The following is a 56,708-nucleotide window of genomic DNA, read 5'->3' as shown; positions in this document are numbered from 1 at the left end:
GCAGGGCGTGGCGCCGCACTCATCGGATGAGCCGGCCTGAGACGGGCAGGGCGTTGGCCATCTGCGTCGACGGCTGCTGAATGCCCGGGCCGTTGACCAGGAGGTCGGCAGCCACGATCAGCAGCAGAACGGCCGCAACCATGATCGCGAGAAAGAACCTCTCCATGCCGGGGCAAGCCGGAGGGGCCTGAATCCGTTCCGGCGACTGGCACCGAGCCGCCATGCGCCTGTGGATGTGTCCGACCACCACAGGGGAGGCGCCGCGGAATTGTCGCAATTCGGCAACATTGTGGTAGGAATGCATCAGTATCCGCGATCCGCGGATCCCCGTTTTCAGCACCTCTCATTGCCAGAATGACCAGCGCAGATACCTCGGCCGCATCTTTTGACACGGCCCCAGCGGAAGAGCCGCGACGCTGGTCGTCGCGGCGCTGGCTGGCACCCTTTGCCGTGGCAATGGCGCTGCTGTCGGCGCTCCTGACCTTCCTGGTCCTGACCGGACTGACGCGGATCGACCCCACGCCGGAGGTGGTCCGGTCCTTCTACCTGATCAATGCGGCCACGATCCTGCTGCTGGTCGGAATCATCATCCGCGAGCTCTGGCAGCTGATCCTGGCGCGACGGCGGGGCCGGGCGGCGGCACGCCTGCACGTCCAGATCGTCAGCCTGTTCTCGATCGTGGCGGTGCTGCCGGCAGTGCTCGTTGCCGTCGTCGCCAACGTCACCATCGAGCGCGGCCTTGACCGGCTGTTCTCCGGGCCCACCAAGGAGGTGATCCAGAATTCGCTGACCATCGCCCGGGCCTACATGCAGGACCACGCGCAGCTGATCCGCGGCGACATTCTCGGGATGGCCAACGACATCGCCCACGCCCGGCCGCTCTACGACCAGGATCGCCGGTCGTTTCGCGAGCTGCTGACCGGCAGCGCCGGCTCCCGCAACCTGCCGGGGGCGATGATCATCGACAAGAACACCAACATCCTGGAATCCGCCGACACCGGCATGCGGCTGGCCTATTCGCCGCCAGCGCCGGACTTTCTCAGCAACGTCAACGAGTCCGAGCCGGAAATCGCGATCCTGCCGGACGCGAGCTACGTCGCCGCGGTGATCCGCTTGCGCGCCTTCAACGACACCTTCCTCTATGTCGCGCGGCCGCTTGATCCGAACGTTGTCAATCAGCTCAAGCAGACCGAGGTCAGCGTCGCCGAATACGCCCAGATCGAGTCGCGCCGGCTCGGCATCCAGGTCGCCTTCGCGCTAATGTTCGCGGTGATCGCGCTGACCATCCTGATGGCCTCGGTGCTGATCGGCCTGAACTTCGCCAACTCGCTGGTGGCGCCGATCCGGCGGCTGATGAACGCGGCCCACACGGTCTCGACCGGCGACCTCCATGTCCAGGTGCCCGTGAACCAGTCGGAAGGCGACCTCGCCCAGTTGGGCGAGACCTTCAACAAGATGACGCAGGAATTGCGCAGCCAGCGCGACGAGCTCGTCAGCGCCAGCGACCTCATCGACAGCCGCCGCCGCTTCATCGAGGCCGTGCTGTCCTCGGCGAGCGCCGGCATCATCGGCGTCGATACCTCGGGCAGCGTCGGCATCCTCAACCGCTCCGCCGAGAAGCTGATCGGCCATGCCGAAGCCGAGACGCTCGGCCATCCGCTCTCCGACGTGCTGCCCGAACTCGACGAGATGATGAAGACGGCGCGGGAAGGGACCCAGCGCCTGGTGCAGGGCCAGATCTCGATCACGCGCGACGGTCAGGAACGCAATCTCTCGGTCCGGGTCAGCGCCGAGAAGACCAGCCAGCCGCGCGACAGCTACATCATCACGCTCGACGACATCACAGATCTCGTCTCGGCGCAGCGCACCTCGGCCTGGGGCGACGTGGCGCGCCGCATCGCGCACGAGATCAAGAACCCGCTGACGCCGATCCAGCTCTCCGCCGAGCGCATCCGCCGCAAATTCGGCAAGACCATCACCGCGGACAAGGACAAGCAGATCTTCGAGCAGTGCACCGACACCATCGTGCGCCAGGTCGACGATATCAGACGCATGGTCGACGAATTCTCGCGCTTCGCACGCATGCCGAAGCCGGTGATGGAGGGCGAGGACGTCGCCGACACCGTGCGGCAGGCGGTGTTCCTGATGAAGGTCGCCCATCCCGAGATCGACATCGAGGCCGAATTCAAGGAGGACCCGCTGCGCGCCCAGTTCGACCGGCGGTTGATCTCGCAGGCGGTCACCAACATCGTCAAGAACGCCACCGAGGCGATCGAGCAGGTCCCGCCCGAGGAACTCGGCAAGGATTACGGCAAGGGCCGCATCGACGTCGTGGTGTCGCGCGAGGGCGAGGACGTGCTGATCGACGTCATCGACAACGGCATCGGCCTGCCCAAGGTTGCGCGCTCGCGCCTGCTCGAGCCGTATGTCACGACGCGCGCCAAGGGCACCGGCCTTGGGCTTGCGATCGTCGGCCGCGTGCTGGAAGACCATGGCGGGCGCATCGAGCTGAAGGACGCCTCCGACTTCCGCGAAGGCCAGCGCGGCGCCTGGATGCGGATGCGCTTTGCAATTTCCGGCCATCCTGCCAAGACGGAGGTGGCCGAGCACGCGCCGGCCGCCGTGGAATCGGCCGTCAAGGGCCTGGAAACAGAAACAAAAGAGCCGGTTGCCGGAACCAAAGAGCCGGCCGAAAAGACCAATGATTCAACGAAGATCGAAGCCTCAACAGGCATCTGACAAGACAGGCGCGACCGATGGCAAGTGAAATTCTGATTGTCGATGATGAGGCCGATATTCGGGATCTCGTTGCGGGCATTCTCGAAGACGAGGGGTTCGTCACCCGGACCGCACGCGACAGCGATACGGCGCTGGCCGAGATCGCCAACCGCAGGCCGCATCTGGTGTTCCTCGACATCTGGCTCCAGGGCTCCAAGCTCGACGGCTTGCAGCTCCTGGAGCAGGTCAAGAAGGACAATGCCGATTTGCCGGTCGTGATGATCTCGGGCCACGGCAACATCGAGACCGCGGTCGCCGCGATCAAGCGCGGCGCCTATGACTTCATCGAGAAGCCGTTCAAGGCCGACCGGCTCATCCTGGTCGCGACCCGCGCGCTGGAGAACTCGCGGCTCAAGCGCGAGGTCAAGGAGCTGAAGCAACTCGCGCCGAGCGCAAGCTCGCTCGTCGGCCGCTCGCCCAGCATGAACCAGTTGCGCCAGACCATCGAGCGCGCGGCGAAGGCCAACAGCCGCATCCTGATCGTCGGCCCCGCCGGCGCCGGCAAGGAATTGACCGCGCGCACGCTGCATACAGCCTCGGGCCGTGCCGACGGTCCGTTCGTCGTGATCAACGCCGCCGCGATCACGCCCGAGCGCATGGAGCATGAGCTGTTCGGCGTCGAGCAGTCCAATGGCGAGCAGCCGCGCAAGCCGGGCGCGCTCGAGGAAGCCCATGGCGGCACGCTGTTCATCGACGAGATCGCGGACATGCCGCGCGAGACCCAGAACAAGATCTTGCGCGTGCTGGTCGAACAGTCGTTCCAGCGCGTCGGCGGCGCCGGCAAGGTGCAGGTCGACGTGCGCATCATCTCGTCCACTGCGCGCAACCTCGAGGAGGAGATCGCGGCCGGCCATTTCCGCGAGGATCTCTATCATCGGCTCTCGGTGGTGCCGATCCGCGTGCCCGCGCTGTCGGAGCGGCGCGAGGACATTCCGGAGCTGATCGACTACTTCATGGAGCAGATCTCGGCGGGAAGCGGCCTGCCCAGGCGTCAGATCGGGCAGGATGCGATGGCGGTGCTGCAATCGCATGTCTGGCCGGGCAATGTGCGCCAGCTCCGCAATAACGTTGAGAGAGTCATGATTCTCGCCGCCGGCGGACCGGAGGTGATCATCACCGCTGACATGTTGCCGCAGGACGTCGGCTCGATGGTGCCGGCGATGCCGACCAGCAACAATGGCGAGCACATCATGGGCTTGCCGCTGCGCGAAGCGCGGGAGGTGTTCGAGCGCGACTATCTGATTGCTCAGATCAGTCGTTTTTCAGGAAATATTTCTCGCACGGCGGAGTTTGTTGGCATGGAACGCTCGGCCCTGCATCGCAAGTTGAAGGCGCTCGGCGTCGGTTGACGACGCCTCACGGTCGAGGATAAGCGAGGAAAATCATCGATTTCCGTAGTTTTTCGGGGCAATAGGGCGTGGGCTGGCGCGCGAAGCGGCTTGCCTAATAACCCGACCTGTCCTCTAATCGAAACGCTGTCCCTCCGAGGGGGATCTCATGATGGACGGCAACCGGAAGAGGCCCCACAATTTTCAAAAGAGGGCCGCAACCGGCGCAATAAAAAGAAACTCAAAGCGAGAAAAAAACAATGGCGGCAGACCGCGCACAAAACCTACAGGACACCTTCCTTAATCACGTTCGCAAAACCAAGACGCCACTGACGATCTTTCTGGTCAACGGAGTGAAGCTCCAGGGCATCGTGACCTGGTTCGACAATTTCTGTTTGCTGCTTCGGCGCGACGGTCATTCGCAGCTCGTCTACAAGCATGCGATCTCGACCATCATGCCTGGCGCTCCGATCCAGTTGTTCGAAGGCGGTGAGGATCAGCCGGCTTGAGAGTGATCTGATTGGAACCCCGGAATTTCGACGGGGATGCCGACCGTCCGCGGCCGGCAGGGGCTGCGCAGACGGGGCGGGTGCTTGTCATCGGTCCCTATTTGCGGCTGCGCGCGGGCGGCTCCGACGCGCAATCGGAGAGCCATGCCTCATCTCATCATGTCCAGCGTGACGCCGAGGCCCGGCTCGACGAAGCCGCCGGCCTCGCGCGCGCGATCGATCTCGTGATTGCGGATGCCATCATCACGCCGATCAGCCAGATCCGCCCCGCCACCTACATCGGCAAGGGCAAGGTCGAGGAGATCGCCGGGCTGATCAAGAGCCTTGATGTCGAGCTCGTGGTGATGGATTGCGCGCTGGCGCCGATCCAGCAGCGCAATCTCGAGAAGGAGTTGCACGCCAAGGTGCTCGACCGCACCGGCCTGATCCTGGAAATCTTCGGCCGCCGCGCCAAGACCAGGGAAGGCTCGCTCCAGGTCGAACTCGCGCATCTCAACTACCAGCGTTCGCGCCTCGTCCGCTCCTGGACCCATCTCGAGCGCCAGCGCGGCGGCTTTGGATTCATGGGCGGTCCCGGCGAGACGCAGATCGAAGCCGACCGCCGCCTGATCCAGGAGCGCATCTCCAAACTCGAGGGCGAACTGAAGAAGGTGCAGGCGACACGGCGTCTGCATCGCGCCGGACGCCAGCGCGTGCCTTATCGCGTCGTGGCGCTGGTCGGCTACACCAATGCCGGCAAGTCGACGCTGTTCAACCGCCTGACGCGTGCCGACGTGCAGGCCGCCGACATGCTGTTCGCGACCCTCGATCCGACCTTGCGCGCGCTCAGCCTGCCGCATGGCGGCAAGGCGATGCTGTCCGACACCGTGGGCTTCATCTCCAACCTGCCGACGCAGCTCGTCGCCGCCTTCCGCGCCACGCTGGAAGAGGTGCTCGAGGCCGACGTCATCCTGCATGTCCGCGACATCTCGCACGAAGACGCCGAGGCGCAGCAGAGCGACGTCGACGCGGTGCTGCGCCAGCTCGGCATCAACCCCGACGATTCCGGCCGTATCATCGAGGTCTGGAACAAGATCGATCGTTTTGACGCGGATCAGCGCGAAGAGCTGCTGAACATCGCGGCGCGCCGGCCGGAGGATCATCCGGCGATGCTGGTCTCCGCCGTGTCAGGCGAGGGGATCGACGCGCTGCTCGCCGCGATCGAGGAACGGCTCGCCGCCAAGCGCACCACGCTCGATCTCTCGATCGACGCTGCCGACGGCGCCGGGATCAGCTGGCTGCATCGCAATGCCGAGATCTTGGTCAAGGAGCTGCACGACGGCCGCTTCGACATGACCGTGCGGGTGGATGAGACCAAGCGGGATATCGTGGTCAACCGCTTCGACGCCGTGCCGCATCACGCCGCATAGGCCCGAACAAGTCTGACGCCACATTGTAGGCCGGATGGAGCGAAGCGAAATCCGGGAAAGCCCGACACGACGCGCCCCGGATTGCGCTTCGCTCCATCCGGGCTACGCACTCAAGGGCGTCCCACGACGCGCGAATTCATTGGAACACTAGAACGGAATGGTCAGGCCCGGATGTTTCGCTTGCGCCTTGGTATAGGCGACGCCGTGGACCTTGATTCCACGCTCGTCCAGCAACGAAATGATGCCGCCCTTGTTCGATAATTCCATCGGCTTCTGCACGACGACGGCGAGCGTGCCGCCGGCCGCGATCTTCCCTGACAAGGCCATTTTCTTCTTCTGCTTGTCGGCCAGCATCCAGCCGGTGAGATCGATGTCACGATCGGCCGTATTGAGCAGCGTGACGACTTCCCGCTCGGGCGTCTTCACGGCGTTGACGAGTGCCGCAATGATGCACACGAGGCCATCCGGCATTTCCGCGGTCGGAGGAGCCGTCGGATCCCGCGGCGCTGTCGGCGTGCCTCCGCCGAGATCGATCGGATGACCAGTCTTGTCGTCGGTGTGCCAGGCCTGCGTCTGGAATTTGAGGAAGACCGCCGTCCATAATTTCTGATCCGGGAATTCGAACACGAGCCCGCCGTCTTGCCACGGCCCGTTGTCGCCCGAGAATTTTCCGATGGGATTTCCCTGGTTCATATGGATGTCGTGAATGCCGCGTCCCGGCCGGAAGCCGAAATAATTGTCCGCCTTCGTCTCCGGGCCCCATGTCTCGCCGAATGCGTATATCATCGCGCTTTCGTCCGAGAGTGCGCGCTGGACGAACTGGTCGAGCTTCTCGTTGAGGTCGTTGTCCGGTCCGGGCACCGACAGCGGCAGCGGGATCATCTCCTGCGGCTGCATCAGATTGCCGCGAATGAAGTCCAGCGCGGTGCCGCCCGGTTGCGGCGGCTGTGGGTGCAAGCCCTCCGGCAATGCCGCGAGTTGTTCGGTGATCGGATGGACGAAGTGCGATCGCACCAGGAACTCGACTTCGCTTCCGTCGGCTGACTGCACATTGATGGCGATGCGGAAATCCTCGTCGCCGGCCACGATATGGACTTGATAGTGCGGCGACTTGCCGGTGCCGAAACGCATCGCGATCGGGCGTCCCTTGAGGACCGAATAGTGCTTTAGTGGCATCGCGCTCACCTGCTGTGGGGTGTGGCTGCGTCGGAATTATTATACAACTTTAAACTGTCTGTGGTGACAATTTCATGGCGGCGCCTTGCCGCATCTCTCCGCCTGAGCCGCCGACGTCTTGCAAATCGGGAAAAGGCGAGCTTCACGTACGTCAAGACGCACATGAGCGTTCCGGGCCCTCTCAACTTTCACCAAGAGGTTGATGGCAATGGATATCCCGGTCACTGCGTTCAGCTAGGTCGCGGTCTTCGCCGCATTCCAAAGCGCATCCATCTCCGCCAGCGAGGCCTGCTCCAGCGTCCGGCCCTGCGCTTCCAGCGCCCGCTCGATATAGGCAAAGCGCCGCTCGAATTTCGTGTTGGTGGCGCGCAACGCGGCTTCCGGATCGGCATCGACATGGCGGGCGAGGTTGACCAGCGCGAACATGAGGTCGCCGGTTTCTTCCGCCAGTTCCTCCTTGTCGTTGCGGTCCAGCGCGGCCTCGATCTCGTCGGCTTCCTCGCGGATCTTTGCCAGCACCGCGCGCGGGTCGTTCCAGTCGAAGCCGACGGTCGAGGCCTTGCGCTGCAGCTCCATCGCGCGCGTCAAGGCGGGTTGGCCGGCTTTCACGCCCGACAGCAGGGATTTGTGGGTCGGCGTCGTTTCTGGCGGCCGGCGCGCGGCGCGCTCGGCCTTCTCCTCGGCCTTGATGCGGTCCCAGACTTCCTTGACGTGGGAGGAGGCGAGATTGCCGTCCTTGTCGGCGAAGACGTGGGGATGGCGCCGGATCATTTTTCGCGTGATGGCCTCGACGACATCTCCAAAAGCGAAAGCGTTCTGCTCTGACGCCATCTGGGCGTGGAACACGACCTGGAGCAGGAGGTCGCCGAGCTCCTCGCGCAGATCGTCGAGATCGCCGCGGGTGATGGCGTCCACCACCTCATGGGCTTCCTCGATCGTGTAGGGCGCGATCGTCGCGAAATTCTGCTCGAGATCCCAAGGGCAGCCGGTCACCGGCGTGCGCAGCGCCGCCATGATCTCGATCAGGCGGGAAATGTCGCGGGAAGGGGTCATTACGGGGCAGTCTCCTGGCTCCAAAACCTTATGCCAAAAGTGGGCCGCCGTTCCCAGCGGCACGCGCTGGAACGGGCCGATTTCCACCGATTGGCGGGCCGCTCCCGCAGTGCTAAAGCGCGGGCCATGAGTGACGCATTTTCATCACAAACCGCGCTGGTGCTGTTTTCCGGCGGCCAGGATTCCACCACCTGCCTGGCCTGGGCGCTGAGCCGCTTCGCGCGCGTGGAGACGCTGGGGTTCGAGTACCGCCAGCGCCACGCCGTCGAGCTTGCCTGCCGCGACAGCCTGTTCGCCGGCGTCAGGGCGCTGCGCGCGGATTGGGCGGACAAGCTCGGCGAGAGCCACACGCTGTCGATCCCGACCTTGGCTGCGATCTCGGACACGGCGCTGACGCGCGATGTCGCGATCGCGATGGGCGCCGACGGGCTGCCCAATACATTCGTGCCCGGTCGCAACCTCGTATTCCTGACCTTCGCCGCGGCGCTGGCCTACCGGCGCGGCATCACCCACATCGTCGGCGGCATGTGCGAGACCGATTATTCCGGCTATCCCGATTGCCGCGACGAGACCATCCGCGCCATGCAGGCCGCGCTCTCGCTCGGCATGGCGAGGCCCTTCGAGCTGCACACGCCACTGATGTGGATCGACAAGGCCGCGACCTGGAAGCTTGCGCACGACCTCGGCGGCGATGGCCTCGTCGACCTGATCCGCGAGCAGTCGCACACCTGCTATCTCGGCGAACGCGGCGCGCAGCACGAGTGGGGCTATGGCTGCGGCGAATGCCCGGCGTGCAGCCTGCGGGCGAAGGGGTGGGCGGAGTATGTGGCGGGGAGCAAATAGCGCTCCAATCTCCGCTGTCATTCCCCGCGAAGGCGGGGAATCCAGTACGCCACGGCTTCTCCGTCTCCCGCGAACGTCTCTGGAATACTGGATCACCCGCCTTCGCGGGTGATGACAGCTGTGTTCGGGGAAACGGTGCCTGCACCACGCACGAAAAACTACCCCGCGAAATCCTCCGCACGCAGCTCGATCGGCTTGCCGTGCGGCGTCCGATCCGCGGCGTGATCCCAGGCATCCCGATAGCGATGCAGCGTCTCCGCGGATGCGACGCCCTTGCGCGCGACCAGTCCCTCCAGCGTGGCGAGCCAGTGCAGATAGTAGGTCTCGCCCGTATCAGGATCGCCGGCGGCCTGCGCACGCTTGATCTCGGAGGCCAGGGCTGCGGCCCATTCGGGCCAGGTGAACACGCCGCGCTCATGCAGTGTCAGCGCCATCGCGAAGGCATGGGCCTCCCAGGGCGCACGGAACACCGGGCCGTCATCATCGCGCGGAATGCTCGGAATTGCCGCGGTCGCGGCGGCAGCAGCCGTGCTGCTCATCACGCCGCGTCCAGATAGGGCTCGAACGCGTCGATCGACACTTTTGAGGTCGGATCGCCGTCCGCGCCCCAGAGATCGCGGCCCTCGAACACGACCGTGTAGAGCCATTGCGGATTTTCGCCGAGCTCGATCGCCGCCGAATCCGGAAACACGTGACAGCCATGGTTCAGCTCGACCACGCCGACATGGCCGCGCACATAGCGCGGCAGCCGCGTATGGGTGGCGGGATGAATGTTCTTGGCGCGCACCTTGTCGCCGATCTTGAACTTGGCGGGCGCCGGGGCAGGGCGGGCGAACTTGCCGCGCACCATGATCCGCTCGACCTGGCCGAGATCGAACTTGCCATGCTTGAGCGCCTTTGCGGGCTGCATGGCGTGGCCGGCCGCGACTTCCTCGCGGGTGAGGTAGCCCTTCTCGATCAGCATCTCCTCGAGGCCGAGGAACCATTTCTTGTAGTAGGAGCTGGAGAGATAGACGTGCGGCGGAATCGTCTCGCGATAGAACCGCGAGGTATCGATGTTGAAGGCGCCGGCCGCGCCCATCGCGCGCACCATCGCGAGAACGCGGGATTCCCATTCCTCGTGAAACATCGGCTCGTTCGGCTCGGGCTCGACCTTGCCGAACCCATCCATGCCGCCCATATCGTGCACGCCGTTCATGACGGCGCTCCAGGCTTTTTGGCAAAGCCGGTGCCGATCATGGAATCGCGGGTGACGAGCTCGGCGAGCTGTTCCTCGCTCCAGCCTTCGGTGCCTTCGGGCCGCATCGGCAGCACCAGGAAGCGCGTCTCGGCGGTGGAATCCCATACCCGGATCTCGATGTCCTTCGGCACCGTGACGCCGAAATCGGCCAGCACGCCGCGCGGGTCCTTCACCGCGCGCGAGCGGTAGGGCGCGGCCTTGTACCAGACCGGCGGCAGTCCGAGCATTTCCCAGGGGTAGCAGGAGCACAGCGTGCACACGACCATGTTGTGACGCTGCGGCGTGTTCTCGATCACGACGAGATGGTCGCCGACGCGGCTGACATGGCCGAGCGTGCCGACCGCCTTGGAGCCGTCCTCGAGCAGCGCTGCCTTGAAAGCCGGATCGGTCCAGGCCTTGGCGACGACACGGGCGCCGTTATGCGGACCGATCTTGGTCTCGTAGGCCTGGATGATGGCGTCGAGCGCGGCCGGCTCGACATAGCCTTTTTCGGTCAGGATCGTCTCGAGCGCGCGCACGCGCAGCTCGGTCTCGGAGAGTTCCGAATGATCGTGGTCGTGGTGATGATGGTGGTCGTGGTCGTGGTCCTGGCTCATGGTGCGAAAGATAGGCGAGTTTTTCCCCACCTGTCGAGCGTCCGTTGCAGCGCAATCCGGCCACGTATTCGTGACGCCGTTTGTGCGCTAGCATCGCCCCAAAGCGGATGGGGAACGCGGGTGATGGGCTCCGTCAAGATCGGGAAGGGCAGCCGGGCATTGATCGCGCCTCGGACAATCCGTATACGCCGCGTTGGGACAAAAGCGGCCCGGTCAACGAGCCGGTAAAATGCCGTTGAAATCGAGGGGGAGGGCCCATGACCGCTAGCTCGCAGGCGCCTGAGGCGACGGGGTTTCACTGGAAGCTGATCGCGCCGCTCGTGGTGTGGCTGGCGATCTATCTGTGGCCGGTGCCGGCCGGGCTCAACGTCAATCAGTGGCACTATTTTGCCGTCTTTGCCGCCGTCATCACCGGGCTCATTCTGGAATCGATGCCGGTCGGCGCCGTCGGACTGATCGGGCTCACCGTCGCCGGCGTCAGTGGCTACATCGATCCCGATCCGACCAAGTCGCTGCGCTGGATGCTGGCGGGCTTTGCCGAAAGCACGGTCTGGCTGATCGTCGGCGCTTTCGTGTTCTCGATCGGCTATCGCAAGAGCCAGCTTGGCCGGCGTATTGCGCTGGTGCTGGTGCAAAAGCTCGGCAGCAACACGCTCGGCCTCGGCTATGCGGTGGCGATGGCGGACTTCCTGCTGGCGCCGGCAACGCCCTCGAACACCGCGCGCAGCGGCGGCATCGTCTATCCCATCATCAGCAACATCCCGCGCATCTACGGCTCCGAGCCCGGACCGACCGCCGGCAGGATCGGCACCTACGTGATGTGGACCGCGTTCGCGGCCACCGCGGTGACGAGCTCGCTGTTCTTCACCGCGCTCGCGCCCAACGCGGCGGCGCTGGCGATCGCCAAGAAGACGGTCGGTGTCGAGGTGAGCTGGGGCCAGTGGTTCATCGGCTTCGCGCCGTTCGGCATCCTGCTGATGATCCTCGTTCCGCTGCTGAGCTACGCGGTGTGCCGGCCGGAGGTGAAGCGCAGCCCGGAGATTTCCGAATGGGCGGGGAAGGAGCTCGCGGAGATGGGCCCGATGTCGCGCAACGAGTGGATCATGCTGGGCCTGATCGTGCTCGCGATGTTCCTGTGGATCGCGGGCTCGAGCCCGGACATCCACGTGCCCGTGCTCGGCTCGAACTTCGTCAATGCCACCACCGTCGTGTTCATCGTGATCTCGCTGATGCTGGTCACCGGCGTGATCGAGTTTGCCGACATCGTCAGCGAGAAGGGCGCCTGGGAGGTGTTTTTCTACTTCACCTCGCTGCTCACGCTGGCCTCGGGACTGAACGAGATCGGCTTCATCAAATGGTTTGCGACCGAATATGCGAAACCGCTCGCCGGGCTCACGCCATCGACCGCGATGATCCTGCTGGTCGCGCTGTTCTTCTGGATCCATTATTTCTTCTCGAGCATCACCTCGCATGCCGCAGCCGTGCTGCCGGTGGTGCTCGCGGTCGGATCGGGCATCCCTGACCTGCCGGTCACGACGCTCGCCTTGCTCTGCATGTATTCGCTCGGCCTGATGGGCGTGATTTCGCCGTACGCGACCGGTCCGGCGCCGATTTATTTCGGCAGCGGCTATATCGGGAAGCGGCAGTTCTGGGGCTTCGGCCTGATCTTCGGGCTGCTCTATTTCGGCGGACTGCTGCTGATCGTGCTGCCGTGGTTGCAGATGGTCCGGTAGGGCGAGCCCGGGGAACACCCCGCAAGATGAATTTTCTTCGCCGGGGAGGGTTTTGGAAAACTTTGTCCAATCCCTTGCAAATATCTGAAATTGCAAGAAAGACCTGAAAGGGCGATGCTGCGTGTTGCAGTGCAGCGTTCGCTTGGAACCGCATGCCCTCTGGCTTCCCCCGTCGCTGATGCGACTTTCTCTCGCGCCCCACGGCATGCGAGCAGACGATCCGTTGTGAAAGAGATGAACGCGCACCAATCAGTGGCGACCGGCCTGCCGATCGAGCCCCGCGAGGCGATTTCACCCGCTGCCGGGCCGGACGCGATGGTCCGGTTCGCTGGCATTTCGAAAACCTATCCGGCCTATCGCGGCAAGCCCGGCGTCCGTGCGCTTGAAGGCATCGACTTTGCGATTCCGCGCGGGGCGATCACCGGCGTGATCGGCCGCTCCGGCGCCGGCAAGTCGAGCCTTGTCCGGCTCATCAACGGGCTGGAGAAGCCGACCACGGGCCGCGTTGTCGTCGACGGCCGCGACATCTCGGCGCTGGCCGGCCGTGAGCTGCGGCTGGCACAGCGCTCGATCGGCATGATCTTCCAGCATTTCAACCTGCTGTCGTCGCGCACGGCGGCCGACAACATCGCGCTGCCGCTGGAGATCGCCGGCTGGGCCAAGGCCGACATCAAGGCGCGGGTGGCCGAGCTGCTCGACCTCGTCGGTATAGCCGACAAGCACGATCGCTACCCTTCCGAACTCTCCGGCGGCCAGAAGCAACGCGTCGGCATTGCGCGCGCGCTCGCGACCCGGCCGAACGTGCTGCTGTCGGACGAGGCGACCTCAGCGCTCGATCCGCAAACCACCCGCGCGATCCTGGATCTGCTCGCCAACATCAACCGCGAGCTCGGCGTGACCATCGTGCTGATCACCCACGAAATGTCCGTGGTGCGTCAGCTGGCCAAGGAAGTCGTCGTGCTCGACGCCGGTCATGTCGTCGAGAGCGGCCACGTCGCCGACATCTTCACCCATCCGAAGCATCCGATCACGCAGTCCTTCCTCGCCGAGGCGACCGGCGACAGCCTTCCGGTGTCGCTGGCGAGCCGGATCGTGCCGGAGCCGGTTGCAGGCGGGCAGGCGGTGATCCGCGTCCAGGTGCGCGGCGCTGGCGCCGGGGATACGCTGGTCGCGCGGCTCGCGCGCGAGCTCGGCATCGACGTGGCGCTGCTGGCGGCCCGCATCGACGAGATCGGCGGCCAGCATGTCGGCTCGCTGGTGCTTGGCATTCCTCTTGGCATTCCCGGCGGCGAGGGCGCCGCGAGCCGGGCACTCGCCTGGCTGTCTCAACATCAATTCCTGGCGGAGCGTCTCGGCCATGTCGCCTGAGCTCATCAACCTGATCATCCAGGCCACCGGCGAAAGCCTGTTCATGGTCGGGGTCGCGGCGCTGCTCGGCACCGTCTTCGGCCTGCCGCTCGGCGTTTTCCTCGCCACCAGCCGCAAGGGAGAGCTGTTCGCGGCCCCCGCAATCAACGCCGTGCTCGGCATCGTCGTCAATGCCACGCGCTCGACGCCCTTCATCATCCTGGTGGTCGCCATCATCCCGTTCACGCGCCTCATCGCCGGCACCTCGATCGGCTCGACGGCGGCGATCGTGCCACTGACGATCGCCTCGACGCCGTTCATCGCGCGCCTGGTGGAAGCGGCGATCCGTGAGGTCGATGGCGGCCTGATCGAGACCGCGTCCTCGTTCGGCGCCTCACCCATTCAGATCGTGTTCAAGGTGCTGATCCCCGAGGCGCTGCCGGGCCTGTTGCTGGCGCTGACGCTCGCGGTGGTCAGCCTGCTCGGCTACTCCGCCATGGTCGGCGCGGTCGGGGGCGGGGGCTTAGGGGATCTCGGCATCCGCTACGGCTACCAGCGCTTCATGCCGGAGATGATGCTGGCCGTCGTCGTCGTGCTGATCGCGTTGGTGCAGCTCGTGCAGAGCGCCGGCGACTATCTGGCGCGCCGGGTCAACCGCCGGCTACGGCATCGCTGACACTTTTCAAGCCCGCCGCTACGCCGCCGGCGGGTAGTAGAGAAATTCGATCATCAGGCAGCCGTCGCGGGTGAAGAACGGTCCATGCTCGACATGGGCCGGCCGCACGGCATAGGTGCCAGCCTCCAGCCGCCGCGCTTCCTGTGCCGCCGTGCCGATCGAAAGCGAGCCCGAGATCAGAAACACTTCCTCGCACCAATCGTGCGAGACCGGATGGCCTACGGACGCACCGGCGGCCCAGCGCGACAGCCGCGTCACCGCGCCCGTCCGCTCCGGGTGATTGAAGCGACCGGACAGGATCTTTTCCTCAACCCCGACATAGCCGGGGACGGCCCGCCAACCATCATCGGCCAGCGCGTCGAAAAACTCCCTGTGGTCCTTCATGAAGCGACCGAAGCCGGGCTCCGCCATGCCATCATCTCCCGAGCTGATCCTGACACGGATCGACCTTACAGCAGGCCGATGGTGTTTCCCACCCGATGCCGATCCGGACGGAGAGTGCCGCGGTCCGGCCTGCACGGTGACCACGCAGCTCGGTGAACCCCGCCTCGATCCACGGGCGCATTGGTCGCACGTGCTGCGCACACGTCTGGAGAGATTCTAGGGCCGTTCCTATCGCACTCGGAAAGCGCCTGCGTTAGGGCGAGGACTCAAAAATCGTACCGGCAAAGCCGGCAACTTTGGAACCTCGATGAGAGCGCTATTCGGTCGGTTGCATCGCTGGGCGGGACTGCTCACGGCAGGATTCCTGTTCTTCTCCGGCATCACCGGGGCGATCATCTCCTGGGATCATGAGATCGACGACGTGCTGAACCGGCACCTGTTCGACGTCACCAGCAAGGGCCCGGCCATTCCCTCCATCGAGCTCGCCAAACAGATCGAGCAGCGCGATCCGCGGGCGCGCGTGGTCTACCTCTTCATGACACCGGAGGAGGGCCAGTCGCTGTGGTTCTTCGTCATGCCGCGGATCGATCCGGCGACCGGCAAGCGCTACGCGCTCGATTACAATCAGATATTCCTCGACCCCAACACCGGCGCGGAGCTCGGCCGGCGCTACTGGGGCGCGGTGTGGCCGGTGACACGGGAGAACTTCGTCTCGTTCCTCTACAAGCTGCACTACACGATGCACATTCCGGAGTTCTGGGGCAGCGACCGCTGGGGCATGCGGGTGCTCGGCATCATCGCCATCGTCTGGACCATCGATTGCTTCGTCGGCTTCTATCTCACGCTGCCCTCCCGGCGGCGCGCCAGCGCCACGCGGGCGCCCGCGGTCGCGCGCCAGCTCGACCGGGGTTTTTGGGCGCGCTGGGCGCCGGCCTGGACCATCAAGACAAGCGGCAGCGCCTACCGGATCAATTTCGACATCCACCGCGCCTTCAGCCTGTGGACCTGGGCACTGCTGTTCGTCATCGCCTTCACGGCGTTCTCGCTGAATCTCTATTTCGAGGTGTTTTCGCCGCTGATGAAGATGGTGTCGAACTACACGCCGACGCCCTATGAGCAGCGGCCGTACCGCGATCTCGACGATCCCATCGAGCCCAAGGTCAGCTTTGCCGAGATCGCCGCGCGCTCCAGCGCCGACGGCCAGGGGCGGGGGTGGACCACCCCGATCGGTGCGATCAGTTACGGGCCCGCCCATGGTGTCTATGCGGCGGCGTTCTTTCACCCCGGCGACGACCACGGCGCCGGCGGCGTCGGGCCCGCGCAGCTCTATTACGACAGCGAGGATGGACGTCCGATCGGCGAAAGGCTGCCCTGGGTCGGCACCGCCGCCGACATCTTCGTGCAGGCGCAGTTTCCGCTGCATTCGGGCCGTATCGTCGGACTGTTCGGCCGCGTCCTGATCTCGATCATGGGCCTGGTGGTGGCGGCGCTTTCGGTCACCGGCGTCGTGATCTGGTGGCGCAAGCGCCGCGCCCGCGTCCGCGTGCGTGAGACCGCCGCGGTACGGCTGAGCCGGCAGCTCACGCCGGCGGAGTAGGGCTAGGCGAACTGGTCAAGAACCGATGTTCTGGAAGGCCCGCGCGACGCCGTGAATGGCAAGAACATGATGGTACTATTCCCGGGACTGCTGACGATTCCGGCGAAATGGTTCGGCGGTTCATCGCGCAGCGTTGGCAAAGGACACGAGGGACACAATGGCCGCCCAGATCATGATCCTCAATGGACCGAACCTCAATTCTCTCGGCATCAGGGAGCCGCACATCTACGGCCGGACGACGCTGAAGGAGATCGAAGCGAGCTGCCAGGCTCTGGCCGATCAGCTTGGCGTCTCGATCGCGTTCCATCAGTCCAATATGGAGGGCGAGCTGGTCAACCTGATCCAGTCCGCCCATGGCAAGGCGGATGCGATCATCATCAATCCGGCGGGCTATTCCTTCACGTCGATCGCGTTGATCGATGCGCTGAAGATTTTTGAGGGGCCGAAGATCGAGCTGCATATCTCGAATATCCATGCGCGCGACGCGCTTCACCGCCATTCGATCACGTCGAGTGCCTGCACGGCGGTCATTTGCGGCCTGGGCCCATACGGCTATCTTGCCGCGATGCTGGCGGCCGTTCAGCGGCTCGGACAATTGCCCGACACGATCCCGCCGGCTCTTCACGGGCTCGCGGCCGGCCCTCGCGGATGAACCTTCCCGCCCGGCACCGGCACAAAGACTGGAGGTCGCTCCCAGCCCGCGGACATTGAATGAGATCGCTCGCCTTGCTCTGCCTGCTCGTCTTTGGCACCTGCGCACATGCGGCCACACAAGAGCAGCACTACCTCGACCTGCGTGATCGCTACATCGCAAAGTTCTCGAAGGCTGCGGAGAGCGACGAGACCACCAGGCAGCACGATGCGGCGCTCAAGGAACTGACAGCCGTGCTGCGCGGCCTGGTCGGGCCCGTCACCATCAAGGGGCTGCCGGCAGACGGCAAGTCGAACGCCGACACGCTCTTCAAAGGCGACTCGGGCTTCGGCCATCTCGATGGGCTCGGTTTCGCTTCGGAAGGCGACAAGATGCAAGCCGTGGTGACGACGACCACCTTGCTCAAGCACTGGCTTGCCGAGCACCGCGAGGACGGCATGCCGCAGGAGATCGGCGCGGCGTTCAGGTCGGACCGCCTCTATTATTATGCGATCCAGGACGCGGCTTTCGCCAAATATGCCGAGCTGCCGATCACAAAGCCCGCAGCGGCGAGCGTCGCGGTCGCCGTGCTGGGCGTGCGCGGCAATGGCGATCTCAAGGGACCGCCGAATGAAATCGACGTCGTCGCGATCCGGGGCGACAAGGTCTTCTTCCTCGCCGCAACCGACGCTGTGAAGACGGCCGAAATCCCGGCCTGCGAGAAGGTCTGGAAGCAGATGATGGCCAAGCCCATCGACAAGAAGGACCCGCGCGGTGACATGACCCGCGAAGACAATGCGATGAGCGCCTTTACTGCGTGCTTCGACAAGGCGGCGCCGAGCCAGAGCTGGTTCGCCGCGGCCGTCAGGAAGGCGCAGAGCCAGTTGGACCTGCTGCCGCTGCGTTAGCGCGCACTCCCACCGCGATTCCACCCACGGCCGCCCTCGCCAAAGATCTCGTAGCCGGTCGGCGTCACCGCGACCGTGTCCTCGAGCTTGATGAAGCCGCGGCTGGGATGCTTCATGGTGGTCTCGATCGACACCACCATGCCGGGCTCGAGCGGCAGCCTTGCATCGACATCGTCATAGGGAACCGGACCCTTGGCGGTCAGGCGAGGGGCCTCGTGGCTGACCAGGCCCATGCCATGCGCGAGGAAATCGGTGCAGTCGCGCCGGGTGATCTGGGCGAGCTGCCGCTCGGCCGCGACGTAGATGTCGCCGCCGAGAGCGCCCGGCCGGACCGCGGCGAAGGCTGCGCGCTGCACCGCCTCGATCTCGGCCAGGCAATCCGTCAACTCGGCATCCGGCTCGCCCAGCACGGCCATGCGCGCGAGGTCGCCGATATAGCCGTGATAATTGCCGCCGGAGTCGAGCGAGAGCACGTCGCCTTGCTCCCAGCGTTGCGCCGACGGCGCCCGATTGTGGCTGCTGCCGCAGGCCAGCAGGCAATATTCGAAGGTCAGCCCGCGGTTGACTTCGGCGACGCGCAAGCCGTCCGACAATTGCTGCTTGGTGGTCCCGGGACCGTGCCCGGCGATCACCTCCAGCATCGAGGCGATCACCAATTCCGACGCGGTCTTGAGTTTTGCCAGCTCGTCCGCCGACTTGACCGCGCGCAGCCGCTCCAGCACGAGGAGCGCGTCCCTGAGCTCGGCGCCGGGCAGGGCGTCGGCAAGCGCCTGTCCCGCGTCCATCGGCAGGAACGCCATCTCGACGCCGATCCGCTTCATCCGCACCCCGGCTTCCTTCAGGACCTTTACGGCCCGCTTGATGGCGTCGACCGAGCCGTTGGACTCGGTCCGGACCTGCGGCACCCAGGGCGGCGCCACGGCGCGCTGATGGGTCTCCAGCCGATGTCCGATATAGACGGCCTTGTCCGGCGCGCCCTTGGCATAGACCAGGACCGGCAGATAGCGGCTGACGCCCACGGCATCCATGTAGTCGAAGAAGATCGCGCGCTCGGCCCCGAGCAGGTACTGCACATTGTGCTTGGAGGTCGCGACCAGGACGTCGAGATGAGCCGCCTCCATCAGGCGGTCGAGCTTGGCGGCATCGAATGGCATGGTGCGAGAGCCGGTCGCGCGGGCGACGTTCTCCTTCATGATGGACCTCCCATTGGCGGCGCGGCTCGAAGCGGCTGCGTCCGTTGTCTGGCGCTCGTTTGGTGATTGATTGTGCGCCGGGAGAGGGGTTCTGGGTAGCCTTTTCTGGGTAGCCCTGGAGCCGTGCTTCTTCACCAAGGAGTGAGCTTGCCGACGCTCAGCCGGCCATCCGGTGCAACATACCGTCTTGTTCTCAAATCATTCCGACAAGGCATTCGTGCTTGCCCCCGCTCGTCCAATGTTGCCGGCAAAAGTCGGCTCGGACTATTGCGACCTCACGAGGTGACAGGCGGACATGTGCCCACGCCCCGCTTTCCCCGCGCCGCGCGGCTTGAGAAAAGGGACTTCCTCGGCACATCTCGGCTCGGCGAGCGGGCAGCGCGTGCGGAACCGGCAGCCAGAGGGTGGATCGATCGGGCCGGGCACATCCCCCGAAAGCCGAATCCGCGCCTTTCGCTCGGCCGAGACGTCGGGGTCCGGGATCGCCGAGAGCAGGGCTTGCGTATACGGATGCTGGGGCGCGGTCATGATGTCTTCCACTGGCCCGACCTCGACGATCCGCCCCAGATACATCACCGCGATCCGGTCGCTGATGTAGCCCACCGCGGCCAAGTTGTGCGCCACGAAGACATAGGTCAGGCCGAGCTCGCGCTTCAAGTCGCCCATGAGGTTGAGGATCTGTGACTGTACCGAGACGTCGAGGGCCGAAATCGGCTCGTCCGCGACGATCAGCCGTGGCCGCATGATCAGCGCCCGCGCGATGCCGATCCGCTGCCGCTGTCCGCCCGAAAACTCATGCGGAAACCGGTCCATCGCATCAACGGGCAGGCCGACCTGGCTCAGCACTTCGGCGACCTTGTCCGTCAGCTCCGGCTTCCCGATGCGACCCTGCGCGCGCAGCCCCTCGGAGACGATCGCCCGCACCTTCATCCGCGGATCCAGGGAGTCGTTGGGATCCTGGAAGATGTATTGCAGTTGTCGCCGCGCCAGTTTGCGCGCCTTGCCGCCGAGTTCCGCGAGGTCGTTGCCCTCAAGGCTCACGTGCCCCCGGGTCGGCGTGGTCAGGCCGACGATGAGCTGCGCCGTCGTCGTCTTGCCGCAACCGGATTCACCCACCAGCCCCAGCGTCTCGCCCTCGTAGACGTCGAGGTAAAGGTCGTCCACCGCCTGGACCACCGCCTTGCCCTTCGGCGAGCGCGTGGTGAAATGCTTGGTCAGGCCGCGCAGTTGCAACAGCGATTCAGCCATCGGAGGTCTCCACGGCGGCGGCATCGGACAGCAGCAGCCAGCAGGAGGCCGCGTTTTCACCGCTGCGCACTTGGGGCGGGGCGGCATCGCGGCAGCGTGCCATGGCCTGTGGGCAGCGGTTGGCGAAACGGCAGCCCACAGGCCAGAGCTTCGAGCTCGGCACGATCCCGGGGATCGAGCTGAGGCGCATGTTGCGGTCCATCCCCAGACGGGGGATGCAGGCCATCAGCCCGCGGGTATAGGGATGGCGCGGCGCGGACAGCACCTGTTTCACCGGGCCGGTCTCGACAACCTGGCCGCCATACATCACGGCGACCTCGTCGCAGATCTCGGCGACGACTCCGAGATCATGGGTGACGAACATCACGGCCATGCCAAGCTCCTGGCGCAGCTTGACGATCAGTTCGAGGATCTGGGCCTGGATCGTGACATCCAGAGCGGTCGTTGGCTCGTCGGCGATCAGCAGGCTGGGATCGCAGGTCAGCGCCATCGCGATCACCACCCGCTGGCGCATGCCGCCCGACAATTCGTGCGGGTAGCTGTCGACACGCTTTTCCGGCGCGGGAATCCCGACGAGACCCATCAGCTCCACCGCGCGCTCCCGCGCCGCGCCCCGGGAAATCCGCCGGTGCAGCTGCAGGTTCTCGATGATCTGCTCGCCCACCGTGAAGACCGGGTTCAGCGAGGTCATCGGTTCCTGGAAGATCATCGCGATCTCGTTGCCGCGCAGGCCGCGCAGCGTCCGCTCGTCCTCCCGCACCAGATCGCGCCCCTTGAACAGGATCCGGCTGCCGGGCTCGATCCGGCCTGGCCGCTGGATCAATCCCATGATCGAGGCGCCGGTGACACTCTTGCCCGAACCGGACTCGCCCACGACCCCCATGATGCGTCCTGCGTGGATCGTGAGATTGACCCCGTCGACCGCCTTGGCCACGGCGTCGCCGGTGTGGAAATAGGTGCGCAGATCGCGCAGCTCGAGAAGTGCGCCGGTCTCCTTCATGAGGCCATGTCCAGTTCCGCCTCGGGGTGATGCGCGTTCCAGTTCAGCGCCTTCTCGAACTGGCGGCTGGCCCGCAGCACCAGCGCCTCCTCGTTCGGGCGGCCGATGATCTGCAGCCCGACCGGCATGCCGCCGACGAAGCCGCAGGGCACGCTGGCCGCGCAGTAGCCGGCGACGTTCACTGGCAATGTGTAGGAGACGAGTGCCGGAATCCGTTGGGTCATGTCATTCGGATCGATGACGGGCGAGGTGATGCCGATGGTGGGCGCAAGGATCAGGTCGGTCTCGGCGAAGAGTCCGTCCATGTAGCGGATGAACTCCGCACGGCGCATCACCGCGCGGGAATATTGCGAGCCAGTCACTTCCGAGGCCCATTCGAAGCGGGTGCGCGCATAGGGCGTGAGCTGSCTGYACGTCGCCTCGTCGCGCATCAGTTGCTCGCCCAGAGTGGCATGCCGGTCGACGAACTCCAGCACCCGCCAGGCTTCGTCGAGACCCTCCGTCGCAAGGACGACCGCCTCATCGCGCAGATCGGCGCCGAAATCGGTGATAAGCTCGGCGGCGGCGCGTACTGTGCGCAGCACCTCCGGATCGGTGAAACCCTGCGCGAACCTGTTGTCCCACCAGGTCGCACGCACGCCTTCGATGCCATTTTCCAGACTGCCCAGGTAGTCGGGCGGCGTGTCGATCCGGCAGAACGGATCCTGCGGCATCGGTTCGGCGATGACCTGCAGGAGCGTCGCCGCATCCCGTACGTCCCGTGCCATCGGCCCGACCGCGGTGCAGAACACCGCGGAGCCCAACCCGCCATGGCGCGGCACACGCCCGAAGCTCGGCAGAAGGCCGAAGATGCCGCATTGGGCCGATGGCAGACGGATCGAACCACCCGAGTCGCTGCCGATGGCGAGCGGACCGAAGCCCGAGGCCAGCGCGGCCGCCGCCCCGCCGCTGGAACCGCCCGAGGTCTTCTTGCGGTCCCAGGGATTGCGGCATTCCTCGGAAATCAGCCCCACCGTCCGCCAATACATGCCGAATTCCGGCGTATTGGTCTTGCCCAGGATCACGCCGCCAGCGGCACGGATGCGCGCGGCGCAGATGCTGTCCCGCTCGGGCACGTGATCGACGAAAGCCTTCGAGCCGCTGGTGGTCCGCAGCCCCCGGGTGAAGAACTGATCCTTGATCGTCACCGGGACGCCGGTCAGCGGGCCCAACTTCTCCCCGGCGGCGACGCGGCGGTCGACGGCGCGCGCCTCTGCGAGGGCCATCTCGCCCGCCACGGTCAGGAACGAATGGATGCCGCCGTCGTAGCGCGCTATCCGCTTCAGCAGCAGGCGGGTGATCTCTTCGGCGGAGCTTTCACCGCTGGCCACCAGCCCGTGCAGACGCCAGGCCGGTTGCCAGTGAATATCGTTTTCCAAACTCATGTCACTTCTCCGCTTTGGGATCGAATTTGTCGCGCAACCCATCGCCGAGCAGCAGGAAGCCAAGCACGATGAGCACGATGGCTGCGCCGGGGGCGAGCACCAGCCAGGGGGCATGCGTCATGACCGAGGTGGAGTCCGCGATCATCCCGCCCCAGGTCGGGGTCGGGGGCTGAATGCCCATGCCGAGGAAGGAGAGGGCCGATTCCGTCAGCAGGGCGGCGGTGATCGTCGAGGCGGTCTCGATGATCAGGGGGGTGGAGATATTGGGCAGCACATGGACGAGCAGGTTGCGCCAGGCCGGAACGCCCAGCACCTGGGCGGCCTTGACGAATTGCCGCTCGCGCAGCGACAGGGTTGCCCCACGGGCCACCCGGGCGAATGGCGGCACGAAGAGCACGCCCATCGTCATGATCAGATTGCTCAGGCTGTTCCCCAGCACGGCAACCAGGGCGATCGCCAGGAGCAGCGGTGGAAAGGCCTGCAAGACGTCAAGAAGACGCATCAGCAGGAGGTCCGCCTTGCCTCTGGCATAGCCCGCGGCCATGCCCCAGCTTGTCCCCACGACAAGGGCGAAGGCGGTCGCGGCGGCCGCCACGATCATCGAGCTGCGGGAGGCGTAAAGCGTTCGCGTCATCACGTCACGCCCGAGCAGATCGGTGCCGAAGGGATGCGCCGCAGAGGGCGGCCGCATCGACATTCCGACGAGATCATTCGGACCGAAGGGCAGGAGCAACGGCCCGAGCAGGGCACATGCCAGCAGGATCAGCAGCAGCGCGGCCCCGGCCTGCACCAGCAGGTTCTGACGCCGGAAAGCGGCCAGCGGGTGCAGAGCAAGCCGCCGTGCGCGCGCCGCTTCTGGGGCGGCGGTGTATGGGATCGTGTTGTCCGTCATGGTCAGATCCGCGGGTCAAGGCGGTGATAGGCCAGGTCGACGGCGAGGTTGATCAGCACCACCATCGCGCCGACGACGATCACCGCCCCCTGCACCAGCGTGTAGTCCCGGCTGCTGATCGCGCTCAGCATCAGTTGGCCCAGCCCCGGCAGGCCGAAGACCTGCTCGACCACCACCACACCCGAAATCAGCTGTGCCGCAATCAGGCCCGAGGCGGTGACCACCGGCAGCAGTGCCGTTCGCAGCCCGTGTTTCAGCAGGACCCGCCAGGGGCCGGCCCCTTTGGCCCGGGCCATGGCGATATATTGCTCGCGCATGACTTCCAGCATCGCGCCCCGCGTGTAGCGCATGATCGTCGCAGCGGCGGCCAGCGACAGCACGGCGGAGGGCAGCAGCAGCCCCTCGATCGCCCCCCAGAAATCAGTCTGGAAATCAATGCTGCTGAAAAGCTGCACCGACGGCAGATACAGCGAGAAGAACAGGACGGCGGTGACGCTGGCCACGAAGGTGGGTACCGCCATCCCGGCCAGCGAGACGATCCGCAGCGCGGCGTCCAAGCTTCGCCCCCGTCGCGCGGCGGCGAGTACGCCGGCCGGAATACCGATCACCACCGAGATGACGAGCGACATCAGCGTCAGCGCCAGGGTCACCGGCAGATGCGCCAGAATCTCGCCCGAGACCGGCACGTTATGCACCAGCGATTTGCCAAGATTGCCGTGCACCACCCCGTTGATCCAGGTGAAATATTGCACGGTCAGGGGCTGGTCCAGGTTGAGGCTGCGGCGGATGTTCCGCGCCTCTTCGGAATCCGAGGCAATCTCGCCCCCGGCGATGACGCTCACGACATCGCCAGGAATGAGATGGACGAGCGAGAAGCTGACCACCGACATCCCGATCAGGACGGGCACCAGCAAAGCCAGGCGGCGCAGAAGATGGGCGAACATCATGGGACTCTCGATCGCGTGGCGGAGGCGAGCCAGGCCTGACGCAGCAACACGCGCTGTGCGTAGGGGGTTGTGTGGTAGCCGCGCAGCTTCTCGCTCCAAATCTCGAACTGCAGCGGGATCGCGGCGGGGAACAGCGCATAGGCCTGATCGGCGATGCGGTGCTGCATCTCACGGTAGATCGCGACCCGCTTGGCGACATCGGTGGTCGCCCGTCCCTCGGTGAAGAGTGCGTCGATCTCCGGATCCTTGGTCTTGCCGGGGTTGACGCTCGACGCGGAGGCAAACCGGATCCTCAGATTCGACTCCGCGTCGGGTGCCGGTGCCAGGTCGGCCATGCTGATCGGGCTCAGCGTGCCCTGGAAATCCTTGACCAGGCTGCCCCAGTCTTTCTGCTCGATCTTGATGCGGATGCCGATCCGCGCCACCTGCTGCTGCACGATCTGTGCGACCGCCACGTCGCTGGAGGTCTGCGGAGAGACCGCGAAGACGGTGTCGAACCCGCCCGCATGGCCGGCCTCTGCCATCAGTGCCTTGGCCTGCGTCAGATCCGGGGTCTGGTAGGGCAGTGCCAGGACCTCGGCGCTTGGGACCGCATAGGGCGCCTGCGCCGGCGGGATCGCCGCCGAAAGTACCGCCCGCCCACGCCAGACGATATCGGCGATCTGCTGGCGGTCGATCGCCAGACTGAAGGCGCGGCGAACCCGGACATCGTTGAAGGGCGGCACCCGCTGGTCGAGCTCCATCAGCAGCACAGCATTGTTGTCCTGCTGCTTGGGCGTGACGAACCCTCTGGTTCTTGCCAGCTGGTCGACCACTTCCGGCGTGTTGAGCCAGGTCAGCGCCGCCGATCCGCTGCGCAGGGACGCCACCCGGCTGCCTTCATCCGGAATGATGCGGAACTCCAGCCCGTCCAGGTAGGGCAGGCCGGGTTCGTAGTAATCCTCGTTGCGCGACAGCTTCAGCACCGAATTGGAGACGAAGCTCCCGAACTTGAACGGGCCGGTCCCGGCCCCGCCGGAGATCAGGTCGCCACGCTGGGTCACGTCGGCCTGCGAGACGATGGCTGAATATTTCACCGTCGCCAGGTAGTTCAGCAGGGGCGAGAAGGGCGCGGACAAATGGAAGATGACGCTGCGCGCGTCCGGAGTTTCGACCGACTGGATGGCGGCAAAGAGCGACTTCCACGGCGACGCGGTGTCCGGGTTTGCGATCCGGTCAAAGGTGAATTTCACATCCGCGCTGGTCAGCGTCTGACCGTTGTGGAATTTCACGCCGTCGCGCAGCGTGAAGCGGTAGGTCAGATCGTCGACCATCTCGTAGGAGGCGGCCAGGTCCGGTTCGACCTTGGTGCCGCTGTCATCCCAGCGCAGCAGACAGCCGTAGATCTGTTCGGTGATGTTGGTCGTCGCGAACGCCGCCGATTTGTGCGGGTCGAGGCTGGGAGGATTGGCGTCCTGGGCGATCACCAGGATCCCGCCGCGAACCGGATTGTCGATCGCCTGGGCGCGCGCCGGCCTCGACAGTACCGTCCCGGAGAATGCCAGCAGCGAGGTTCCGCCGCGCAGGAATGTCCGCCTGTTCACGTTCAACATCGTCGTTCCCGTTGCCAAATGTCACAATTCGATCGCGCTCCGGCGAACCGCCGCCGCCCTGCAAGCATCCGTCTATTGGAGCGAGATCGACCCCATGCAACAATGGCCGCCGACGCAAATAACTATAACCGAAAGGCTATAGAGTGGAGCTGCAGCAGCTGCGGTACTTCCTGGTGGTGGCGAACCATCTGAATCTTTCTCAGGCCGCTGAAACATTGAGCATTTCTCAACCCGCTTTGTCCAAAATGATGGCACGGCTGCAGCACCAGTTGAGCGTTCAGCTCTATGTCCGGAAAGGCCGTGGAATAGCCCTGACGGATGCGGGCATCGCGCTGAGAAGTCGCGCGGAATCGATCATCTATCGGATGGATGAAGCCGAACAGCTGATGACCGACATGCGGGCCGGCCTTTCCGGTCACGTCCGTATCGGCGCGGGCCCGTCGTTCCTGACACAGATCCTTCCCGAGGCGATTGCCGAGCTGGCCGAGAAGCAGCCCAATGTCCGCTACACCATCCGCGAGGGCACCACGGACGAACTCTACGAATGGATCAAGACGCGCGAGATCGACTATGCCCTCCTGGGCTGGGTCAAGTCGGACCATACCAGGGCCAGCCTGGATTCCGCGCTGGCCTACAACCGTTTGCTGGTCGACGACCTGGTCATCGTCACCCGCAAGGACCATCCGCTCCAGCTTCGACCGCCGCAATCCTTCAAAGAACTCGCCCAATACAGGTGGTTGCTCCCGCGGATGAGTACCAATCTGCAGGACGAGTTGAACCACGTGTACGTGAGCAAGGGCGAAGAGTTACCTGCGGCCCATATCCTGACGAGTTCGCTTTTCATAACCTTCGCGTTTCTGCGCCGAACCAACCTCGTGACAATACTTGCGCGCAGTGCGCTGTCAGGGATCGACACGGCGGGGATTGTCCCGCTTGAACAGCCTTGGCTCCGGCTGGAGCGCGAGGCCTGCCTGGTGACCTTGAAGGGCATGCAACTCCCGGCCGCGGCGAGCGCCGTGATGGAAAAGGTCCGCAACCGGCTCGTGACAAGGCAGGTCAGTGGCAAGGAAACTGTTCTGGAAGCCTCTGAGGATAACCAACCGCCGAGGGCCGCAGTCGCAATGAACTGTGATGAACGCTTGGGATAGTTTCAGAGTTTGACAGAGGAGGGGCAGGTCGTGCCCCTTGCCGGCTTCCCAGCCAAGACTTCAAGAAAGTCGGGTGTCCGGCCCTGCATCAGCTCGATGTACATGCAGGTCTTGAGTAGAAGTGACGGGCCTCCAATCCAGCCGCCGCGGACGAATGGGACATCACTGTCTCGCCGGCACGCCAACGTTTTTCGCGGATGCGGGCGAATGGGACGAAGAAGGCTGCTCCGGTTTTGCCGGATGAGTTTCTTGCGGATGCCGGGCATAGAGGGGCGCGACGAGGGCAGGATGTTGCGCTGGTAAGCGACAGCGGCACACGAATCTCGACCGTCCGAATGACCTAGACTCGAATAGGGCATGAATGACTCAGATCCAACCAGAGCCGACAGCCGCCTCCGGCTGCCCATTCCTTGATTCGCATAAGGTATATTATGGAATATCTTTATATCGAATTGGATCAAATGTTTAGACGGAATTCCTGCCACCCCGCATTCGGTCCGGCCTCCGTTCTCACCCAGGCCATTGCGCTTCCTGCCAGCCCTTGACGGCTACTGTGCATGGGGTTGTTTTCGCGTTTTTTGTTTCGAGGCCATCGGCCCGACAGCGATATTGCCGTGACGTTGTCCGGCTGCAATAAGCGAAGCCGCGCGAGATCGCAGATGACCTTCTGACGTGACGTCCGTATAGGTTTGCGTCTCAGAACAAGAACAAACCTTCCGAGGAAGCAGACCCATGAGCTTTTCCCGACGCACGCTTCTCAAGGCCTCCGCCGCGACCGCGGTCCTGGGCGGCATCGGCGCACCTTACGTGGCACGCGCCCAGAGCGCCGAGTTCACCTACAAATACGCCAACAACCTGCCGGACTCCCATCCGATGAACGCGCGCGCCAAGGAGATGGCTGCGGCGATCAAGAGCGAGACCAACGGGCGCTTCGACCTCCAGATCTTTCCGAACAACCAGCTCGGCTCCGACACCGACATGCTGAGCCAGATCCGCTCCGGCGGCGTCGAGTTCTTCACGCTGTCCGGCCTGATCCTGGCGACCCTGGTGCCGGCGGCATCGATCAACGGCATCGGCTTCGCATTCCCGGACTATGACACGGTCTGGAAGGCCATGGACGGCGACCTCGGCGCCTTCGTGCGTGGCGAGATCAAGAAGGCCGGCCTCGAGGTCATGGACAGGATCTGGGACAACGGTTTCCGCCAGACCACGTCGTCCAGCAAGCCGATCACGGGCCCGGACGATCTGAAGGGCTTCAAGATCCGCGTGCCGGTGTCGCCGCTGTGGACCTCGATGTTCAAGGCGTTCGATGCGGCGCCCGCCTCGATCAATTTCGCCGAAGTCTATTCCGCGCTCCAGACCAGGATCGTCGAGGGCCAGGAAAACCCGCTGGCGATCATCTCGACCGCGAAGCTCTATGAGGTGCAGAAGTACTGCTCGCTGACCAACCACATGTGGGACGGCTTCTGGTTCCTGGCCAATCGCCGCGCCTGGGAAAAGCTCCCACAGGATGTCCGCACCGTCGTCGCCAAGAACATCAACGCCGCGGCCGTCAACGAGCGCGCCGACACGGCCAAGCTGAACGCCAATCTCCAGCAGGAGCTCGCGGCCAAGGGCCTGATCTTCAACCAGCCCACGGTGGCGCCGTTCCGCGACAAGCTGCGCACGGCCGGCTTCTATGCCGAGTGGAAAGGCAAGTATGGCGACCAGGCCTGGGATCTGCTGGAAAAAGCCGTCGGCAAGCTGTCGTAACGCGTTGGGGCCGTCATGGCTCAGATCGAGGCTGAGGTGACCGGAGCGGCGGGCGAGGCGACTGTGCAGTCCCCTCGCCGACCTTCGTTGCTGGCCTCAACGGAGCGCGCGCTCGGCCTCATCGTCGAAATCCCGGCGGCGATCCTGGTGGTCGCCGAGATCGTGATCCTGTTTGCCGGCGTGGTCGCGCGCTACGGCCTGCACCGGCCGCTGATCTGGTCGGACGAGTTGGCCTCGATCCTGTTCCTGTGGCTGGCGATGCTGGGCGCGGCCGTGGCGTTCCGCCGCTCCGAGCACATGCGCATGACCGCGATCGTCGCGAGCGCAAGACCGGCGATGCGTGGCTATCTTGATCTGGTCGCGACCTGTGCGGCGCTGGCGTTCCTGGCGCTGATCGTCTGGCCGTCCTACGACTACGCCTACGAAGAGAGCTACATCACCACGCCGGCGCTGCAGATCTCGAACATGTGGCGCGCCGCGGCACTCCCGGCCGGCATCTGCCTGATGGCGGCGTTCGCGGCACTGCGGCTGCTGCGCGCGGCGGACTATCGGATGGTTGCCGCGGCCATCCTGTCGGTTGCCGTCGTGATCGGCCTGTTCTGGCTGGCTGAGCCCTCGCTGCGCCCGCTCGGCAATCTCAACCTGGTCATCTTCTTCGTCGGCGTCGCCGGCTTCTGCGTCTTTGCCGGCGTTCCCATTGCGTTCGGCTTTGGGCTCGCGATCTACGGCTATCTGGCGCTGACCACGCGGACGCCGGTGATGGTGCTGGTCGGGCGGATGGACGAGGGCATGAGCCACCTCATCCTGCTCTCGGTGCCGCTGTTCGTATTCCTTGGGCTCCTGATCGAAATGACCGGCATGGCGCGCGCCATGGTGGCGTTCCTGGCCAGCCTGCTCGGCCATGTCCGCGGCGGCCTGCATTACGTGCTGGTCGGCGCCATGTATCTGGTCTCCGGCATCTCCGGCGCCAAGGCGGCCGACATGGCCGCCGTTGCGCCCGTGCTGTTCCCGGAGATGAAGCAGCGCGGCGCCCGCCCCGGCGATCTCGTCGCGCTTCTTGCAGCGACGGGTGCCCAGACCGAGACCATTCCGCCGAGCCTCGTGCTGATCACCATCGGCTCGGTCACGGGCGTTTCGATCGCCGCGCTGTTCACCGGAGGCCTCCTGCCCGGCGTGGTGCTCGCGATCACGCTCTGCATGCTGGTGTGGTGGCGCTACCGCCACGAGGACATGAGCCATGTCCGCCGCGCCAGGGCGTCCGAGATCGGCAAGACCTTCATCGTCGCCCTGCCCGCGCTGGCGCTGCCCTTCGTGATCCGCTACGCCGTGGTCGAAGGCGTTGCCACCGCCACCGAGGTCTCCACCATCGGCATCGTCTATGGCGCCCTGGTCGGCCTCCTGATCTACCGCCGCTTCGACTGGCGGCGGCTGTTTCCGATGCTGGTCGAGACCGCGGCGCTGTCCGGCGCCATTCTCCTGATCATCGGCACCGCGACCGGCATGGCCTGGGGCCTGACCCAGTCCGGCTTCTCGCGCTCGCTGGCCGCGGCCATGACGGGATTGCCGGGCGGGTCCGCGACCTTCATCGCCGTCTCGATCCTGGCCTTCACCATCCTCGGCAGCGTGCTGGAAGGCATCCCGGCGATCGTGCTGTTCGGGCCGCTGCTGTTCCCGATCGCACGTGCCGTCGGCGTGCACGAGGTGCACTACGCCATGGTGATCATTCTGGCGATGGGTATCGGGCTATTCGCCCCGCCGTTCGGCGTCGGCTATTATGCCGCCTGCGCCATCGGACGCGTCGACCCGGCCGAAGGCATCAGGCCGATCTGGGGCTATCTGCTGGCGCTGCTGGTGGGATTGATCATCGTCGCGATCTTCCCCTGGATATCGATCGGATTCCTTTGAGACGCTTTTGAGGAGGGTGTCGATGAGTGAACGGCAGAACCAGTACAATATCGGCCTCGACAAGACCCCCGCCAACTACGTGCCGCTGACACCGCTCAGCTTTCTCGCGCGCAGCGCCGCGGTCTATCCCGATCACGTCAGCACCGTCTACGAAGGCCGCAGCTTCACCTGGGCGCAGACCTATGAGCGCTGCCGGCGCTTTGCCTCCTGGCTCGCCGGCAAGGGCATCGGCGTCGGCGATACGGTGGCGGCGATGCTGCCGAACATCCCGGCGATGAACGAGGTGCATTTCGCGGTGCCGATGACCGGCGCCGTGCTCAACGCACTCAACATCCGCCTCGATTCGCCTTCGATCGCCTTTCAGCTCGATCATGGCGGAGCGAAGATCGTTCTGGTCGATCCCGAGTTTTCCGGCGTCATCACCGATGCGCTGTCACAGATGAGCGGCCCAAAACCGTTCGTGATCGATGTCGACGATGCCGCCTTCAAGGGCGGCGCGCGCATTGGCGAGATCGAATACGAGTCCGCCGTTGCGCAGGGCGATCCGACCTTCGCCGCGATCCCGCCGAAGGACGAATGGGACGCGATCGCGCTGAGCTACACTTCGGGCACGACCGGGAATCCCAAAGGCGTCGTCACCCATCATCGCGGCGCCTATCTCAACGCCGTCAGCAACATCCTCGCAGGCCAACTCGGCCAGCATCCGGTCTATCTCTGGACGCTGCCGATGTTCCACTGCAACGGCTGGTGCTTCCCCTGGACCATCGCGGCCGCCGCCGGCATCAATGTCTGCCTGCGCAAGGTCGAGCCGACGAAAATATTCGAGCTGATCAAGGCCCACGGCGTCACCCACATGTGCGGCGCGCCGATCGTCTACAACACGCTGATCAACGCGCCTGACGCGCCGAAGGGCAGCGCGGCCCGTCGCGTCGTCGGCCTGATCGCCGGCGCCGCGCCGCCGGTCGCCGTGCTCGAAGGCGCGGAAAACATCGGCATCAAGCTCACGCATGTCTATGGGCTGACCGAAGTCTACGGCCCCGCCTCCGTCTGCGCCGAGCAGCCCGGATGGGACGAGCTCCCGGCCGCCGAGCGCGCGCGGATGAAGCGGCGGCAGGGCGTACCCTACCCGCTCGAGGAAGGCGTCACCGTCATCAATCCGCAGACCATGGTTGAGGTGCCGCGCGACGGCGAGACCATCGGCGAGGTCATGTTCCGCGGCAACATCGTGATGAAGGGCTATCTGAAGAACGAGAAGGCGACCAGGGAAGCCTTCGAAGGCGGCTGGTTTCACACCGGCGATCTCGGCGTGCTCGACGAGCACGGCTACGTCATCATCAAGGACCGCTCCAAGGACATCATCATCTCCGGTGGCGAGAACATCTCCTCGGTCGAGGTCGAGGACGTCCTCTACAAGCACCCGGCCGTGCTGTTCGCAGCCGTGGTCGCAAAGCCCGATCCGAAATGGGGCGAGGTGCCCTGCGCCTTCGTCGAGCTGAAGGACGGCGCGAGTGCGACGGAGGCCGACATCATCGCTTTCTGCCGCAGCCACATGTCGGGCTTCAAGACGCCGAAAGCGGTCGTGTTCGGGCCGATCCCGAAGACCTCGACCGGAAAGATCCAGAAATTCCTGCTGCGCAACGTGGTCGGCTCGGCGAAGGCGATTTCGGCCTGAGCCGCTATTCCGTAGTTCGACTAATTCTCGCGTTCGAGACGTAGGTTTATCAAGGCTGCCTCAGCAGATTGACCCAGCTCATTTAGACAGTCTGAAAGGGATCTCAAGCTGTCTCGAAGCCGCTCTGAATACGGGCGGCCCTGTGTGTCGCCCTTTTCGGCTTCCGAGACTGCTCGTTTGAACCATCCCACCGCAATCTCAGATCTATCAACTTGCCTTAGGCAGCATCCAACGAAGTGAAGGCTTAAGCTCAAGCTATGGTTATTAATCCGACCAAAAACGTCACCCAACTGCTTTTCCGCAACAGCGCTCTCAAACCATGAGCGGGCATAATCGAAGTCGTTGGCATCGAATGAGCAGATGCCAATTTGATGCAAACTTACGCCCACACTTTGATGATCGATTTCTCTTTGGCGCCAACTGCAAGCTCGAACTGCAAAAGTGCGTCGTCAGGTTTACCGACGCGGCTCAAACAATAGCCAAGTGAGTGCAGGCTCTTTCCGAGACTGTCATGATCAACTCGCCCCTCCAGGTTGCCTCTCTTCTTACTTGCAACGGCGCGCTCAAGCCACCTCTGTGCGTTCTCGTACTCACCCTTGTTGCTAAAGCAAAAACCTACCAAATGAAGACTCTTGCCGATGCTCTCGTGATCCGCGTTAGCGTTCGCCGCTTCGTACTGTTCCTTTTTGTTGACGGCCCATTCGCACCACGAACGAGCCGCATCGAACTGGCCAATATCAACGAGAGCTTGGCCTATTTCGTCGACTCCGCTCGTAGAAAAGGCAGATTCGCACTCCTCCCAATCCTGGAGTCGTATCGAGTACATCGTTAGAGCACTCGCTAGATCAGATCGACTAGGATTTTCGTGCAGTTGCCGCGCCAACTCAATCATGCGCCGGGCCTGACTTTGGATGATCGCGATATCACTGGAGCCTTGGTTCCAGGATGTGCGAGTACGAACATATGCGGAAAAAAGCTGATGCATGCGCATTTCGGCATGCCCCTCAAGCATCGCGAGATCCACACAGATATCGAGGTTCTTTTCGAACTCATCGTCGCTCCACCCGCCACCCTGTGTTAGATGGTACTTAAGTTCCGATGTGATGATCCTTTGGTAATTTAACCGCGCGGCGGCCTGCAGCAGGGCGCGTGTAGCTGAACTGAGTTGATCATAAACGCTAGAGAAACTCTCAGATGCCTCTGTGCTCAGGGCTAGCTGGACTGAAGCGATCCGGTCACGACTTACCGCTCGTCGTAGGGCACGAGCCAGCGGTACCAATTGGACCGGCAAGCCRTGCGCTTGAGATGCGACCTGATCCCGAAGCTTTGTGGGAACGCCCTCGCCACCCATTTTGTCAACGAGTTCTAGAGAGGAAGTATCCGAAAGTGGAACGACAGAAATCGCGCGCCAGCCTTGATTTTCGTACTCCATCAGCGAAGTCACCAAGACATGGCAGGGCATGCCCGCTGGTGGCAGCCAGGATCGTATCGTTTCCTCCGACTGCGCATTGTCAAAGATGAGCAAAGAAGGCGCGGCAGAAAGCGCGCTAAGCGCGCGAATTGCTTGATCTTCAAGGCTGAAGTCCGAAGGAAGATTAAGGCCGAGCCACGTTCTTCCAATTCTCGCGAGTTCGACAACGAGCCTGTCGGGCCGCGCGTCAAGAAAAAAAGTCCCGCCGGGATATCTGCTGCGGCTGCGTCGGGCGAATTCTCTGGCGACCTCGCTCTTTCCAACTCCGGCTTGACCGCGGAGAACCAAGACACCGTCGCGCAACGGATCAACTAAAATTTCGCTGATCTGTCTGAGCAATTCACTGCGGCCAACAAACGGGAGATCGCGAGGTGGAATGTTGCTTGCGAATGTCCGCGCCGGAGAGCCAACAGTGCTCCCAATTGTCAGGCCGACCGTTTGGGCTTGAATATTGCCGTAGAACCCGATGTTCGACGCAGCGGTCGGGTGCTGGTCCGCTGCTGTCAGGATTTTCCCGAAGCGTTTCCCACGTCGATCTTTTCGACAGCGAAAGTTCCCGAAACGTGAGCTTCCCCTATTCGCGCTCCAGTTCCGCTCCGGACCTTGATTTCACGAATGATGGCTTCATCGGCGTGCAAACTGCCTATATCAAGGCCGGTACTTGTACTTGCTCCGCCAGCCTTCAACGCAGCAATGAGCTGCTCTGCTAGGTCACGAGCCGGTGTCACCTCTTCCAACGGCTTTGCGTCCAAAATTTCGGCAATCACTGCTCTACGGGCAGCCGACGTCGGGGCCTGTTCCAAAGCCCGAACATCCTTATCAGCCCAACCCGCAACTTTGTCCCTGAGGGTCTTATAGCCATCTTTGACAGCTTCCCCTACAGCGCCTTTTAGAACGGCTTCACCTGCCATCCCAAGCGCTGCTGCCACCAATGCTCCGACGGTTAAGGGGTCAGTCATAGTGTGCACCTCCGCTACCTTACTATACGAGGCACCAAGAATAGATTGCAACTGTAGGACGCATCACCCCCGAAAATTGCGTCGGTGTCCCGATCGTCTTCCATGCAAACCCCGGATTGACACTGCGCCTCCACCACGACTGCGATTCGTCCTGAAACCGATCGTGCATGTTTGACGACATCCGGACACGGCCGGAAAAGATTGGAAAACGTCAGCGACGCATTTACCTTTCCGTGTAACCGGATTCGCTGATTCCCGACGGATTTGCCGCGCGGGCTGCGTGGCTGGCGACCGGCGCGGTTGGGGCGCCTCATGCGGTTGGTATCGTGAGCGCGGACGCGCGTGCGCGTCTGGCGCTGCTGCTATTGACGGCCGGATTGCTGCTGCCCAACGCAGCCGGCGCGCAGGTCATGCGCGAGTTCGGCGCGTTTGCCGGCCCGCAGAATCTCGGGCCCAGCGGCCAAAATGCACCCGGCTACGGCTTCAACGGTCTTGGCGGTCCCGCGCCGTTCGCCGCTCCCCCGGCGCCGGGTTTCGCCGGGGCCTGGGTCGGCAATGGCGGTGGGGGCGGCGGCATGCAACCGAACTACGGCTGGAACGCCGATCCGCAGGGCTTTGCCGGCGGGGCGAGGTTCGCCGGCATGCGGCAGGCCTTTGGCGGCGGCTCCGCCGGCGCTTCGCAGACCGAGACGGCGCAGACCACGTTCATGGCGATGACGCAGTTCACGCACGCCCTGCTCGATCCCGCCGTCGACGGCCGCGGCATCGGGCCCGCCGAATTCGACGCAGAGCTCTCCGCCTACGCCTCCATGGGGAACGACCGGACGCATGGCGGCATCGGACGCGAGGCCTATGGGGCGGTCTACGGCAAGCCCTCGCTCGCTGCCCCGCGCTGGAACGTCTGGGCCGCCGGCTTCGGCGGCTCGCAGGTATCGACCGGCGGCACCGGCTCGGCCAGCCGGAGCTTCGGCACGGTGGTTGGCGCCGACTATTGGCTGTCGCCGCAGACGCGGATGGGATTTGCGCTTGCCGGCGGCGGCACCGGCTTCGCCAATAATTTTTCGAGCGGCCACTCCGATCTGTTCCAGGCCGGCGCCTTCGTCAGGCATACGGCCGGATCGGCTTATGTCGCCACCGCGCTTGCCTATGGGTGGCAGGCCATCAGCAACGATCAAGCGGTGGCGCCGGCCGGCTCCGACTTCAACACGGCGATCAACGCCAACGCCTATTCCGGCCGGATCGAAGGCGGCTATCGTTTTGCCATGCCCTGGCTCGGCGTCACGCCCTATGCGGCGGCTCAGGCCACCACCTTCCGCCTGCCCTCCAACGCGACGCAGCCACCCGACGCGGCCAACGGGTTTGCGGCAGCGCCTAGCGGCGACAGTTTCACCGACGGCCGTACCGAGCTCGGCCTGCGCACGAGCGCTTCCTTTGCGCTGTTGGGCAGCGTGATGAACCTGCGCGGGCGGCTCGCCTGGGCGCATGATTTCAGCGCGGGGCAGTCGATCCCGGCGGCGTTCCAGTCCCTGCCCCGTCAGGGATTGATCACGAACGGCACGACATTGGCGTCGAACGCGGCGCTGACAGGCGTTGCGATCGAGCTGCGCGACCTGAACGGCTGGTCGGCTGCAGTGAATTTCGACAGCGAAGTGTCGAGCCTGGTGCGCGCCTACACCGGCAAGGCCGTGCTGCGCTACGCCTGGTAGGCGCCCTCAATACGTCTCCAGCCGCATTCCGTCATAGGCCGGCACCACCCCGGCAGGCAGCGACTGCCGGATCACCTCGTAATCGACGTCGGCCGTCATGTTGGTGATGACGGCGCGCTTCGGCTTGAAGCGCTCGATCCAGGACAGCGCGTCGTTGATGCTGAAATGGCTGACATGGCTGGTGTAGCGCAGACCGTCGACGATCCAAAGGTCCAGATTTTCCAGCGCGCCCCAGCTCTCGCGCGGGATGTCGTTGAGGTCGGGCGTGTAGGCGGCGTCCCCGATGCGATAGCCGAGTGCGGGAATGGCGCCGTGCTGCACCAGGAAGGCCGTCATCGTCACCGCGCCGCCCTTTCCCAGGATGGTCTGGCTTTCGCCGGCCTCGATCGAATGCCGGGTCAGGATCGGCGGATAGTCGCTGCCCTCCGGCGAGATGAAGCAATAGGAGAACCGCGCCAGGATGTCCTTCGCGGTCGACTGGTTGAAATAGGTCGGAATACGCCGCCGCATGTGCATGACCACCGAGCGCAGATCGTCCATGCCGTGGGTCTGGTCGGCGTGCTCGTGGGTCAGGAACACCGCGTCGATGTGGTCGACATTGGTCGAGAGCAATTGCTCGCGGAGATCCGGCGAGGTGTCGATGACAATGCGCGTGGTGCCGTGCTCCGAGGTCCGTTCGACCAGCAGCGAACAGCGGCGACGCCGGTTCTTGGGATTGTTGGGATCGCAGGCGCCCCAGCCGAGTGCCGGACGCGGCACGCCGGCGGAAGAGCCGCAGCCCAGGATCGTCAGCGTCAGCGTCATGCGGCTCCCAGATTCAGGCTGTCACCTTGGAAAACAGGTGGAAGAAATTCTCGGTGGTCTGGCGTGATATCTCTTGAAGCGACACGCCACGCGTTTCGGCGAGCACCTTGGCAACCTCGACCACATAGGCCGGCTCGTTGCGTTTGCCCCGGAACTTGCCGGGCGCAAGATAGGGCGAGTCTGTTTCAACCAGAATACGGTCAGGCGGCAATTCGCCCGCGAGGGCGCGAAGGGCCTCCGATTTCTTGAAGGTCAGGATGCCCGTGAAGCCGATATAGAGCCCCAGCGAAACCGCCTTCAGCGCCAGCTCGCGCCCACCCGTATAGCAATGCAGCACGGCGTTAAACGATCCCTTGGCCGTCTCCTCTTCCAGGATACGGCCGCAGTCTTCGTCGGCCTCGCGGGTGTGGATCACCAGCGGCAGGCCGGTGGCGCGGGCGGCGGCGATATGAGCGCGAAAGCCCCTCGCCTGTGCCTCGGGCGAACCGTTATCGTAGAAATAGTCGAGCCCGGCCTCTCCGAGCGCGACGACCTTGGGATGCCGCGTTAGCGCGATCAGCTCGTCCGGCGCGATGCCGTCCTCTTCATCCGCGTTGTGCGGATGAGTCCCGACCGAGCAATAGACTTCGTCGTAACGCTCGGCGATGGCCAGAAGCTGGTTCAGCTTCCGTACCCGCGTCGAGATCGTGACCATGCGCTTGATGCCGGCCGCACGCGCGCGCGACACGATCCCGTCGAGGTCTTCCGCAAAGTCCGGAAAATCCAGATGGCAGTGGCTGTCGACCAGCATGGTGCGATCGTCCTACGCCGCCGGCTCGATGTAGCGCGGGAAGGCAGGCGTCGGCGCCGGCAGCGTCGTTCCGGGCGCAATGCGCTTGGTGCCACCGAGCGTCACAAAATTGCGCTCGGACTCGGGAATACCGAGGCTGTCGAGCAGCAATCCCGAGGCGGTCGGCATCGCCGGCTGGGCCAGGATCGCGATCTGGCGCACGACTTCCGCGGTGACATACAGCACCGTCTTCTGCCGGCCAGGATCGGTCTTGGCGAGCGCCCACGGCGCCTCGCCCGCGAAATAGCGGTTGGCCTCCGCGACCACGGCCCAAACGGCGTTGAGCCAGTGGTGGATCTGCTGCGTCGCCATCGCTTCGCGGCTCGCAGCGATCATGCCGTCGGCCTGCGCCAGCATCGCCTTGTCGTTGTCGCTGAACGCGCCAGGCTCCGGCAAAACGCCGCCCAGCTGCTTGGCGATCATCGACAGCGAGCGCTGCGCGAGGTTGCCGAGGTCGTTGGCGAGATCGGCATTGATGCGCGCGACGATGGCTTCGTGGTTGTAGTTGCCGTCCTGACCGAACGGCACCTCGCGCAGGAAGAAGTAGCGCATCTGGTCGACGCCGTATTGGTCGGCGAGGTTGAAGGGATCGACGACATTGCCGACCGACTTCGACATCTTCTCGCCCCTGCTGAACAGGAAGCCGTGGGCATAGACCCGCTTCTGCACGGGAATGCCGGCCGACATCAGAAACGCCGGCCAGTACACCGCATGGAAGCGGATGATGTCCTTGCCGATGATGTGCACATCGGCCGGCCAGTAGCGCCAGTTCGCATCGCTCTCGTCGGGGAAGCCGACACCGGTGATGTAGTTGGTGAGCGCGTCGACCCAGACATACATCACGTGCTCTTCGTCGCCGGGGACTTTCACGCCCCAGTCGAAGGTGGTGCGCGAGATCGAGAGATCACGCAGGCCGCCTCGCACGAAGCTCACCACCTCGTTCCGGCGCGAGTCCGGGCCGATGAATTCAGGATGGTTTTCGTAGAGCTTCAGCAGCCTGTCCTGATAGGCCGACAGGCGGAAGAAGTAGCTCTTCTCCTCCACCCATTCGACCGGAGTCCCTTGAGGCCCCAGACGCACGCCATCATCGTTCAAGCGCGTCTCGTCCTCGGCGTAATAGGCTTCGTCGCGCACCGAGTACCAGCCGGCATAGGTGTCGGCATAGATGTCGCCGTTGGCGGCCATGCGCCGCCAGATCTCCTGGCTGGAGCGATGGTGCTGCTCCTCGGTGGTGCGGATGAAGCGGTCGAACGACACGTTCAACCGCTCGTCCATGTCCTTGAAGCGGCCGGCGTTGCGGGCGGCGAGCGCGGACGGGGTCAGGCCCTCGTTCTGCGCGGTCTGGATCATCTTCAGGCCATGCTCGTCGGTGCCGGTGAGGAAGAACACGTCCTTGCCGTCGAACCGCGCGAAGCGCGCCAGCGCATCGGTCGCGATCGCCTCATAGGCGTGACCGATATGCGGAATGCCGTTGGGATAGGCGATTGCCGTCGTGATGTAGAAGACGTTGTCACGCACAGGAGCGGCAACGGGAGCTGCGGCTTGCGGAGCTGCGACGGGCTTCGGTGCGGACGGCGCCTTGGGTTTCGACACCTTGGGCTTCACAACCTTCGGCGGCGTGACAACAGGAGCCGGTGCGGAGATCACGGCTGGCGCATTCGCTTTCGCTTTCTCGGCGACCTTGTTCGCCGGAGCTTTGCTCGTCGCCGGAGACTTGGCTGCCTTTTTGGCCGCATTCTTCACCGCCTTCTTGGCGACGACCTGCTTCTTCGCAGCCTTCTTGCCGGCCTTCTTCGTCTTAGCCGCGCTCTTCTTCACGCCCTTCTTGGCGGCAGCCTTCTTGGTCTTCTTGACCTTCTTGGCGGCCTTGGACGCGCGCGCCTTCACAGCCTTTTTCGCGGCTTTCTTCACGGCCTTTTTGGCAGCCTTCTTGCTGCTTTTGGCTTTGACGGTTTTCTTAGCTCGCGTTGCCACGACGAATTCCTTTACCGGCTTCTCGAAATTTGGAAACGAACCTGCGTTAGGTTATTGTTTTGAGCATGATCCTCTCGGAAAACCGCTACACACTTTTCCGGATCATGCTCTAGCGCGTTGCGTCCGCCAGCCAGCCGAACACCGAGAAAACCAAGGGCTTTCGCTCCAGATTGTAGGTTTCGGTGTCGCGCGCGGCGCGGACGATCTTTTCCCATACCTCCGCAAGGCGCGCAAGGCGCGGCAGGTTCTGGTTGGCATTGGCCTCGTCGGCATGCAGGCGCTCGGCGATCCAGCGGTCGATGCCGTCGATGAAGGCCGCGAGCGCGACGCGGTCGCTGGTGCCGAGCGAATCACCGAGCGTGTGCAGTTCGCGCGGATCGACTTGTGGCAATCGCGCCAAAAGCGCCGCCGTGCGCTGCTGAAGTTTGAGGGCATCGCCGCCGAGCAGCGTCAGCGCCCGCGCAACGCTGCCCTCGGAGGCCTCCGCCGCCTCGCGCAGCGCGGGGTCGTTGACATCGAGCTCCGCGGTCGCTGCGGCTGCACCGATCACCTCGTCGGTCGCGAGCGGGCGCAGGCGCAGCTTGCGGCAGCGCGACTGAATTGTGGCGAGCACGCGCGCAGGCGCGTGGCTCACCAGCAGGAACAGCGATTGCTGCGGCGGTTCCTCCAAGATCTTGAGAAGCGCGTTCGCCGCATTTGGATTGAGTTCGTCGACGGTATCGACGATGCAGACGCGCCAGCCCTCGGCCGCCGCGGTTGAGCCGAAGAACGAGATGGTCTCGCGCGTCTCGTCCACGGTGATCACGGTGCGCATCACACCGCGGTCGTTCGCGGTGCGCTCGAGCGTCAATAAACCGCCATGGGATTCTGCGGCCACCTGGCGTGCCACGGCGTCGCTCGGATCGATCGCGAGGTTCTCGGCGCGCTGCACGGTCGGCGCCAGCGGTTGGCCGTGGGCGAGCACGAAGCGCGCCATGCGATAGGCGAGCGTCGCCTTGCCGATGCCCTGCGGCCCGCCGATCAGCCAGGCATGCGGGATCCGCCCGCTGCGATAGGCCGCCAGCAGCGCCGTCTCGGCCTCGCGATGGCCGAACAGAAGGCTCGTCTCGCGCGGATGCGGAATGGCGGTTTCACGTTCGGCCTGGCGCGGGCTCATCGGGAAACCACCGATGCAGGGGTCGGGAGAAGACGGTCGCGCAGCGCCGTCCAGACTCGTCCAGCAACCGTGTCAGGATCGGAATTGGCATCGATCAGAACGCAGCGGCCGGGATCGTCCGCAGCGATCTTGCGATAGGCCTCGCGCAGGCCCTGATGGAAGCTGAGCTGCTCGCCCTCGAACCTATCGGGCGTGTCGCTGCCACGACGCGCGGCGGCGCGCTGCAATCCGATCTCGACCGGCAAATCGAGGATGAGGGTGAGGTCAGGCTTGAGATCGCCGATCGTGACCCGCTGCATCGCGTTGATAAGGCCCACCGGCACGCGGCCGAGGCTGCCCTGATAGGCCCGCGTCGAGTCGGCGAAGCGGTCGCACAGCACCCAGGCGCCCCGATTGAGCGCGGGCTCGATCACGGTGCGGACATGGTCATCGCGCGCGGCTGCAAACAGCAGCGTCTCGGCCTCGGGGCCGAGCAGCTTGCCCATCCCCGACAGCACCAGATGGCGCATGATCTCGGCACCCGGCGAGCCGCCCGGCTCGCGCGTGACGAGGGTACGCATCCTTGCTGCCTTGAGGCGGTCGGCGAGCTTCTTGATCTGGGTCGACTTGCCAGTCCCCTCGCCGCCTTCAAAGGTGATGAAGCGTCCGCGCCCGGACGGCCGCTGTGCTGCGCTCTCACTCATGATCAGAGTTTCTCGGCGCCCGCTCGGAACATGCCGATCACGAGCTCGCTGGCACCGTCGATCGCGCGGCGCATGGTCGAGCCGGTGCCGATCGGCTCAGCCGCGTAGACGGGCGTCTCCACCGCGATATTGCCGCTGCGCCAGACCTTGACCACGCCAACCTTCTGGCCGGCTTCGATCGGGGCGCGCACCGGACCGCTATAGACGACGCGCGCGATCAGCTTGTCGCTGCCATTCTTGTGCACCATCACCTTCACGGGCGTCTTGGCGACGAGCTTCACCGAGCGGCTCTCACCGCCAAAGACTTTTGCGTAGCCGACGGGCTGGTCGGCGGCGATCAAGGTGCGGGTCTCGAAATTGCGAAAGCCCCATTCCAGCATCTTCTTGGCTTCCGTGGCGCGGTCCTCGGGATCTTCCAGGCCGTTGACGACGACGATCAGCCGCGTGCCGTTCTGCACCGCCGAGCCGACCATGCCGTAGCCGCCCTCCTTGGTGAAGCCGGTCTTCAGGCCATCGGCGCCCTCGAGCGCGTTGAGCAGCGGATTGCGGTTGGGCTGGCGGATCTTGTTCCAGGTGAACTCCTTCTCGCCGAACAGTTTGTAGAATTCGGGGAAGTCCAGGATGATGTGGCGGGCGAGGATGCCGAGCTCGCGCACCGTCATCTTGTTGCCGGGGTCGGGCAAGCCGTTGGAGTTGGCGAAGGTCGATTTGGTCAGGCCGAGCTCGCGGGCGCGCTTGGTCATGAAGTCGGCGGCGAAAATCCGCTCATTGCCCGCCATGGCTTCGGCGAGCGCGATGCAGGCGTCGTTGCCGCTCTGGATGATCGCGCCATGCAGGAGATCGTCGACCGAGACCTTGCTGTTGATGGCGGCAAACATGGTCGAGCCGCCGGAGGGCGCCCCACCCCGGCGCCAGGCGTTCTCGCTGATCCGGTATTCGTCGGTCAGCTTGATGTCGCCCTTCTTGATGGCGTTGAAGACGACCTCCGCGGTCATCAGCTTCATCATGCTGGAGGGCGCGCGCAGCTCGTCGGCGTTCTTCTCGAACAGCACACTGCCGCTGGAAGCCTCGATCAGGATCGCGGTGGGGGCATCCCCGTCAAAGCCGGAATCTTCGGCTTTCTTGGCGCCCTGGACGCTCTGGTTGGCGGCGTAGAGCACGCCGCCCCAGCCGACGCTCGCCACCAGGACCGCCGCGATCAGCCCGCGCGCCAGTGCTCCGGCTGCAAACCGGGTGCGACGGAGCGAAAAGAGACGAAATGCCATGGCCAAGCCCTGAGAGCGGCGTTCTAACAGTTGGAACCGGTGCGAACAACACGAGGTTGCCGCTTGTCGGTGAGTTTGCACGATTCTCGGCGCGCCCCTATCGTGGCACCTGATGTTTCTCGACCAAACCCCTGAAACAAGGCGGAAAAGCGATGTCCTCCACCCGCGTGATCAAGGCCAACGGGATCGACCTCTTCATCCGCGAAGCCGGCCAGGGACCGCTGGTGGTGCTGTGCCATGGCTGGCCGGAACTCTCCTACTCCTGGCGCCACCAGATCCCGGCGCTCGCAGATGCCGGCTTTCACGTCGTCGCCCCCGACATGCGCGGCTATGGCCAGAGCGCGGCCCCGCCTGACGTTGCCGCCTACTCGATCTTCGACACGGTCGGCGACGTGGTCGGTCTGGTGCAGGCGCTCGGTGAGAGCAAGGCCATGGTGGTCGGCCACGACTGGGGTGCGCCGGTGGCGTGGCATGCGGCGCTGTTCCGCCCCGACATCTTCACGGCGGTGGCGGGCCTGAGCGTGCCGCCGCCGTTCCGCGCCCGCGGCAAGCCGCTCGACCTCCTGCGTCAGGGCGGCGTCACCAATTTCTACTGGCAGTATTTCCAGACCCCCGGCGTCGCCGAAGCCGAGCTCGAGCGGGACGTCGCCCGGACCATGCGGATCGTGCTCGGCGGACGCGGCCTTGCCGATCCCAGTGCCGCCATGTTCGTGCAGGAGGGCAAGGGCTTCCTCGGCCACGCGATCTCCGAGGAGCAGCTCCCCGCCTGGCTAAGCGAGACCGATCTGGCCTATTTCACCGAGACCTTCCGCAAGTCCGGCTTCCGCGGCGGACTGAACTGGTATCGCAACATCGACCGCAACTGGGAGCTGACGGCGCCCTGGCAGGATGCGCAGATCCACCAGCCCTCCCTCTTCATCGCCGGCTCCAAGGACGCGGTCATCACCGGCCTGATCGGCGCCAAGCGCGTCAACGAGCTGGAGCGCGTGCTGCCCAACCTGACGCGGAAGCTGATCATCGAGGGCGCCGGCCATTGGGTGCAGCAGGAGCGGCCCGACGAGGTCAACGACGCGCTGGTGAGGTTCTTGCGCGAGACCGCGGCGCGTTAAGGCAGACCCGGAAAATTGCGAAGCGGTTTTCCCTCGCGACAAACGCGGAACGCGTTTGCGCGGAGATCATGCTCAAACATCAACCTAAGCGCGATGAGCCTCACCTCATCGCGCTCTCGCCGAAATGCTTTCTCATCGCGATATGCACGGCGCCCTCCGGTCCGATCTCGGCAAACCCTCGCCGCAGGTAAAACCGGCGCGCATGCAGATTGCCCCCGAGCACCGAGAGCGTCAGCGCCTTGGTGCTCTGGTTCTTAGCGCTCGTTTCGAGAGCGTCGAATATCGCTGTGCCAAAGCCGAGACCGCGATCAGCGGAGAGCAGTGCGATGTCGATGATGTGCCAGCGCTCGCGCGTGCAATGAAGCAGGAGTCGGCCGATGGCGGTGGCGTTCTGCATGATGATCAACGAAATCGCGTCCGGAAATTGCGCGGCGTAGCCGGCCGTCTGGCTGCGGAACTGCTGTGCGATCACCTGATCCAGGATCGACCCCGACAGGCCCATGGCCGCGAATTGCGCCGTCCGCACCTCCCCAAACAGATGCCGGATGAACGGCGCGTCGGTCAGGTTTGCCGGTCGCAGCCGCAGACCCGGGGCGTTCGGGACGATGTCGAGCTGCGCGCCGTCAATCATCCCGTTGCATGATCCTGACCGATCAGGAGCTGCTGAAGGACGGGAAGATGCCGGCATAGGCAATGCACCAGACAATGGCCTGGGTCGGCTGCATATTGTCGTGGGGCAGCCCCTGTCCCGTCATCGTGACGGCATTGAGCGACAAAGTGAGGTTGCCGGGCGGAGCCACGAAGCCATTGAAGCCCGGGTTGAGCGCGACCATGTTCATTCCCGTTCCCGGACCGGGCGCGGCATTTTGCGCGCTGCTGCTGCCGAGCTGCAGCCCGTGCGTATGGATCGCCATGTTGTCGCCGGTCAGGCTCACCTGGGAGCTGCCGACGGCTTGGCCGACGACGCGCGGCTGCAATCCCGGGCCCGCGCCCTGGCTGATCGTGACCGCGCCGTTCAAATTGGGCAGAGCGAAATTGGTCGTTCCGTTGCCGCCGTAATTGGTACCGATGAGCGAATACAGCGGAGCGAAGGCTTGCAGCGCGAGGAGTTGCCCGAAACAGGGTAGCCAGACGTTGTTGAAGCCGCCGGTCGCCCAAGGAAACGGAAACGCCTGGATTTCGCCGAGGTAGGGATCTGACATGTTAGCATTCCTTGAGACGGACCACGGACGCGATGTGCGGGCGACCTAGCCCGGTGACGGGAAAATGCCGGCGTTGCAGATGCAGTAATTGGCGACGACGCTCGGCATCATGTTGTTGTGCCCGATGCCCATGCCCGCCGTGGTGACGCAAGCAGCCATCGTCGCGTACGGAGCGGCATTCATGACCGGGGCGTAGAGATTGCCGCTCGTAATGGTCGCCAGGTGCACGGTCGGTCCGGGCGTCGCCGTGGTCGCCGTGGCCGTTGACGACAGCAGCGCATGACTATGCGTCGGCATCTCGGTCTCGATCAGCGTATGCTCTTCCTCTCCGGCAATCTGCCCCAGCACATAGCTGGGAAGGTTCGGCCCGGCGCCCTGGCCGATCGGAACGCGACCGCGCAGATCAGGAAGATTGAAGCTCTGCACTCCGTCGCCGCCGTAGGTCGTGCCGATCACTGCATAGAGGGTGTCGTATTGCGAGATCGGCAGCGACTGTCCGGCGCAGGCCAGCCAGCCATCCGGGACGCGCGGAAAGCCGAACAGGCGTATCTCGCCGATAAACGGATCTGCCATCTCGAATATCCCCCTGCCTGTGCGCGCCAGCAGATCGGTGCTGATGGACCACGGGCGCTATTGCTTGAAATCTTGAAACGCTGAATCCGGTTTGTGGAAATCTGCTCCGAGGACCGGTCAGTTTCGCGACGGATAGGTTCCTTGCATCGCGATCAAATAGTTGATGACCAGATAGGGCTGCATGTTGTTGTGCGGCTGGCCGCCGCCCTCGTTGATCAAATTCGTGCCCATCGCCAGTGGTGTTTCGGCATTGCCGGCGGCCAGGAAGATATACTTCCCAGCCGGCCCCGTGCTCGTAGCGAAGATGTTGTTGGTGGGAGCAGCGCCACGTCCGGCACCATCTGCTGCCGTCGCCTGGATGAGGTGATTGTGCTGCGGGAGCTGGAGCGCGGTCATGTTGACCGACACCGATCCGCTGGTCACGCCGGCCGGGTATTGGCCACTCGGGCCGGACGAGCCCAGAATGGCACGGCCGCGCAGGTCGGGAAGCGCGAACGTCCTCATCCCGTCACCGCCATAGTAGGTGCCGAGCAACGAGAACAGCGCCTGGTAGTTCTGGATCGGCAGCAACGCGCCGTTACAGAGCGCCCAGTTCCTGGGAATCATGGCGCCGGCGAAGGGCATGATCTGCCCCATGACAGGTTGATATGGCATTCCCCACCCCGCTCAATGCCGTGTCCGCTCCAGTCCGCTACTGCCCGCACGATACAGGCAGCCGCTTGGCGAGCGCTAAACCAATGAGTTAGTAATACCAATATTCCCTCTAAGATTGTTAGGCTGGCCGAAGCGTCGGGTCAAGCTTTTCGCATCGACACAATCACTGCGCGAATTCGATAATGCGCTCATAAGGCATTTTTTATAGGACAATTTCGTCATCTCGCCCGTCATTACGCGGGCAAATGTTGCAATTGTACCACTCTAACGCGAATTCGCGGCATTCCGTCAGGGCTCCTGCATTTGGTCGCGGACGTTCACGCCTAAAAATTGTAGGAACGCCAGGTACAATTATAACTTTTAGCGTCGTGGGCTTCTGCGGGAGCCGAAAACGACCGGTGGGGATGGCGTGGCGTCGATCTTTCGGATCATGAGCGCTTGGGTGCCTGACCCCGTCCGCGCGCGGGGTGGAGCCGTTCGGCGCCGCGCCGCCATCGCAGCAACACTGGCCGCGACGGCAATCTGCCTTCCCCTTGGGACGACCAACGCGTTAGCAGCCAACTGCTCCGGCGTGTCAGCATTGACCGTCAGCACGAATATTACGCTGAACAATCAGATTACATTCAGCGTATCTGGCGTAACGGGCCCCGGCGCAACGCTCGTACCCGACACGGTGAACCACCAAGTCATCAACGAATACAGCCAGGTCGCCAACAGCGGCCTCTACAGTTCTGCGTGCGGCAGCAGCACCTTGAATTTCCCTATCACCGGCACCAACGGTACGGGTGTGGATACTGCACAGGTCACAGGAAGCAATGGCGGAAAATACACGATAGGGACCAACACCGCGACGACAGACAACGGGCCGACGATTTACTTCGTCAATTACACCCTGACGATGACTCAAGCGCCGTCTGGGACTTCGGATACGATCGTCCTGAACTATGCGTCGACGGACGATGCTCTTAACAGCATCTACAACAATACCGACAGCGGCCTGACGATCACGCTTTCCAGCATCACGCCGCCCGTGACGGCACCAAGCATCGCCGCCGCGTTTTCACCGACATCGATCTCGACGGCGGGCGGCTCGACGTCGACGCTGACCGTGACCATCACAAATCCCAACAGCTTCCAGGTAACCGGCCTTGCCGTCGCCGCGAGCGCCCTTCCTGCGGGCCTGAATGGCAGCGGTGCCGGAACGACCTGCGCCAGCGGCACCGCCACCTTTAGCGGAGGCAGTCTCAGCCTGAGCGGCGCAACGCTCAATGCCAGCGGGAGTTGCACGGTGACGCTTACCGTATCCTCGTCGATCGCCAACACCTATTCCTACACGACGGGTGCGGTCTCGGTTGCCGGCCCCGCTTCGGCGACCGGCGGGACTGCGACGACGCCGACAGCCCTCACCGTCACCGGGCCAACCGCGACGCAGGCGATCGCGTCGAAGGCGCTCACGCAAAATCAGCCGTCGGCCAATTTCACACCCGTGACCGGCTCGGGCGGTACGGCGCCGTTGACGTATGCGATCGCGCCGTCACTGCCGAGCGGCCTCAGTTTCAGCTTGTCGACGGGCGCCATCACGGGATCTCCGAGCGTTACAAGCGGAGCGACGACCTATACGGTCACCGTAACCGACGCCAACAGCGCGACCGCGAGCAACACGTTCAGCCTGACGGTCAACTCTGCAGTGACCGCGACACAGGCGGTCGCATCGAAGACGCTGACGCAGAACCAGGCCGCGACCAATTTCACCCCTGTGACCGGCGGCGGCGGAACGGCGCCATTGGCTTATGGCATCTCGCCACCGCTTCCCACCGGACTGAGCATCAGCGCCTCGACCGGCGCCGTCACGGGCACGCCGACCGCCACGAGCGCCACGACGACCTACACCGTCACCATCACGGACGCGAACAGCGCAACGGCGTCGAGCACATTCTCGCTGACCGTGAACAGCGCGGTCACGGCCACGCAGTCGGTCGCCTCCGTCACGCTGACACAGAACAACGCCATGACGCCGGCCACGCCGGTCACCGGCGGGGGTGGCACGGCACCACTCGGCTACAGCGTCTCGCCGATACTTCCCGCGGGCCTCAGTCTTAACGTCTCGACCGGAGCAATCACGGGTACGCCGACGGTGACGCACGCCACTTCGGCTTTCACCATCACGGTCACTGACGCGAACAGCGCGACTGCGAGCAATACTTTCACTCTTACCGTCAACGGCGCGGTCACGGCGACCCAGGCGATCGCGTCCGCGGCGCTCACGGCCAACCATGCCGTGACCGCTTTCACGCCCGTCACGGGCGCGGGCGGCACCGGCACGCTCGGCTACGGCATTTTACCAACACTACCGGCAGGACTGGGCTTCAACACAGCGAACGGCCAAATCACCGGCACGCCCACGGCCTCGAGCGCCGCCACCACCTATACCGTGACGGTGACGGACGGTATCGGCGCAACCGCCACGAATACGTTCAGCCTGACCGTCAACGGCCCGGTATCCGCAACTCAGGCCGTAGCCGCCGTCGTGTTGACTCAGAACCACGCCGTAACCTCCGTGACACCGGTCACGGGCGCGGGCGGAACAGTTCCTCTGTCCTACGGCGTCTCACCACCCTTGCCGGCCGGGCTGAGTTTCAGCGCCACTACTGGCGCGATTACCGGCACACCGACGGTGACCAGCGCTACCACGACGTATACGGTCACCGTCACCGACGCGAATACCACCACGGCCAGCAACACGTTCAGCCTGACCGTGAACGGTGCGGTCACCGCGACCCAGTCGATCGCATCGGTGACGCTCACAGCGGGCCATGCGACGACCTCATTCACGCCGGTGACGGGCGGCGGAGGCACCGCGCCGCTGTCCTACGGCGTCTCGCCAAGCCTTCCCGCAGGCCTCAGCCTCAACCCCTCCAGCGGCGCCGTCACCGGGACGCCCTCTTCGGCCAGTGCGACAGCGACCTATACAGTCACTGTGACCGACGCGAACAGCGCGACCGCGAGCAATACGTTCAGCCTGACCGTGAACGGAGCGGTGACGGCAACCCAGGCCGTTCCGTCCAAGTCGCTGACCGTCAATGTCGCGACCGCCTCCTTCACGCCGGTCACCGGCGCCGGCGGAACGTCGCCACTGGGTTACGGTGTCTCCCCCGCGCTTCCCGCGGGATTGAGCTTCAACCCTGCAACGGGCGCGGTCACAGGCACCCCGACGGCCATAAGCTCGACCACGACTTACACCGTCACCGTCACCGACGCCAACAGCGCCACCGCGACGGCGACCTTCAGCCTCGCCATCAACGCCGCCGTCACGGCCACCCAGTCGATCGCATCGAAGACGCTGACGCAGAACGCCGCCGCAGCGCCCTTTACACCAGTGACCGGGAGCGGCGGCACCTCGCCGCTCGCCTACAGCATTGCGCCGGGGCTGCCGGCGGGCCTGACCTTGAACGCGTCGACCGGCGCCATTTCGGGCACCCCGACGGCCACGCTTGGCGCAACGACGTTCACGGTGACCGTAACCGACGCCAATACCGCGACCGCGAGCAATACGTTCAGCCTGACGATCAGCGGCGCGGTAACGGCGACCCAGGCCGTCGCATCCACCGTGCTCACCGCCAACCATGCCACGACGACGTTCACGCCCGTCACTGGTGGCGGCGGCACCGCGCCCCTCAGCTTCGGCGTGTCGCCCACCCTTCCCGCCGGCCTGACCTTCGGCACATCGAACGGCAGCATCTCCGGCACGCCGACCGCGACGATCGGCGCCACAACCTTCACCGTCACGGTCACCGACGCCAACAGCGCGACCGCGACGAGCACATTCAGCCTCACGGTGAACGGCGCCGTCACCGCCACCACGGCAGTGCCTTCGTCGGCACTGCCGATCAATCAGGCCGTGACGCCGTTCACCCCCGTGACCGGTTCTGGCGGCACCGGTGCGTTGACCTACGCCGTCTCGCCGAGCCTGCCTGCGGGGCTCTCCTTCAACACGACAAGCGGCGCGATCAGCGGGACGCCGACGGCGACGCAGCCGACAACGACCTTCACAGTGACGATCACCGACACCAACAGCGCAACCGGGAGCGCGACTTTCAGCCTTTCGGTCGGGCAGGTCGCCACCACCGTCGCACTGACCTCATCGCAGAACCCAAGTCAGTTCGGCCAGCCCGTGACGTTCAGCGCGACCGTTACCGGCACGGGCGGAACGCCGACAGGCACCGTGGCCTTCAACGACAATGGCAGCCCGATCGGGACCGGCACGCTGAGCGGCGGCGTTGCCACCTTCACGACGTCGACGCTTGCCATCGGCAGCCACACTATGACGGCTAGCTATTCGGGGAGCGCCCTCTTTGCGGCGAGCACATCACCCACGCTGGCGCAGAGTGTGAACGTGCCCGCCGACAGTCTCAAGCTGCGCGCGTTGCAGCTCAACGTGACCAAGGTGGTGGCGCAGAATTCCGGCCAGGCCATCTCCGGGGCCATCGACGACGCCATTTCCGACGGCTTCAGCACGGACGGCGGTGCATTGCTCTCGCCCGGCAATGCCCGCATCCGGATCAATTTCTCGGCCGATCCGCGCGATGACGACAGTCCGCCGGCTGGCGCGGGCAGCACTGGACGCGACGCCTATGGCGCCGAGCACAATGCGGGCTCGAACAACATTGGACGGGCCCGCCGCAGCGGCTCGCGCGTCGACGATGCGTTCGCCGCGATCAATCAGCAGATGCCGAAAAAGGCCGTGCCAAAATGGCAGCAGGACAAGCAGTGGCTGCTGTGGGCCGATGTGCGCGGAAGCGGCATTGACCGTTGGAATTCGTCCAATGCCGCTGGCGTCGGGCAGGTCAGCGAAGCCTCGCTCCGCGGCCAGCAAATCAACGCACTGATGGGGCTGACCTATCGCGCCAGGCCTGATTTCCTGGTCGGCGTCGTCGGCGGCTACGAGTACTTCAGCTACACCGAAGATGACATCAACGGAAGGCTCAAGGGCGACGGCTGGACGGTCGGCTCCTATCTCGGCTGGAAGATCACCCCGACTCTGCGCTACGACGCCGCCGTGGCCTACTCCGGCATCGGCTATGACGGTACCGCCGGCACCGCCCAGGGCAATTTCACAGGCCAGCGCTGGATGGCCTCGACCGGATTCACCGGCACCTACAAATGGGCCAACTTCTATCTGGAGCCGTCGGCCAAGGTGTACGCGCTGTGGGAGCGGGAGAACGCCTATGTCGACTCGCTCGGGACTCAACAGTCCGCCCACAACTTCGCCAGCGGCCGCGCCTCGGCCGGCAACAAGGTGGCCTACCCCGTGCCGTGGCTCGATAGCATGCTGCTGGCGCCCTATGTCGGCGTCTACGCCGACTACTACTTCAGCCAGGACGATGCGGCGGCGATCATTGCCGCCGGCGGCATCCCGCTGGCGTCGACACCACTGCTCCAGGGCTGGTCGGCACGGGTGACAGGCGGTATCGGCGCAAGGCTTGCCAGCGGCGCTACCGTCGGGTTCGGGGCCGAGCTCGGCGGCATCGGCAGCAATACGCAGATCTGGACGTTCACGGGACGGGCCCGCGTGCCGTTCTGATGACGGACACGCTGGCGGCGCGATGCCGCCGGGTGAAAGTTGACGGCCTAATAGAGGCCGCGGCCGCTCAGGATGTTGCGGGCCTCCGCGGCGCCGCCATCGGAGACATAGGCGGAGGACGGAGCGCTCTCGGTCGCGTAGCGGCCGTCCTCGTCATAGGACACGGCGCGCGCGTTCTGGAGCGCCCGGCCCCGGCCGCGGCTCGAGGCCGACATCTCGGAGGTCGCGTTGATTGAGGCGACATCGGCAGAGGTGTTGCCGAGATTGTAGGGCCGCCCCTCCGGCGTCGGAACCTCGCCGCGGATCGCTCCCCGGCCCGACGACGTCAGCTCAGGGACGAACGGTCTGGCCGAGGCAACCCGGACCATGGAGGGGGTCGGGGCCGGAACGCCGGTGCGCAGGGTCGCCATCAACTGGCGGTCGTCGGAGCCTTCCAAGGGCGCCCGGCCGACATATTCGACACGGACCTTGGCGACGCCATTGCCTTTGAATTCAAGCAGTTCGGCGGCTTTGTTCGAGACGTCGATGAGCCGGTTGCCGTGATAGGGTCCGCGGTCGTTGACGCGGACGATCAGCGACTTGCCGTTCGAGACATTGGTCACCCGCGCGTAGGACGGCATGGGCAGGGTCGGATGCGCCGCCGTCAGCGAGCCCATGTCGAACACTTCGCCATTGGCGGTCAGGCGGCCGTGGAAATCATCGCCGTACCAGGACGCCATGCCCTCGGCGCGGTAGTTGACGTCTTCCTCAGGCACGTAGGTCCGGCCGGCCACCACATAGGGCTTGCCGATGCGATAGGCGCCGCCGCCCTTCGGGACCGGGTCGCCCCAAGCCACCACGCGGGGGCTGGAGGACACGCCGTATTTCGGATCGACGCGGCTGGCGAACTTGCCCGACGAGGCGCAATTGGCGAGCGCGAGGCAGGTCGCGGCCGCCGCAACACCACGCGCGGCCCGCAAAACCGAATCTGACCGTCGGATCCCCATTCGCCCCAAATACCATTCCGCCGGAGGCGTACCCAACCCGCTTTGGCTACGGGGAGCGCCTTCCGGTCCTTATGCTCCGAGGCGGCCCACCACCGCGTCGGAAGTCGCAAGGATATCGCAACCCGAACACGGCGGAAATGGGGAGCGCGCAGCGTTCGCACCGAGATGGTAAACGCCAGGTTCGCCCTTCCCCGTTGATCTACGGAACACCGGCGGCTCGCCGCGGCATTTCCTGTGCCACTCCAGAACAGTCTGTTGCGCCGAAGCCTCACTCCACCCCCATTGTCGCGGCTTTCACTGGAATTCTTTTGACTGTGCAAGGCCGCACGCGTTTTCTCGCGTGCAGGGGCGGACTGGAAATTTAACGATGATCGAGACGGTTTCGGCACTGATGGGTCTGGTAAGCGCGGGGATCTTCCTGGCCCATGCGTTTGAAGGTTACCGCACGAGGGCCTGAGGCACTCGCGCGGGCGACATTGCATCATCTCTTTCAAGACGGCGCGTTCGGGCAATTTTAAGCGATCCGACCGAGCATCGAAAACGAGAGCGGCAGGTGTCCCATGCGTAACCATGACTTCGTATCCGATGGCTTCCTGGCATTGACCGCTGGCGGCTTGGTCCTGCTCTGCTCGAGCCTCGTGGCACTGGCCTTCGGCTGACCCGCGGCTCCGACCGCTTCTCAATTGCGGCGCAACACGCGTGGTTATCCCGGATTGCCGGGCTCCCTTTTAGTTGATTGAATTTCCTCGGCTCGTGCCTCGACTCATTTCAAGAGGCCATCACCAACGAGGGTGACTGACATGCTTGCCGAGAAATTTTTCCTGGTCCTGGAATCGCTGATCCGCGGCGACCGCACCTATCCGGACGGAAGTCCCCGGGTCATCAGCACCGCTCCGCACGTACCGGTGAAGCTGCCGGGCCAGAAATAGCCCGCCCTCTTTCCAGGCTCCGGTCGCGCGTCGCTCAGCGCAAACCCAGCAGCGAGCGGCGATAGAGGCTGTCGCGGGCTTCATTCAGACAGACGAAGCTGCCGTCGAACCCTTGGCCATAGCGCTTCTGACCCTTGGCGTAGTAGACGCCTTTCCTGAAATCGAGCCACACCACCTTGTCGCCAGGGCAATGGCGCTGCGCCTGCGCCGCGTCGCGAAACGGCGTCAGCGGCAGCGCCGACACCTCCGCCATTCCTGCGGCAAAGACCATGGCCGCGCCAAGCGCGACCTTGCCGAGACCTCTGCCAAAGCGACTGCAAGACACTGTCCGCCTCCCGATCCACGCCGTCGCGCGGCGCTCGTCCGGCACGATAGCACAGGGCTCGCTATCCGCGGACGGCGGCAGGCAGCGTCTTCCGCCAGCCATCTTGTCGGGTTACAGGAAAGCGAGATCATCTCGATGCGTGGATGCGCCTGAATGTCGGTTGAGCCTGAAGCCAGCACCGGACCCCGCCCACCCTTGCCGCGCCTGGGGCTGCTGCCGATGATCATCTTCGGCTCGCGCTGGCTGCAACTGCCGCTCTATCTCGGGCTGATCGTGGCGCAATGCGTCTACATCGCGCTGTTCCTCAAGGAGCTCTGGCACCTGTCCTGGCACGCGCTCGACCTCACCGAGCAGCAGATCATGATGAGCGTGCTGGCGCTGATCGACGTCGTGATGATCTCCAATCTGCTGGTCATGGTCATCGTCGGCGGCTACGAGACCTTCGTCTCCCGACTCGATCTCCAGGGTCATCCCGACGAGCCGGAATGGCTCGGCCACGTCAACGCCAGCGTGTTGAAGATCAAGCTCGCCATGGCGATCATCGGCATTTCCTCGATTGCGCTGCTGCGCACCTTCATCGAGGCCGGCAATCTCGGCTCCGGCCGCGCCGGCTTCACCGAGCAGGGTGTGATGTGGCAGGTCCTGATCCACCTCACCTTCGTGGCCTCGGCGATCGGGATCGCCTTCGTCGACAAGCTCAGCGAGAGCGGCATGCGCAAGCATGCCGAATAGGGTGCGCTCGTCCGTTTGCGCCCCGCCCTGACGACACCGGAATCACCCCATGGCAGCCAATGGCGAGGTCTCCTTTCGAGCGGCGCGCCGCGACGATGCGGAGACGGTGTTCAACATCACCAAAGCGTCGATCGCGGGTCTCGCGCAGGGCTGTTATTCGCCGGCCCAGATCGAGAACTGGATGGGTGAACGGACCTCCCGGTTCTACGAGGACCTCATTGCCAAGGGACGAATGACCGTCTGTCTTCGCGATGGCGTCGTCGTCGGCTTCGTCGACGCCGAGCCCGGTGAGGTCACCCGGTTGTTCGTGCTGCCCGAGGCGGCCGGCGCGGGACTCGGCCTGCGGCTGCTCGACATCGGCGTCGCCCAGGCGCGCGCGGGCCATGGCGGACCGGTCCGCCTCGAAGCCACGATCAACGCCGAAGCCTTCTACCGACGCTACGGTTTCAGGACCACAGGCAGGGGGCATTTCTCTCACGGCCTCGGCGGCGAGCCGATCGAGATCGTCTACATGGAGCTGTGACGGGCGAAGCGCGCGGCGTGCCGGCTCACCCGTTTGCCTCGAGCTGCTGCACGGCCTGGTGCAGGCACTCCTGGAGCTTCTGCGCGACCTGCTCACGCGATACGCCGTTGCCGGCAAGATCACCTGAGACCTTGCGCAGGATACCGTCGATGGTCTGGCTTTCCAGATTGTCCGTCACCAGCGCCGTCGCATAGCCCGCCGCGGCATCTCCGCTGAGCCCGAGTTGCGCTGCGGCCCAGAGCCCGAGCAGCTTGTTGGACCGGGCC

Annotated in this window: 51 protein-coding genes (1 of these 51 cut by a window edge); 21 read left to right on the top strand and 30 right to left on the bottom strand. The window is 64.5% G+C overall.

Translation table 11 applies throughout. The annotated features are described in order from the left end of the window. Window positions 1-19: 19 nt before the first annotated feature. Entirely contained in the window at window positions 20-166 is a 147-nt protein-coding gene (locus ACXJMY_RS09565; RefSeq protein WP_456619072.1) for a hypothetical protein, read from the bottom strand. Between the two features lie 188 nt (window positions 167-354). Between ACXJMY_RS09565 and ACXJMY_RS09560 the strand changes: the two genes are divergently transcribed. The 4 genes from ACXJMY_RS09560 (at window position 355) to hflX (ending at window position 6,024) form a co-directional block, all read left to right on the top strand. Continuing rightward, complete coding sequence (locus tag ACXJMY_RS09560) at window positions 355-2,739, top strand: ATP-binding protein (RefSeq protein ID WP_456619071.1); 2,385 nt, start codon at window positions 355-357, stop codon at window positions 2,737-2,739. Window positions 2,740-2,756: 17 nt separating this feature from the next. After that, the gene (gene ntrX, locus ACXJMY_RS09555) at window positions 2,757-4,127 is read left to right on the top strand and encodes a nitrogen assimilation response regulator NtrX (protein ID WP_456619070.1); all 1,371 of its coding nucleotides are present in this window, start codon (window positions 2,757-2,759) and stop codon (window positions 4,125-4,127) included. Window positions 4,128-4,366: 239 nt separating this feature from the next. Next, entirely contained in the window at window positions 4,367-4,615 is a 249-nt protein-coding gene (gene hfq, locus ACXJMY_RS09550) for an RNA chaperone Hfq (protein ID WP_007591126.1), read from the top strand. Between the two features lie 11 nt (window positions 4,616-4,626). Continuing rightward, entirely contained in the window at window positions 4,627-6,024 is a 1,398-nt protein-coding gene (gene hflX / locus ACXJMY_RS09545) for a GTPase HflX (protein ID WP_456619069.1), read from the top strand. A gap of 147 nt (window positions 6,025-6,171) precedes the next feature. On the opposite strand, the gene ACXJMY_RS09540 is transcribed toward hflX, so the two are convergent. Continuing rightward, entirely contained in the window at window positions 6,172-7,200 is a 1,029-nt protein-coding gene (locus ACXJMY_RS09540; protein WP_456619068.1) for a DUF2278 family protein, read from the bottom strand. Between the two features lie 234 nt (window positions 7,201-7,434). After that, entirely contained in the window at window positions 7,435-8,253 is an 819-nt protein-coding gene (mazG, locus tag ACXJMY_RS09535) for a nucleoside triphosphate pyrophosphohydrolase (protein WP_456619067.1), read from the bottom strand. Between the two features lie 126 nt (window positions 8,254-8,379). Here mazG and queC point away from each other — a divergent pair, with 126 nt between their 5' ends. Beyond that, the gene (gene queC, locus ACXJMY_RS09530; protein ID WP_456619066.1) at window positions 8,380-9,096 is read left to right on the top strand and encodes a 7-cyano-7-deazaguanine synthase QueC; all 717 of its coding nucleotides are present in this window, start codon (window positions 8,380-8,382) and stop codon (window positions 9,094-9,096) included. A 158-nt stretch (window positions 9,097-9,254) separates the two neighbouring features. Here queC and ACXJMY_RS09525 read toward each other — a convergent pair whose 3' ends face one another. The 3 genes from ACXJMY_RS09525 to nthA are packed head-to-tail and all read right to left on the bottom strand — an operon-like array spanning window position 9,255 to window position 10,932. Next, a complete protein-coding gene (locus ACXJMY_RS09525; protein ID WP_456619065.1) occupies window positions 9,255-9,635 on the bottom strand; it encodes a nitrile hydratase accessory protein in 381 nt (126 codons plus the stop codon). After that, the gene (gene nthB, locus ACXJMY_RS09520) at window positions 9,635-10,294 is read right to left on the bottom strand and encodes a nitrile hydratase subunit beta (RefSeq protein WP_456619064.1); all 660 of its coding nucleotides are present in this window, start codon (window positions 10,292-10,294) and stop codon (window positions 9,635-9,637) included. The genes ACXJMY_RS09525 and nthB overlap by 1 nt, the downstream gene beginning before the upstream one ends. Then, window positions 10,291-10,932 (bottom strand): nitrile hydratase subunit alpha, encoded by a 642-nt coding sequence (nthA, locus tag ACXJMY_RS09515; protein ID WP_456619063.1) that lies wholly within the window; start codon window positions 10,930-10,932, stop codon window positions 10,291-10,293. Before nthA ends, nthB begins: the two co-directional genes overlap by 4 nt. A 257-nt stretch (window positions 10,933-11,189) precedes the next feature. Here nthA and ACXJMY_RS09510 point away from each other — a divergent pair, with 257 nt between their 5' ends. The 3 genes from ACXJMY_RS09510 (at window position 11,190) to ACXJMY_RS09500 (ending at window position 14,688) form a co-directional block, all read left to right on the top strand. Continuing rightward, on the top strand, window positions 11,190-12,665 hold the full coding sequence (locus ACXJMY_RS09510; RefSeq protein ID WP_456619062.1) for a DASS family sodium-coupled anion symporter: 1,476 nt from the start codon (window positions 11,190-11,192) through the stop codon (window positions 12,663-12,665). Window positions 12,666-12,899: 234 nt separating this feature from the next. Beyond that, window positions 12,900-14,033: a methionine ABC transporter ATP-binding protein gene (locus tag ACXJMY_RS09505; RefSeq protein WP_456619061.1), complete on the top strand. Its 1,134-nt coding sequence runs from the start codon at window positions 12,900-12,902 to the stop codon at window positions 14,031-14,033. Further along, window positions 14,023-14,688, top strand: a complete 666-nt coding sequence (locus ACXJMY_RS09500) for a methionine ABC transporter permease (protein ID WP_456619060.1) — start codon at window positions 14,023-14,025, stop codon at window positions 14,686-14,688. Before ACXJMY_RS09505 ends, ACXJMY_RS09500 begins: the two co-directional genes overlap by 11 nt. 18 nt (window positions 14,689-14,706) lie before the next feature. On the opposite strand, the gene ACXJMY_RS09495 is transcribed toward ACXJMY_RS09500, so the two are convergent. Next, window positions 14,707-15,099, bottom strand: a complete 393-nt coding sequence (locus ACXJMY_RS09495) for a cupin domain-containing protein (RefSeq protein WP_456619059.1) — start codon at window positions 15,097-15,099, stop codon at window positions 14,707-14,709. Window positions 15,100-15,379: 280 nt separating this feature from the next. Here ACXJMY_RS09495 and fsrB point away from each other — a divergent pair, with 280 nt between their 5' ends. The 3 genes from fsrB to ACXJMY_RS09480 all read left to right on the top strand — a co-directional run bounded on the left by fsrB (window position 15,380) and on the right by ACXJMY_RS09480 (window position 18,208). Further along, on the top strand, window positions 15,380-16,669 hold the full coding sequence (gene fsrB, locus ACXJMY_RS09490) for a siderophore utilization protein FsrB (protein WP_456619058.1): 1,290 nt from the start codon (window positions 15,380-15,382) through the stop codon (window positions 16,667-16,669). A gap of 157 nt (window positions 16,670-16,826) precedes the next feature. Then, on the top strand, window positions 16,827-17,321 hold the full coding sequence (gene aroQ, locus ACXJMY_RS09485) for a type II 3-dehydroquinate dehydratase (RefSeq protein WP_456619057.1): 495 nt from the start codon (window positions 16,827-16,829) through the stop codon (window positions 17,319-17,321). A 59-nt stretch (window positions 17,322-17,380) separates the two neighbouring features. Next, window positions 17,381-18,208, top strand: coding sequence for a hypothetical protein (locus tag ACXJMY_RS09480; protein ID WP_456619056.1), 828 nt, complete (start codon window positions 17,381-17,383; stop codon window positions 18,206-18,208). Here the strand turns inward: ACXJMY_RS09480 and ACXJMY_RS09475 are convergent. From ACXJMY_RS09475 to ACXJMY_RS09445, 7 genes are all read right to left on the bottom strand, one after another. Continuing rightward, entirely contained in the window at window positions 18,205-19,401 is a 1,197-nt protein-coding gene (locus tag ACXJMY_RS09475) for a M24 family metallopeptidase (RefSeq protein ID WP_456619055.1), read from the bottom strand. The two genes, ACXJMY_RS09480 and ACXJMY_RS09475, sit on opposite strands and share 4 nt — an antisense overlap. Before the next feature lie 264 nt (window positions 19,402-19,665). After that, window positions 19,666-20,649, bottom strand: coding sequence for an ABC transporter ATP-binding protein (locus ACXJMY_RS09470; RefSeq protein WP_456619054.1), 984 nt, complete (start codon window positions 20,647-20,649; stop codon window positions 19,666-19,668). Beyond that, entirely contained in the window at window positions 20,642-21,649 is a 1,008-nt protein-coding gene (locus ACXJMY_RS09465) for an ABC transporter ATP-binding protein (protein WP_456619053.1), read from the bottom strand. Before ACXJMY_RS09465 ends, ACXJMY_RS09470 begins: the two co-directional genes overlap by 8 nt. Then, window positions 21,646-23,073, bottom strand: coding sequence for an amidase (locus ACXJMY_RS09460; protein WP_456619052.1), 1,428 nt, complete (start codon window positions 23,071-23,073; stop codon window positions 21,646-21,648). Before ACXJMY_RS09460 ends, ACXJMY_RS09465 begins: the two co-directional genes overlap by 4 nt. Window position 23,074: 1 nt before the next feature. Further along, window positions 23,075-23,965, bottom strand: a complete 891-nt coding sequence (locus ACXJMY_RS09455) for an ABC transporter permease (protein ID WP_456619051.1) — start codon at window positions 23,963-23,965, stop codon at window positions 23,075-23,077. Between the two features lie 2 nt (window positions 23,966-23,967). After that, window positions 23,968-24,912, bottom strand: a complete 945-nt coding sequence (locus ACXJMY_RS09450; protein WP_456619050.1) for an ABC transporter permease — start codon at window positions 24,910-24,912, stop codon at window positions 23,968-23,970. Continuing rightward, entirely contained in the window at window positions 24,909-26,504 is a 1,596-nt protein-coding gene (locus tag ACXJMY_RS09445; RefSeq protein WP_456619049.1) for an ABC transporter substrate-binding protein, read from the bottom strand. Before ACXJMY_RS09445 ends, ACXJMY_RS09450 begins: the two co-directional genes overlap by 4 nt. Window positions 26,505-26,647: 143 nt before the next feature. Here ACXJMY_RS09445 and ACXJMY_RS09440 point away from each other — a divergent pair, with 143 nt between their 5' ends. The 4 genes from ACXJMY_RS09440 to ACXJMY_RS09425 all read left to right on the top strand — a co-directional run bounded on the left by ACXJMY_RS09440 (window position 26,648) and on the right by ACXJMY_RS09425 (window position 32,981). Beyond that, window positions 26,648-27,652 (top strand): LysR family transcriptional regulator, encoded by a 1,005-nt coding sequence (locus ACXJMY_RS09440; protein WP_456619048.1) that lies wholly within the window; start codon window positions 26,648-26,650, stop codon window positions 27,650-27,652. Window positions 27,653-28,384: 732 nt separating this feature from the next. Then, the gene (locus ACXJMY_RS09435) at window positions 28,385-29,404 is read left to right on the top strand and encodes a TRAP transporter substrate-binding protein (protein WP_456619047.1); all 1,020 of its coding nucleotides are present in this window, start codon (window positions 28,385-28,387) and stop codon (window positions 29,402-29,404) included. 15 nt (window positions 29,405-29,419) lie between these two features. Beyond that, the gene (locus ACXJMY_RS09430; RefSeq protein WP_456619046.1) at window positions 29,420-31,309 is read left to right on the top strand and encodes a TRAP transporter large permease; all 1,890 of its coding nucleotides are present in this window, start codon (window positions 29,420-29,422) and stop codon (window positions 31,307-31,309) included. Window positions 31,310-31,331: 22 nt separating this feature from the next. After that, window positions 31,332-32,981, top strand: coding sequence for an acyl-CoA synthetase (locus ACXJMY_RS09425; RefSeq protein WP_456619045.1), 1,650 nt, complete (start codon window positions 31,332-31,334; stop codon window positions 32,979-32,981). A gap of 379 nt (window positions 32,982-33,360) precedes the next feature. On the opposite strand, the gene ACXJMY_RS09420 is transcribed toward ACXJMY_RS09425, so the two are convergent. Both ACXJMY_RS09420 and ACXJMY_RS09415 read right to left on the bottom strand, forming a co-directional pair. Then, complete coding sequence (locus ACXJMY_RS09420) at window positions 33,361-34,791, bottom strand: hypothetical protein (RefSeq protein ID WP_456619044.1); 1,431 nt, start codon at window positions 34,789-34,791, stop codon at window positions 33,361-33,363. Window positions 34,792-34,955: 164 nt separating this feature from the next. After that, window positions 34,956-35,411, bottom strand: coding sequence for a hypothetical protein (locus tag ACXJMY_RS09415; RefSeq protein WP_456619043.1), 456 nt, complete (start codon window positions 35,409-35,411; stop codon window positions 34,956-34,958). A 326-nt stretch (window positions 35,412-35,737) separates the two neighbouring features. On the opposite strand from ACXJMY_RS09415, the gene ACXJMY_RS09410 reads away from it, so the two are divergent. Then, complete coding sequence (locus tag ACXJMY_RS09410) at window positions 35,738-37,117, top strand: autotransporter outer membrane beta-barrel domain-containing protein (protein ID WP_456619042.1); 1,380 nt, start codon at window positions 35,738-35,740, stop codon at window positions 37,115-37,117. A 6-nt stretch (window positions 37,118-37,123) separates the two neighbouring features. On the opposite strand, the gene ACXJMY_RS09405 is transcribed toward ACXJMY_RS09410, so the two are convergent. From ACXJMY_RS09405 to ACXJMY_RS09380, 6 genes are all read right to left on the bottom strand, one after another. Beyond that, window positions 37,124-37,921 (bottom strand): MBL fold metallo-hydrolase, encoded by a 798-nt coding sequence (locus ACXJMY_RS09405; protein WP_456619041.1) that lies wholly within the window; start codon window positions 37,919-37,921, stop codon window positions 37,124-37,126. Window positions 37,922-37,934: 13 nt separating this feature from the next. After that, a complete protein-coding gene (locus ACXJMY_RS09400) occupies window positions 37,935-38,711 on the bottom strand; it encodes a TatD family hydrolase (protein ID WP_456619040.1) in 777 nt (258 codons plus the stop codon). Window positions 38,712-38,723: 12 nt separating this feature from the next. Continuing rightward, window positions 38,724-40,724 carry a methionine--tRNA ligase gene (metG, locus tag ACXJMY_RS09395; protein WP_456619039.1) on the bottom strand — a complete coding sequence of 667 codons (2,001 nt, stop codon included), beginning with the start codon at window positions 40,722-40,724 and terminating at the stop codon, window positions 38,724-38,726. A gap of 109 nt (window positions 40,725-40,833) precedes the next feature. Further along, complete coding sequence (locus ACXJMY_RS09390) at window positions 40,834-41,880, bottom strand: DNA polymerase III subunit delta' (RefSeq protein WP_456619038.1); 1,047 nt, start codon at window positions 41,878-41,880, stop codon at window positions 40,834-40,836. After that, entirely contained in the window at window positions 41,877-42,563 is a 687-nt protein-coding gene (tmk, locus tag ACXJMY_RS09385) for a dTMP kinase (protein ID WP_456619037.1), read from the bottom strand. Before tmk ends, ACXJMY_RS09390 begins: the two co-directional genes overlap by 4 nt. Window positions 42,564-42,565: 2 nt before the next feature. Beyond that, on the bottom strand, window positions 42,566-43,828 hold the full coding sequence (locus ACXJMY_RS09380; protein ID WP_456619036.1) for a D-alanyl-D-alanine carboxypeptidase family protein: 1,263 nt from the start codon (window positions 43,826-43,828) through the stop codon (window positions 42,566-42,568). 152 nt (window positions 43,829-43,980) lie between these two features. On the opposite strand from ACXJMY_RS09380, the gene ACXJMY_RS09375 reads away from it, so the two are divergent. Then, window positions 43,981-44,937, top strand: coding sequence for an alpha/beta fold hydrolase (locus ACXJMY_RS09375; protein WP_456619035.1), 957 nt, complete (start codon window positions 43,981-43,983; stop codon window positions 44,935-44,937). Between the two features lie 100 nt (window positions 44,938-45,037). Here ACXJMY_RS09375 and ACXJMY_RS09370 read toward each other — a convergent pair whose 3' ends face one another. From ACXJMY_RS09370 to ACXJMY_RS09350, 5 genes are all read right to left on the bottom strand, one after another. After that, window positions 45,038-45,568, bottom strand: coding sequence for a GNAT family N-acetyltransferase (locus ACXJMY_RS09370; protein WP_456619034.1), 531 nt, complete (start codon window positions 45,566-45,568; stop codon window positions 45,038-45,040). Between the two features lie 22 nt (window positions 45,569-45,590). Further along, complete coding sequence (locus ACXJMY_RS09365; protein WP_456619033.1) at window positions 45,591-46,139, bottom strand: phage tail protein; 549 nt, start codon at window positions 46,137-46,139, stop codon at window positions 45,591-45,593. Between the two features lie 45 nt (window positions 46,140-46,184). Then, window positions 46,185-46,712, bottom strand: a complete 528-nt coding sequence (locus ACXJMY_RS09360; protein WP_456619032.1) for a phage tail protein — start codon at window positions 46,710-46,712, stop codon at window positions 46,185-46,187. A gap of 117 nt (window positions 46,713-46,829) precedes the next feature. Then, window positions 46,830-47,366: a phage tail protein gene (locus ACXJMY_RS09355; protein ID WP_456619031.1), complete on the bottom strand. Its 537-nt coding sequence runs from the start codon at window positions 47,364-47,366 to the stop codon at window positions 46,830-46,832. Window positions 47,367-48,341: 975 nt separating this feature from the next. Beyond that, on the bottom strand, window positions 48,342-48,686 hold the full coding sequence (locus ACXJMY_RS09350) for a hypothetical protein (protein ID WP_456619030.1): 345 nt from the start codon (window positions 48,684-48,686) through the stop codon (window positions 48,342-48,344). Here ACXJMY_RS09350 and ACXJMY_RS09345 point away from each other — a divergent pair. Beyond that, on the top strand, window positions 48,655-52,947 hold the full coding sequence (locus tag ACXJMY_RS09345; protein WP_456619029.1) for a putative Ig domain-containing protein: 4,293 nt from the start codon (window positions 48,655-48,657) through the stop codon (window positions 52,945-52,947). The genes ACXJMY_RS09350 and ACXJMY_RS09345 overlap by 32 nt on opposite strands. A 47-nt stretch (window positions 52,948-52,994) precedes the next feature. Here the strand turns inward: ACXJMY_RS09345 and ACXJMY_RS09340 are convergent, their stop codons facing one another. Beyond that, window positions 52,995-53,933: a septal ring lytic transglycosylase RlpA family protein gene (locus ACXJMY_RS09340; RefSeq protein WP_456619028.1), complete on the bottom strand. Its 939-nt coding sequence runs from the start codon at window positions 53,931-53,933 to the stop codon at window positions 52,995-52,997. 800 nt (window positions 53,934-54,733) lie between these two features. Here ACXJMY_RS09340 and ACXJMY_RS09335 point away from each other — a divergent pair. After that, a complete protein-coding gene (locus ACXJMY_RS09335) occupies window positions 54,734-54,862 on the top strand; it encodes a hypothetical protein (protein WP_456619027.1) in 129 nt (42 codons plus the stop codon). 34 nt (window positions 54,863-54,896) lie between these two features. On the opposite strand, the gene ACXJMY_RS09330 is transcribed toward ACXJMY_RS09335, so the two are convergent. Beyond that, entirely contained in the window at window positions 54,897-55,187 is a 291-nt protein-coding gene (locus tag ACXJMY_RS09330; protein WP_456619026.1) for a hypothetical protein, read from the bottom strand. A gap of 153 nt (window positions 55,188-55,340) precedes the next feature. On the opposite strand from ACXJMY_RS09330, the gene ACXJMY_RS09325 reads away from it, so the two are divergent. Beyond that, entirely contained in the window at window positions 55,341-55,919 is a 579-nt protein-coding gene (locus tag ACXJMY_RS09325; RefSeq protein ID WP_456619025.1) for a TIGR00645 family protein, read from the top strand. 49 nt (window positions 55,920-55,968) lie between these two features. Then, window positions 55,969-56,442, top strand: a complete 474-nt coding sequence (locus ACXJMY_RS09320) for an N-acetyltransferase family protein (RefSeq protein ID WP_456619024.1) — start codon at window positions 55,969-55,971, stop codon at window positions 56,440-56,442. A gap of 25 nt (window positions 56,443-56,467) precedes the next feature. Here the strand turns inward: ACXJMY_RS09320 and ACXJMY_RS09315 are convergent, their stop codons facing one another. Next, window positions 56,468-56,708, bottom strand: partial view of a DUF1476 domain-containing protein gene (locus tag ACXJMY_RS09315; RefSeq protein WP_456619023.1) — the 3' portion only. Its footprint extends 77 nt past the window's final position; the window shows 241 of its 318 coding nt (coding positions 78-318); its start codon lies beyond the right edge, outside the window; its stop codon occupies window positions 56,468-56,470.

This window comes from Bradyrhizobium sp. P5_C12 (assembly GCF_054049735.1).
This window is presented reverse-complemented; position numbering and strand designations above follow the sequence as displayed.

What these genes read in the sequence shown, in the direction of transcription:
- ACXJMY_RS09565 (WP_456619072.1), bottom strand. Translation starts at nt 166, where the DNA reads ATGGAGAGGTTCTTTCTCGCGATCATGGTTGCGGCCGTTCTGCTGCTG.
- ACXJMY_RS09560 (WP_456619071.1), top strand. Translation starts at nt 355, where the DNA reads ATGACCAGCGCAGATACCTCGGCCGCATCTTTTGACACGGCCCCAGCG.
- ntrX (WP_456619070.1), top strand. Translation starts at nt 2,757, where the DNA reads ATGGCAAGTGAAATTCTGATTGTCGATGATGAGGCCGATATTCGGGAT.
- hfq (WP_007591126.1), top strand. Translation starts at nt 4,367, where the DNA reads ATGGCGGCAGACCGCGCACAAAACCTACAGGACACCTTCCTTAATCAC.
- ACXJMY_RS09540 (WP_456619068.1), bottom strand. Translation starts at nt 7,200, where the DNA reads ATGCCACTAAAGCACTATTCGGTCCTCAAGGGACGCCCGATCGCGATG.
- mazG (WP_456619067.1), bottom strand. Translation starts at nt 8,253, where the DNA reads ATGACCCCTTCCCGCGACATTTCCCGCCTGATCGAGATCATGGCGGCG.
- queC (WP_456619066.1), top strand. Translation starts at nt 8,380, where the DNA reads ATGAGTGACGCATTTTCATCACAAACCGCGCTGGTGCTGTTTTCCGGC.
- ACXJMY_RS09525 (WP_456619065.1), bottom strand. Translation starts at nt 9,635, where the DNA reads ATGAGCAGCACGGCTGCTGCCGCCGCGACCGCGGCAATTCCGAGCATT.
- nthB (WP_456619064.1), bottom strand. Translation starts at nt 10,294, where the DNA reads ATGAACGGCGTGCACGATATGGGCGGCATGGATGGGTTCGGCAAGGTC.
- nthA (WP_456619063.1), bottom strand. Translation starts at nt 10,932, where the DNA reads ATGAGCCAGGACCACGACCACGACCACCATCATCACCACGACCACGAT.
- ACXJMY_RS09510 (WP_456619062.1), top strand. Translation starts at nt 11,190, where the DNA reads ATGACCGCTAGCTCGCAGGCGCCTGAGGCGACGGGGTTTCACTGGAAG.
- ACXJMY_RS09505 (WP_456619061.1), top strand. Translation starts at nt 12,900, where the DNA reads ATGAACGCGCACCAATCAGTGGCGACCGGCCTGCCGATCGAGCCCCGC.
- ACXJMY_RS09500 (WP_456619060.1), top strand. Translation starts at nt 14,023, where the DNA reads ATGTCGCCTGAGCTCATCAACCTGATCATCCAGGCCACCGGCGAAAGC.
- ACXJMY_RS09495 (WP_456619059.1), bottom strand. Translation starts at nt 15,099, where the DNA reads ATGGCGGAGCCCGGCTTCGGTCGCTTCATGAAGGACCACAGGGAGTTT.
- fsrB (WP_456619058.1), top strand. Translation starts at nt 15,380, where the DNA reads ATGAGAGCGCTATTCGGTCGGTTGCATCGCTGGGCGGGACTGCTCACG.
- aroQ (WP_456619057.1), top strand. Translation starts at nt 16,827, where the DNA reads ATGGCCGCCCAGATCATGATCCTCAATGGACCGAACCTCAATTCTCTC.
- ACXJMY_RS09480 (WP_456619056.1), top strand. Translation starts at nt 17,381, where the DNA reads ATGAGATCGCTCGCCTTGCTCTGCCTGCTCGTCTTTGGCACCTGCGCA.
- ACXJMY_RS09475 (WP_456619055.1), bottom strand. Translation starts at nt 19,401, where the DNA reads ATGAAGGAGAACGTCGCCCGCGCGACCGGCTCTCGCACCATGCCATTC.
- ACXJMY_RS09470 (WP_456619054.1), bottom strand. Translation starts at nt 20,649, where the DNA reads ATGGCTGAATCGCTGTTGCAACTGCGCGGCCTGACCAAGCATTTCACC.
- ACXJMY_RS09465 (WP_456619053.1), bottom strand. Translation starts at nt 21,649, where the DNA reads ATGAAGGAGACCGGCGCACTTCTCGAGCTGCGCGATCTGCGCACCTAT.
- ACXJMY_RS09455 (WP_456619051.1), bottom strand. Translation starts at nt 23,965, where the DNA reads ATGACGGACAACACGATCCCATACACCGCCGCCCCAGAAGCGGCGCGC.
- ACXJMY_RS09450 (WP_456619050.1), bottom strand. Translation starts at nt 24,912, where the DNA reads ATGATGTTCGCCCATCTTCTGCGCCGCCTGGCTTTGCTGGTGCCCGTC.
- ACXJMY_RS09445 (WP_456619049.1), bottom strand. Translation starts at nt 26,504, where the DNA reads ATGTTGAACGTGAACAGGCGGACATTCCTGCGCGGCGGAACCTCGCTG.
- ACXJMY_RS09435 (WP_456619047.1), top strand. Translation starts at nt 28,385, where the DNA reads ATGAGCTTTTCCCGACGCACGCTTCTCAAGGCCTCCGCCGCGACCGCG.
- ACXJMY_RS09430 (WP_456619046.1), top strand. Translation starts at nt 29,420, where the DNA reads ATGGCTCAGATCGAGGCTGAGGTGACCGGAGCGGCGGGCGAGGCGACT.
- ACXJMY_RS09425 (WP_456619045.1), top strand. Translation starts at nt 31,332, where the DNA reads ATGAGTGAACGGCAGAACCAGTACAATATCGGCCTCGACAAGACCCCC.
- ACXJMY_RS09415 (WP_456619043.1), bottom strand. Translation starts at nt 35,411, where the DNA reads ATGACTGACCCCTTAACCGTCGGAGCATTGGTGGCAGCAGCGCTTGGG.
- ACXJMY_RS09405 (WP_456619041.1), bottom strand. Translation starts at nt 37,921, where the DNA reads ATGACGCTGACGCTGACGATCCTGGGCTGCGGCTCTTCCGCCGGCGTG.
- ACXJMY_RS09400 (WP_456619040.1), bottom strand. Translation starts at nt 38,711, where the DNA reads ATGCTGGTCGACAGCCACTGCCATCTGGATTTTCCGGACTTTGCGGAA.
- ACXJMY_RS09390 (WP_456619038.1), bottom strand. Translation starts at nt 41,880, where the DNA reads ATGAGCCCGCGCCAGGCCGAACGTGAAACCGCCATTCCGCATCCGCGC.
- tmk (WP_456619037.1), bottom strand. Translation starts at nt 42,563, where the DNA reads ATGAGTGAGAGCGCAGCACAGCGGCCGTCCGGGCGCGGACGCTTCATC.
- ACXJMY_RS09380 (WP_456619036.1), bottom strand. Translation starts at nt 43,828, where the DNA reads ATGGCATTTCGTCTCTTTTCGCTCCGTCGCACCCGGTTTGCAGCCGGA.
- ACXJMY_RS09375 (WP_456619035.1), top strand. Translation starts at nt 43,981, where the DNA reads ATGTCCTCCACCCGCGTGATCAAGGCCAACGGGATCGACCTCTTCATC.
- ACXJMY_RS09370 (WP_456619034.1), bottom strand. Translation starts at nt 45,568, where the DNA reads ATGATTGACGGCGCGCAGCTCGACATCGTCCCGAACGCCCCGGGTCTG.
- ACXJMY_RS09365 (WP_456619033.1), bottom strand. Translation starts at nt 46,139, where the DNA reads ATGTCAGATCCCTACCTCGGCGAAATCCAGGCGTTTCCGTTTCCTTGG.
- ACXJMY_RS09360 (WP_456619032.1), bottom strand. Translation starts at nt 46,712, where the DNA reads ATGGCAGATCCGTTTATCGGCGAGATACGCCTGTTCGGCTTTCCGCGC.
- ACXJMY_RS09355 (WP_456619031.1), bottom strand. Translation starts at nt 47,366, where the DNA reads ATGCCATATCAACCTGTCATGGGGCAGATCATGCCCTTCGCCGGCGCC.
- ACXJMY_RS09340 (WP_456619028.1), bottom strand. Translation starts at nt 53,933, where the DNA reads ATGGGGATCCGACGGTCAGATTCGGTTTTGCGGGCCGCGCGTGGTGTT.
- ACXJMY_RS09335 (WP_456619027.1), top strand. Translation starts at nt 54,734, where the DNA reads ATGCTTGCCGAGAAATTTTTCCTGGTCCTGGAATCGCTGATCCGCGGC.
- ACXJMY_RS09325 (WP_456619025.1), top strand. Translation starts at nt 55,341, where the DNA reads ATGTCGGTTGAGCCTGAAGCCAGCACCGGACCCCGCCCACCCTTGCCG.
- ACXJMY_RS09320 (WP_456619024.1), top strand. Translation starts at nt 55,969, where the DNA reads ATGGCAGCCAATGGCGAGGTCTCCTTTCGAGCGGCGCGCCGCGACGAT.